Here is a 57,671-nt window from a genome sequence, read left to right as displayed (position 1 = left end):
AACGAAAGATGTGGTTGTAAACGCGTCCTTCGCGAATGGTACAAGTGAAGATGTCACTTCAAAAGTAGAGTGGTCTTCGGATAATGCAGATGTCGTATTTGCAAATGGCAAGACCGTATCCGCCTACAAGGCTGGAACAGCAAATGTAACGGCAAAATACGGCGGAAAAACAGCGACACTCGTTGTCGATGTAGATGTACCGCAAAACTTGACCGCAGATATCACGACAGTAGCAATCCCAGTGGGTGGCGCGAAGCAAGTGACGGTAAAGGCTTCGTATCCAGATGGAAGCTCTGCCGAAGATGTCACACAAAAAGTCGTATGGTCATCGAGTGCACCTAATGTAGCAAGCGTGCGTCAAGGCTTGATCACAGGTGTGTCCACAGGTGCAGCGACCGTAACAGCAACATACGGAACACGCACAGTGAACATTTCCGTATCGGTTGGCGTCATGCAGACATTGACGGTAGACAAGAAAAAGATCGTGCTTGGCAATGGCAAGTCCGAAACCGTCAAGCTGACAGCAGCGTACGCAGATGGAACGACTAAGGATGTAACAGATACAGCGACATGGAGCACAGCTTCTGCTGCTGTTGCAGAAGTAATGAACGGAAAGATCACGGCGACAGGAGCAGGGAAAACGACCGTCACAGGTACCTTTGATGGCAAGTCGGTTTCCATTGCAGTAGAAGTAGACCAAGCGACGAATCTCTCTGTTGATCCTCGCATGCTGATCTTGAACGTCAATGAATCAAAAGACATCAAGCTGAGCGCAACAAACTCCGCTGGCAATTCGGACAATGTGACCAACGATGCAGAATGGTCCTCGTCCTCGCTGAAAGTAGCTGATGTGGTAAACGGCCGTGTAACAGGTCTCTCAAACGGACGTGCGACGATTACCGCGAAATACGGCGGTAAATCGATCAGCATCCCGGTAGAAGTCGGAATCGTGAGCAAGCTCGAAGCAGACAAGCGCTTTGTATCTACGAAGTCAAACAGCAACGTACAAGTAACCTTGACAGCTACCTTCTCCGATGGCCGCACCATGGATGTGACCAATCTGGCTGACTGGAAGACGAGCAACTACAAGGTAGCTGACGTAACCAAAGGCCTCGTATCAGGACGTGCCTTCGGAAAAGCTACGGTTACAGCAAGGTACAACGACAAGAGCGTGTCCATCCCAGTCGATGTTGATACGTTGAAATACTTGAAGACAGATGTCGTTCAGCTCGTGATGAACAAAGGTGAAACGAAGCAAGTGAAAGCCATCGCGACGTATGCAGATGGCTCTGAGCAAGATGTATCCAAGCCGGCTCTCTGGACCACTTCTCGCCTGTTGGTAGCCGATGTGAAAGATGGCATCATCAAGGCTACAGGGTCGGGTAAAGCGACGATTTATGTGCAGTATGGTGGGAAGAAGACACCGATTGTGGTGACGGTAAGATAGTGGAGTGTTAGGGAAAAGAGGAAAGCCAACCGGGTGGGATCGGTTGGCTTTTTTCGTATTGGTGTAATCAAGCCTGCACATGGAAGTAACTTTTATAACCTGCAGGCGATTGTCTATACCTTTAATTCTGGTACTGCATACTATATACTATTTCGTCAAGGGCATATTTCCTAGAAGCTAGGATAGTCAAAGAATTCTACCCAGAAAGGAACTAGAAGTGTCACAGGCAAATATCCCGAGCATTACGTCGTCCATCACTGTGACACGTGAAGACGCTATTACCTTATTACTGTCTTCTATTGCAATGGAGGAATTGTGACTCAGTCACATTATTAACGCAAAAGGGGAGAAGCTTCAATTTGGTCTCGGCACGCTGCCTGGGATTTCGGGACCGCCCGCAACCATCAGCGATCTTTTGAACGTAAATGCAAGTGTACAGGATACCATTCGAACATTAAAGCAAAAGGAAATTCTCCTGACAAGCAAGCTGGATAATGTGTTGACTACGCAAAACATTCCAGGACCAACAGGTGCGACAGGACCATCTGGAGGACCGATTGGGCCAACAGGTTCTACGTGGACAACCGGAACGAGGGGAGCAGCGGGTGCAACTGGAGCAACGGGAGCAACTGGAATAGGTGTTACAGGACCGACAGGATCTACCTTATCAACATTTGGCCTATTTAACCGTATACAGACTACTCCGGTCGCGGTTGCCGCGGGTGCAACTGCCCCTTTAACAGTTGCTGGTGCATAAAATACGCCTGGGGCGTTCACTTTAAATGCCAATAACACTGGTACCGTAAATCAAACACGTACTATACCAAGTAGATGCGAGAGTTCAAACTGTTGAAGCAGGCTCATTCCAGATTGCGATTAATGGCGCACCTCCTCCATTTTTTAATGGCGGTTCTTCTAGTCCAAACGGTGTACTCATCATACCAGGCATACACAGCTTAACTGCTGGGAATACCGTATCGATTATTAATGGTGGAGCTGCAGCTACAGACTTGTTGGTATCAGCAAACGGCCTTTCTACTTCTCAAACAGTTCTTCGAATTGTAGGACTTCAATAAATGTAAAGTCTCCCCCTTACAGTAAACATTGGAAAACCCTTAGGGAAGACCGATGTAACTTTAGGGGGGATTTTTAATGACAAAGAAAGGGAAACATTAATGCCATGTGTTTTGAGAACATGAGGTCTTGATAAGTTAGATCGGTCGACTTTTTTCATTAGCGACTGGGATTTATCTGATTTTTTCGCTTGTAGTGTACGATGTACTGATTTCACTTAAGCGGTAATCGCTAGAAGTACCCCATGGGGCATTAGCTCAGCTAGGAGAGCGCTACAGCCAACTTCTCAATAATTGCTCAGTTACTGAGGGAAATAACGGATGTCAATTTTTGATAAAAGCTAACCAAGGTGATACTGCCTTGACTTTTTGATTTAAAAAATCGTAATGGACATAAAAAAACCACCCAGTAGGTGGCTTATGAGTTCGATAATTTTGGTGGAGCCAAGGGGGATCGAACCCCTGACCTCTTGACTGCCAGTCAAGCACTCTCCCAGCTGAGCTATGGCCCCATTAACAATATCATACTAACATATACCTGATTTCTTGTCAATATGAAAGTTCATCTTAAAGAGACTTTGACCCACTCAATTCCACCTCGTACAGTATGGGAACGTCTGGTATGATTAGAAGTGTAGGTTTAATGAAAAGCAGAATCGAAAGTGGAATAAGGTGATCAACATAAACATTTATAGTTCTGATATTTGGCACTCCTATTGCAGTTATTTCTTAGAAGATAATTTAGATTTAGAGTCAATTGCAAAAAAAATTATTCTTTTTAACGCAGCTGAAATCGTGGTAAGTTCAGGTAACACTTGTTACTGGCGAGATGAAAATAAAGATTATCAGGAAACTAATCTGTCTGTTGAAAAGAAAAATGCATTCCGTTCCAAAGTTCAAATTCCATCAGGAATGTCTCCTCTTAACATAGAGTTTATTTACCAGTCTCAATCTATGATTTTCCATGAGCAAAAACTCTACAGTAAATTTGAACAGAAGAATAACTATATTAGAATTTATTTTTGAGGCTGCTATTTCCGTGAAAAAGATAATCTGTTTTCTGTTTATCCTCAGATAAAGTTATATAAAAATGGAATTGCACAAATCACTTTTAGGAAAATGCTTCCTGATTGCCATCTAACGGATGAAGAATTTATTGACGAAGAAGTAAATATGGTTACAAAGTCTTTTGATGAAATTCTGGTTCCTCCGGGAATTATACTTGCTAATGAACTACAGATGCAGAAAAATAAAAGATATAATTTTTTGAATAGAACCTCGCAGCTTAGAATTATTTCTAATGTTATTAAAAATGTGAGAGACTCCATCCAGCTGATCAAAGAGACTGACTTTAATTTTAATGTTATTCCTATGGCAACTGAACAAAACAAAGACGGACTGAATCTGGATGTAATCAGAGATATGTTTTTAGTATACTTGGATTTTTTTGCCAATCTGAATTTATTTAAACCACTTAACAAAAGTAAGCAAGAGAAGTATTCCTTACATACTTATTTTAGAGGGATACCTTCTGTTTATCTCTTGAACTTTAGCAATCAGCCTGATACTAAAAAGAATATTAATGTGGATCATTGTCGTTCATTTAACAAAGTATTGGCCAGGTCAACAGGTGTGAAAAAAGATGAAATTGAAGAAAAAGATTATAGGTTGCATGACGATTATAGTGTCTTCGTTAATGAAACAATAATACTCTGGGCACTCAGTAAACAAGCAATCCTGTCAAATGAAGAATACGAAGATCCAATTAGAGGGCATTTAATTTACGACAAACAAGTTCAATCAGAAATTTTAATGTTATTGTTTGGCTTGAAGCATAGACTATTAACGCTTTCGACTTTTAGCCATTATACAGTGTTGGAAGTTATACAACAAAAAATGACTATCAATCAAATGGAAGGAGAGTTTACTGAGGCTAGTAGCTTTGGGGAGATCAATGAAATGATCAAAGGATATTCGCAGATGTTAGTAAAACTACAAGAGCGCACAGATATGAATCTAACTCTAAAAAAGGATCTAGGTAATGAATTAAACCAGAAGAGAGTCCATGTTTTTTCATGGGTAATTGCTATATTCTTTGGAATGTTTAGTATTACATCATTTTCAAAAGATTTTTTAGTGCCTCTCTGGAATGTGATTGGAAATAATGTTGAGTACAGCCAAGACTTAAAAACAGTCATCGCTTATTCATTGAGTACCTCTATTGTTCTAGTAATATTAATTGTAATTTATTATTTGTTTATCCATAGAGGTAACAAGTAAAAATTTGATACTTGTCAAAAGTACTCGAGACTAAGGAATTCCAAGAGAGTTGAACGGAGTTATATTTCATATAGAAATAGAGGTGTAAATCATTGGAGGATATTTTTAAGGAACCCATGATCGTTCGTCTTTTATTTCCTGTAATTGTCTCGGTAATTATTCTACCCTTAATGAGGAAATTATCTGATTCTTTGCAAGAAGAATCGGAGATAGAAAGGATAGAAAAATCATTAATTTTGAAGAGATATATTAATCATCCTAAAAAAATTGGAGTATTAATGATAATTGCATCAATAGTAATCGGTAGCTTAGGACAGTTATTAATTGGCAATTGGTTTTTACTATTGCTGTTAATTTTATTTATCTGGTTTGCGTATTCATTGGCTCAACGAAGTAGGCTCTTCCATGTGTGGTCAATGTTGCTGCTTTCAGTGTTTATTAGCTACATTTCATTTGCTCTAATTTCAGTAATATTTGTCAGTACCGATGAGTTTTTTTCAAAAATGATCGCTATTTTGGCTTATGCATTGTTTATTTACGTGTTTGGTTGGTCGCTACTTCAGACTGTGAAAAGCATTATTGCTGAGTATTCTGTGACCAAAAAACTGATATTTACTTTTGAAAATGGTGAAGTGCTCACAGTTTTAGTTAAATCACTCACTTTTGATAGGAACTATGTTGTAGAAATTATTAGGAGCGAATCTGAAAATATAATTTTACCAAAAGATTTAAGCTCAGAAATAGAAGATATAGAAGTTGTTATTAATAGATCTAAAATCCAAAAAATAATTAGTGTGGGAAGCGACTAGGTATAAACAATTCAATAGATTGCCGTTTCGAGTACAATTTAGTAAGCATTGGGAATGACTAGTTGAATTATACGAGTAAAGGATACACCCTCGATCAAAGGGCTGTATCCTTTTGCTTTTTAATACTAATGATATTGTGTATTGAGAAGTTATTATATCCATAGTTTAGAATAAATTGACAATAGGACTATAGTATGTAAGAATTTTGTCATATGACCTAAAGATGGGAGTAGAATCTATGGATAATTTTGACGAAAAGATCAAATCGTTGTCGGTTAGAATCTCAAAAGTCAAAGATAATGTCGCCACAGAAGAGGCTACTAAAACCTCTATAATCATGCCCTTTATTCAAGCACTAGGCTATGACATTTTCAATCCAGAAGAATTTGTACCTGAATTTACCGCAGATGTTGGTATCAAAAAAGGTGAAAAGGTAGATTATGCTATCATGAAAGATGGTGCGCCAGTGATCCTAATTGAAGCCAAGTCTGTAAACGAAAAATTAGAAAAGCATGACTCCCAACTATTCCGCTATTTCGGTGTGACAAAAGCGAAATTTGCTATCTTAACAAATGGAATTACTTACAGGTTCTACTCTGATTTAGACGAGCAAAATAAAATGGACAGTGTTCCTTTCTTTGAGCTAAACATCTTGGAATTCAAAGATCATCAAATATCGGAACTGTCAAAATTCCGTAGAGAAAACTTTGATATTGATAATATACTTAACGCTGCATCTGAGCTAAAGTACACAAAGGAAATAGTTCAATTTTTTCAAGCACAATGGGAAAATCCGTCTGACGAACTTATATCATTGATACTCTCAGAAATTTATCCTAGTAAAAAGACGAAGCAAGTAATTGATAAATTCAAGCCATTAATAAAAAGATCAATGAAACAATTTATAAATGATGCAATCAATGATAAGTTAAAAGCTGCACTGGCAAACACTAAAGAAGAGGAGTCGAAAACTCCGGCAATCTTTGAGGGTCAGCAGGAAGTAGCTGCATGCGAAGAAAAAGTGGAGCAGAAGCCAGTTACAACCGAAGAAGAAATAGAAGGATATGTTACTGTCAAATTTCTATTGAAAGATACGGTTGATTCTAGTCGAGTATACTACAGAGATAATCTGAGTTACTTTAATGTATTGCTTGATGACAATATTAGGAAGTGGATTTGCAGATTACATCTAAACGGATCAAATAAGTTCATTCAATTTAATGATGAGCAGAAAACTATGGTCCCTATAACAAGTGTAATGGATATTAGCGAACATAAGGAAAAGCTGATTGAGGTTACTAATAAGTTTGTAGCATAAGTTGCGGCATTAGTGATAGGATGCACCCCTTTATTAAGGGGTGTATCCTATCTTTGTTTTGTATATGTTAGCAGTTATGCTTTGTGAAAATACAGTAATTCAACTATCTCTTCAAACTCCATTAACTTATAGGGATGTTTATTTCCGTTCTATTGTTCCTACACATATCAGATATGGTTGGTTGCCTGATACTAATCAATTTTGATAGCTTGCTTTGAGTTATCCCTTTTTCTTTTAATACTTCATCAAGCTTAAGTCTAAACTTTACTCTTTTCATGATGGCTGAATGACCTTGAAGATCCGAACTAGTCATTGAACAAAATTAAAAAGTCTAGCTTCTGTAATCAGGAGCTAGACAAGGTTTGGTTTAAAGGAGCGTTAGTGTGACATCCTGCTTACCTTATAACGTCGCTTACTTCTCTTTGATGATGCAAGTTTGAACTCAAGAATGCTAATAGCGGTCAGGCTACTTATAAAGGCAGGAAGTGCAAGAAGGTGAAGTAATTCATTTCCCATTGTGAATATGTTAGGGTAAATAACTTTTATTTCAAACATCACTAGCATAAGTGCATTAACAATAAAAATAGCGGCCTTGGTATCCTTTAAATATTGAATATTGCTCCAGCTCAACTTTAATGGGAATAAATACATTAGTCCAACTAAAAGAAAAATACTAACGACAGTTGGTACGCTCCAATTAAAATTAGGGAAAAAATGAATCAGCAATTGAAATAACCCTCCACTAATCGCCAAGCCCATATAAATCGTAAATCCAGAATAGTAAATTATCAGACATATAAATTTTATGAATCTTGCTCTTGGAGTCTTGGGTGATACTCGTCTGAGTAAATCAATTGAGGCGAAAGTAGTTACGCCGAGCATTAATAATGCGAAAAGCGGGCCAGCAGCTATTTTACCCAATATAGCATGAATAATTGAATAGATCAAAAAAAATGCACAAATAATTAGCACACTTAAACTAAAGACTAACGCCCAATATTCATGTGATCTTTTACTTTCACTCCCCATAGAATCCCTTCCTTTCAATCTGATAGAATAATTTTACAAAAGGGAACAAAGGGATACAATGTGGTTTGTGCTCGAGCTTTATGCTTTTTTGTGTTCTTACAAAAGAGAAAACCAATCAAATAGAAGAAATAAACGGTAGTTATAAAAAATGCATCCGGTCACTTGAACTTTTCTTTTGTGATTAGATGTAGGATTTCTTTTATGAAAATACAATTCGAACATTGAATCATTCATGAATCAAACTACAAGGAATGATCACGCCAACAAGTGTTCGTTTGTTTGCTATTCTTATTAATCAAATTAGCTTTTGAACAATGATATTTATTATAAGTAACAAAAAAGTTAAAATAGGAATAAATACAGAAAATTGGTAAGGTGATTTTATGGACAAAGATTTTGCAGCTATTGATTCACTTATAAAAACTTCATTAACATATTCAGAATTATTCGGAACTAAGACCGAGAGTGAGGAAATCATTAAGGAGATAAGAAGCTATGACCTTGATGAAGCGCTAAGCATTTTGTCGCAATTTACAGTTTTAAATAAGGAGTCAATTCAATCATTAAAGCAAGTATTATATCCACATGTTATTGATAAAAGTTTTGTTGATCGCATTGAACCATTCGACACACAAAGTTTAATGTACGCAATGAAATGGTTTATAGCCTATGGTACACGAAATCCAGTGCATTCTCTTGATAATGGTTTCGATGTGACATTTAATATGCTACTAACTGTTTTGAAAATAGCGGATCATATGTTCTCTGACATTGACGACCTTGAAGAAATTGAGGATATGGTCATTAAAGGCTCATTATTCGTTCGAAATACTGACCTAGATCGCTCTTTACTGAGACAATATATAATGTTTGAGGAATTAGCCAGGGATAGTGAGTTGTTTGAACAAAATGACTTCATTGACATTCATAGGGTATTTGAAGATAAGTATGGGTATACAATCCAAGAATATGTCTCGACTGTGTTTTCTTTGAATTTACATTGTGTAAAAGGCAGGTCATTAAAAGAAGTGCTATCAGATAAAGACTGGGGCATTGATACAGATCAATTCTTTGAGAAAGTATCTATCAAAGACAAGGCAATGGAGATATACAAGGATCTTTGTATTGAACCTTTAGAGTTAAGAGAGTGGGCAATGGATTCTTTAAAAAATCCATTTGATTATGAGCTACTTTTAACCAAACCTATTTTCATCAATGATCGTCAGGGAAAAACTTATCCATGCTCTGCTGGTAACATGAATGCGAATATCTTTGACGGTTTGTTCTTTAAAATAAGAAATTGCTTCCCAAAACATGATACATCCTTTTTTGCATTTTTTGGGCGTCTATTTGAAAACTATATTGCTGACACTTTAAAAAAAGCAGTAAGTGAAGCCAGAATCAAAGAATACAAGTTCATTGAAGAGTTCAGCTATGGAAAAATGAATAAGAAATCATCTGATGCTCATATTAGAATTGGTCAATCATTGTTAATTGTTGAAGGTAAGAGTGGAAGGATTAGAAAAGAAACGAAAATTGAGGCAAATGAAAGAACAACTGTTGGAGATTTTCGCAAGTATGTTGTCGAGCCTATTGAGCAAGCGAACGAAGCTTATTCTGCAATATTGCAAAGTGAACCTGATAGGTTTCGTGGAGTTAAGAAAGTATATATCTTATCAGTGTCATCGCACACTTTTCCTAAAGTACCGAAGTATAATGATTTAATTTCTGATAAGCATTGGTTGAATTCTTTACACTATACAGTTAAAAAAGTTGATTATCTAGGATTGATTGATTTGGAGGTAATCGCCTTGGCTATAAAAGAGCTGGACACGACTATTTTTCGTTTCATTGACAATAAAAAGACAAAAGCCGATTATATACCATACTCCAATTATTATTTTAATAAGTATGGTAAGATTAAAAGATTAGAGAGCCACGATAAAAAACTCAAGGAAATATTTAGGAATATTAACGTAACACTTGGATTTAAAAATAGTGACCAGTAACTGCCGATAAAAGCATGTGGTGTTTCTTGAGTACAAATAACATCAAGCCTCCATCTACATAATCTAATAGGAGGCTTGATGTTAATGATATGGACGGCATCAACAAATTACCCCTTACGTGCGGGTACGGGTATATCTGTAGCTACAGTTTGAGGAGATTCATATGTTGAGAAATCAGATGCAGGGGGAGAGGGCTACACTGTCAGTATAGAGATCAGCGGTTTAATCCCACTATGCCCCACTATACAGGAGATGTCGTTTTTTCTTTTTGTATCTTTTAGTATAAGGAATCCCCCAGTTCGACGGAGGTTTCAGAAAGCTTATGGTATTGAGTATCCATCCTTGGAACTCGAATATACCCCGCTTCGCTGAAAAACGAAGCGAAGAGATACTCTCTCCCCGCCCCGTTCATCATTGTTCTTCCCCCAAAACTCACAAATTCATCAACCCCCGAAACGCTTTCATCCTCCCCCTACTAACAGGAATATCCGTCTGACTGTCATCATTCATCTTAATCAAATACGTATGATTAAACCACGGAATAATCTCTTTAATATACTTCACATTCAAAATATAATTCCGATGACTTCGAAAGAAAGAACGGGACCGATTCAAAATTTCCTCCAGCTCATTTAAAGACAAATCACACTTGTCGATACTCTCTTTTGTCGCCACATATAAATCTTTCTCCCGCACAAACGCAAAGTAAATCTGCCCTACAGGGATCGGGATGATCTTGTTGCTCTTCCGGATGCAGACATGCTCTTCCATCAGGGGAACTGTCGCGGTGCGGTCATTCATAGCCGCTCGTTTCCTCAGTGTCCTCACTTTTTGGATCACATCGTCCAATTTCGATTCCATGATCGGTTTGGTCAAATAGCCCACTGCCAGCGTGGAAAAAGCCTCCAGAGCATGTTCATGATAGGCAGTCGAAAAAACGATCAAGGGGGGATTGGACATCTGATTCAATGTTTTGGCAAATTCAAGACCATTCATTCCGGGCATCTGAATATCGAGCATGAGCAAATCAGGCTCGGAATTGATGATATGAGGCAATGCTTCCAAGGGATTGGTATAAATTGCGTCCACCTGGATATCGATATATTTTTTCAGCAAATATTCCAATTCGGAACAAATGGCTGGCTCGTCATCGATGATGATCGTTTTCAGAAGCATCTGGATGCACTTCCTTTTCAAATGCGGTTAACGGAGCGACAAAGGATACGACTGTTCCCAAACCGGGCTGGCTTTGAATCGTGAGGCCATATTTTTTGCCATAAATGGATTGCAGCCGTGAATGGACATTGACAAGGCCGATGCCTTTCGATTGGCTGTTCCAGATTTCGGCCAAACGCTCTTCACTGATTCCAACTCCATTGTCTTCAATGCTGATTTTCACTTCTTGGCCAAACGGTTCCACTCGAATCGTGAGCAGACAATCGCTAACTTTTGGGGAAAGTCCATGGTGAATGGCATTTTCCACGATTGGCTGCAAAGTCAGGACAGGCAATTTGCACTCCAATAGAGATTCGTCGATCTCCATGTTCACCTTTAAACGGTTGCTAAATCTGACCTTCTCGATTTCCAAATACGACTTGATTCCGTCCAGCTCTTCCTGCAAGCTGTGATGATTTCCCTTGCTTTTCAAATTGCGCCTGAAGATGTCACTTAAATGACCGATCAAGTTTCTCGCCTGATCAGGGTCTGTACGACAATAAGACATAATCGTCCCCAAGGTGTTGAACAGAAAATGCGGGTTGATTTGTGCTTGCAGGGCGCTTACTTCAGCCTGCTTCCGCATTTTCGCTTGATGCTCAATCTCCGCGAGCTCAATTTGGACCGACAGCAGCTTGGCCAGGCCGTCCACCAACTTCTCGTTAGTCTGGGACGTCTTGGAGGAAGAGGTTTTATAGTAGAATTGCAACGTCCCGATTTTCTGGTTTTGATGATACAACGACGCGGCGCTGATCGATTTTAGGCGAGGCGGACGCGGAAGAGCAAATTCTTTGTCGCACCATTCCCCTGTAGGGTGGGTCAAAACAGCTTCCGCTACCTGTGCGCACAGCGTCTCTTTTTGCACATGATTCTCCAGTTCATGGCCTTTTGCACTGAGCAGCTTTTCACAGTCGGTAATGGCGACTGCATCCACTCTGGCCATCTCACGGATCAGCTCAGCGGTTTTTTTCGCAGAATATTCATTAAGCCCCGTCCGTAGATGAGGCAACGTCTGACTTGCAATCGACAAGGCAAGGTTTGCCCCCAATGCGCCGGACTGGTCTTGCATCATTTTGAGATTTTGGAAAACGCGCGTGAAAAGCAACAGCCCTGCAATGGTCATAATCGTGGTCGGGATCGCGATTTTTACTTCCAGTTCGAGTGCCGCTGAAAAAGGCTTGGCCATGAGAAGCACCATAACTTTTTGAATGAGCTCGGCTGTAACGCCAATCAGTACGATATGCTGCCATTTCAGACGCAGCATATTCATTTTCGTGCTGACGATCCCGGCCAAATAGCCGTTCATTACGGTCGAGATGGCACAGGCGAATGCGGTAAATCCACCGATCGAATAACGATGAATACCTCCGATAAGGCCGGCCAAAAAACCGACGACTGGCCCTCCGATCAACCCGCCCGCGACGGCACCCACAATGCGCGTATTGGCGAGTGCGTCATTGACCCGTAGTCCATTCTCCGTTCCGATTACCGACAGGAACCCGAACAGGGTGGAGAGGATCACGATCCGCATCCAGTTGTTTTTCCCGTACATGATGTTCCGAAAGTAATCGAGTTGGCCGATGATAAGGGCGATGACTGCAATTACAGAGATGTTTTCAAGCAGTCCCAGAAGCATAGTGATTGTCATAACAGCCGCCTCCCTATGGAAAAGGGTAGCCCGAACTGGTCGAAAAATCAATGTAACTCAACTGGGTTTTTCGGCAGCTCGGATGCCGTTTTTGCACATCTGGAAGTATTCAATAGATTCTAGCAAAACAAACAACTTAAAATAAAAACAGTTCTTCGAGAATCCATCCGGGTGAATATGTAAACCCTTTCAAAGCATGGTTTCATTTGTAAGCGGTTAAACGATGCCAATTTCGAATGGATTCGGGTCAAACATAAGGAGGGGGCAGCAATGAAGCCAACGAGTGATCGTGAAAATACGCGGCGAATCACAAGCAACATCTTTAAAGGTTCACTGGGGAACCTGATTGAATGGTATGACTGGTATGTCTATGCAGCTTTTGCGGTGTACTTCTCGTCTCAGTTTTTTCCAAAAGGAGACGCTACCAGCCAGTTATTGAATACTGCCGCTGTTTTTGCTATTGGATTTTTAATGAGGCCGATTGGGAGCTTGCTCCTGGGCCGATACGCTGACCGTCACGGACGCCGTGCTGCGTTGACGCTGTCTGTTACCATCATGGCAGGTGGTTCTCTGGTGATTGCCGTAACACCAAACTATGAAACCATCGGCGTGTTTGCGCCTATTATTCTCGTTCTTGCCCGCCTGCTCCAAGGTCTTTCGCTTGGCGGGGAATACGGAACATCTGCCACGTACTTGTCCGAGATGGCTTCGAGTGGTCGCCGAGGGTTCTATTCTAGCTTCCAGTACGTCACGCTGATCAGTGGACAATTGCTGGCGCTGGGTGTGCAAATTATCTTGCAGCAAATACTCCCGGAAGAAGCGATGATGGCATGGGGCTGGCGAATTCCGTTCATCATCGGAGCGTTTGGCGCAGTAGCCGTGTTGTGGTTGCGCCGCAGTATGGACGAATCAGAGCAGTATACCAAAATGGAGTCGAAAAACAAGGAAAAGGCGGGTACGCTTCGAGAGCTGATGAAGCATCCGAAGGCGGTGCTGGCAGTCGTTGGTCTTACGCTCGGGGGAACCATTGCCTTTAACACCTACACGACCTATTTGCAAAAATTCATGGTGATTACGGTAGGACTGCCGAAAGATATCGTTAGCTGGATTAACTTTACCGCATTGCTCGTATTTGTCGTCTTGCAGCCGCTTGCTGGTATGCTGTCCGACCGAATTGGACGGCGCCCGCTGTTGATTGGTTTCGGTATTCTTGGAACATTGTGGACCGTACCGATGTTTATGCTCCTGGAACAAACCACTAGCCCATATGTCGCTTTCTTGCTGATGCTGTCTGGTCTTATCATTGTTACTGGTTATACGTCCATCAATGCGATCGTGAAAGCCGAGATGTTTCCAACCGCTATTCGCGCTCTGGGTGTAGGCTTTCCATACGGGGTGACTGTTGCGATCTTTGGGGGAACAGCGGAGTTCATCGCGCTATGGTTCAAAAGCATCGGGAACGAATCTCTCTTCTATTACTATGTAGCGGCTTGTATTGCCATAAGCCTCCTCGTTTACTGGCGTATGGACGAGTCTTCGAAAAACTCCAAGATCGAAGCAGAGTTGAACGCTGCAAAGGACTAGATGGAAGAATAGAGGAGCATGGAAGAATAGAGGAGCAACGAAAAACGGCAGAGATGCCGTTTTTTGCATTACCGAACTGTAAAAGATTGCATTTCAAAACTCCAGGACATTGCGGATATGTCTGGCATCAGCATCGGGCTTTTGTATCGGCAATTCACAGCGACATGACGACAGGCGAAGAGTTTGCGAATTTGCTGATATTGATGGCTCAATCGTTTCTAGCGGGGGGAGGAACAAGCGAAAAACAAACCGAGGTAGCTCGCCTTAGCGACAAGTTGTTTCACGCCAGAGCCCAGCTTGTCAAAAAAGGTCAGGCGCTCGGCGAATTCCGATCAGGGGACCCAGATGAAATGGTCGTATTTTTCTATTCAACACTACACGGGTTAGCTATGATGAAAATGATGCGAAAAAACCACTTCACGATGCCTTCATCCTCTATCCTCACTTCTTTTCTATACAAGGAAGGAGAATAACCGTACATGTTTACAGTGATCAGGGCGGATCAAGTAGAATTCGATGCAAGAGAGCAAATGTCTCAGATTTTTGCGGAGGGATTCACGCAGTGGCAATGATGATTCTCCGTCATATGATGGAAAATACCCCGTATGAACAATTTCTCATCGAAGAAGTAGCAGATACGAATATTCCCGCTATGAAGCTATACCAGAAATTAAGGTTCCAAGTATACAGCCGGAAGCCCGTCCCTTTAAAGAGAGCTCAAAAAATTGGAATCAATCATTTTATATCGTTGAAATACGAAAAATCGCTCAAGGGATAGATGATCCTCTGAGCGATTTTTCGTATTTCCGCGCCGATCTCGTACGAACGCAAAAAAGAAAGCCACTCTTACGCGGACAGAAGGTTTTCCCTTCTCTTTTAGAGCCTCCTAAACGGCCTGCAGGGGCTTTCCAGTCACGGGAATCACTGCGCTTGTTACGGGATGACCCGAAACAGATGGGAATGCTGGATCCCATGAGAAGTTCAAGGACAACGGGAAGTTAGGGGAGGAATATACAATGCAGGCACTTCAAAACGTTTTTAACTATCAAGATAAACAGATTCGAGTAGTGGTAAAGGATGGCGAGGGGTGGAAAAACATCTGACAGAACCGGATGGAAGCATAACATCGACGTATTAAAAGCACCCAACAACAGGAAGCCTGATCAATGGAGTAAAGTACCTGATCGGATATTGACGGTAACGAGATAGATTGAAAAGGGTGCAAATAGAACAACAGCCAACTCTGCAATTGATTGAACGATATAAAAATCCAAGCGTTTTGATTTATGCGGATCCACCGTATTTGTATCAACAAGGAGCAAACGTATGTACAGGAATGAGATGACGGATGCGGACCATATTGAATTGCTCGACGCATTAGACGAAAATCAGGGACCCGTGATACTAAGTGGTTACGATAATGATTTATACAACATTCGCCTAAAGCATTGGCGTAGGGAAGAAAAGAAAGTTTTGGCGGAAATGGGGCGAATCAGAACAGAAGTTATCTGGATCAATCCAGTAGCAGTGATCAAGTGGGGCTGCAGACCATCTTCTCGCTGCCCGGCATATAGCGGATGGATACTAAATGCTCATTATATAAAAAAGCCCATCCTATCTAAGGATGGACAAGGTTGAAGGAAAATTATTCAAACACCGGACGCAAGAAACTTCGCTCGTAACTGATGATGCACTTTGTTTGCTCTGCTAGTGAGAAGGCAAGTTGGCAATCTTCATCGACCAGTATTCTCTTTCGATAATCCTCATATTCTGCCAAACTAGGAAAACTAAATAAGGCATAAGCAATATTATTAGCACCTTCATGAGGAAGGAAATAGCCATGATGATGTCCGCCAAACTTGTTGACAAGAGGTATCCACATCTTTGCATATTCTTCAAAAACACTTACCTGATATGGATCAATAACATATTTCAAGTAACAAGTGACCATTTTTCCACTCCCTAATGGTTTTTCCTAAATCTTACTGTACATCAGTATTAGAAACAAGAAGGGATATGGTTTTACAAGCTGTGTATTTAAAAAGGACTTTTAATAAAAGTCTCGTGGATTTGAATCACATTCTATTTTTAAAGGCTTAAACCAATTTTTCAGGAATGTTCGTATATCTGAGACTGTGATAGCAACATCGCCTTTTTGAATATCGATGTATAGGCTATAGCCTCCATCAGATTTAGACTCAATTGGAATCAAGTCAATGAATTCGTTATAATCTTTTACTGCTTCGGTGGCTCTATCCATTTGTGGTTTTGTTACATCACTTACAATCATCAAAAACTGTCTCTTCAACAATACACCCCATTGTTTTTATTTTCATTATATCACAGTAATGAAAACCGGGTGGGAAACGACAAGTTGGCAACTTAGTGGGCTGCTGGTTGGCGACCTACCCGAAAGGAAATCAAAGACATTTTGTTAGCTGTAGAAAGTACGATGATGGCTAATGAAAGGGAGATCAAATTGCCGAAGTAATACGCAGTTCAAAACAAGGAGACTAAGTCGTTTCTGAAACATAACGGGAACTACAATCCGTGCGCCTATCCGTATGATGATGTGGAGAGTATCGAGGAAGCTACTCATTGGAGCGACTTCAGGCACGTTTCGTATGTATCTAGGTGTTACGCCGACAGCTTTTACAAGTGGCAGATTGTAGATGTGGACACAAGGGAAGTGTTGGAGCCGATGCGTGACAAGTGGTGGAGAAGATCAAAGAACAAACGCACTTCTTTGTCCTTAGTTACGCCGAGGACAATGAAAAGCACCTTGACAAGTAGACTTTGATGATGTGTCTGTCCAGAAGATCGGCACTGCGATGACGGTACAAGAAGCGATCTGTAACGCAGCACTGAAAGTGGTCACTTTAACAAAACGGTAATTGTAGAAAGTAGGAAATTCCCCAACCTGGTGAGAAAAATACCCCGGGATTAACCCGGGGGCCGTTGATGGTGGATTAGTTGATTTTCAACTGTTCCCAGGTAAACGAAACCGGATAAGAACCGTTTTCAAAGACTCCTACCTTTTGCCACATGTAGAACACCACTGTTTTATTTTGGTTATCGATCCCAATGTCGATTGTATACCTATAACCAGGAACTTCCCAGCGTTTGACTTCCTGATTGTTGGAATCAAATGCGACGACAACCAAAACAAGGTCATTCGATGAAGGGGTATACGACCAATACGTATACTCACCATACTTAACGATGACGTTTGCTTGGCTAATCGCAAGTCCAGCTGGTTGCAAAATTTGAGCAGGTCTGGCAATCAATTCATAGCTATTCCCGACTTATTCCCTACTAAATGTGAGGGTCTTCGTTCGAGCCTACACCGTGCAGGCGACTTTCATCGCACACGGCGTTCCATCAACGGATAAGAAAGAATGTTTTACAACGGGCAAATATAACGCTACGTCAATCAATCTAAATTGTCCGCTAACTAAAGTTATAACTTTCTGTGATTGTGTTATTAAAGAGCTGAGGTTAACAAAACACACGATTTGATAAATAGAGGGGCAGTTGCAGCGGGGGGGCGAGTCTTCAGTCTCGACGAAAAAATATCCCCCGGGTCCATCCCGAGGGCTGTTGATGGATAATTAATTGTTAGAAATATCCAATACCATTTCTTGCGTGTGTTTTGAATCAACAGAAATGAAAAATTTATACGTTCCTGCAGAAGGCATTGTGTAAGATCCTAAGTCAAAAATGATTAACTGTCCTTTATCAAGAGTAACATTAGGAATCGTAATTACGGAGCCATTAATTTTATCAGCACCAATTTCATTGCGACTAGAAGCAATGTAATACAAATCGGTTGCATCTGGAGTGAAAACATCATTCAAATCAAAAGTTAGAGTAGCGTTTCTTAATGGCTGGGTGGCGATAAATTTTGGCATAAGGTATTGGGAGGAGCCTGCAACGAAATGGTAGGGATATTGACCATTTAGATTGTCTTGCAAAATGAATATTGGATCAGTATAGCTATTCTCGACTTATTCCCTTCTCTTCGTGAGGGTTTTCGTTCGAGCCTACACCGTGCGGGCGACTTTCATCGCACACGGCGTTCCATCAACCGATAAGAAGGATTTTTACAACGGGCAAAATAAGCGTACTACAAATATGTCAATATTTACAGATTTTGATTTCAACATGATGGATCCAGGTGATGAGGGATTAACAAAATAATTGGTTTGTAAAGGAGAGGTTCGTGCATGACAGAAATCGTTTTAGAACTCGATGAAAACCAGCGCTTTTTGATTGAAGACCCTGACAGTGTCTCGGTGATTATGGTCGATCAGGTGACGATCCTTCCAGTAGCAAACCATATAATGTCGTACTGGACTTGCTAGAATTGTACTGGGATGATCCAGTTGCTCTCGTCGAGGTTATGTTGGGTATTGAACCAAGACGATTCCCGATCTTTTTATATTTGTAAAAAAGGAAGGATGGAGCTCTGCCCCATCCTTCCTTTTTTAACCTTGCCCCACAATCTTCTTCAAGCGTCCTACCAGCGGAATGACAATAACCGCTGCTACAACCACCTGCAAAACGTTACCCGGAATGGAGCCAAACGGCTGAATCCAGTTCCCGTAAAGAATAACCTCAACAAAGTAGTAGCCCACGATCTTAATCACCAATGCAGCGACAACTGCGAGTGCGTACACAAATACCCGATTGCCAGGTACCTTCTCGGCGATAAGGCCAGCAACATAGCCCATTGCACCTACGATTACGAACGTAAACGGCGCCCATGCTGTCCAACCGGAGATAAGGTCAAAGAGGCCCATACCAAAAGCTCCAGCAATCGCTCCTGTTTTTCTGCCATACACAAAAGCTGCGATTAAAAGAGGCACGTTACCGAGATGAATGAGGCCACCGTTCCCCATGATCGGGAGTCGTAAATTGATAAACATGGTGGCTGCGAGAGTAAAAGCGATAAAAAGGGCGTTGATAACCAAGGTTTTCGTCTTTGATGCTTTTCTTGCTGAAAAAGTAGAATCCATATGATAGCCTCTTTCTTATTATTTTTACTATTATCATACTCACAATCAGCTACATAATAAATACACTTTGCACGATTTATTTGCCTAGGTAAATCATTCCAACGAAAGAGACACGCTGAAGAAAGCCTAGGAAGCAAGTGCAGGACAGTAACAGATTTGGATAAACTAGCTGATCCGCTGCTAAAAGGCGGTCCCGCTTATAGCCGCGTCAACTTTTGGAAAGTGTGCAAAAGCATCTCAATCAGTAATGGAATAGGAAAAACTCAAGCTGAAATTGGCTTGAGTTTTGTTTGTCGTGCTGGGTTCGGCTTTTTTACCGTACGCTTAGGCAAGTCTCTCCCCAAGCTGCTTCACTTTCTCCAGCCACTTCTTGCGCTTTTCCTCCGCCGAGGCATTCACCCCACTAATCTCCGTAACCTTCACAGGCTTAATCCCGCAAAACTTCAAAATGTTGCGTTTCATCACGAGGTGTCCGGCTTGCCAGTAGATCAATCGGTTGTACCAAGATGGGGTATCCATGGTCACAATCAGATGCGCGGTTTTGCCCGTCAACAGCTTATCCCATAGTGGAGAGCCTTCCCGATATTTATAGGCAAATCCGGGTAATAAGACACGATCGAAAAATCCCTTCAAGATAGCGGGCATCGTGCCCCACCAGGTCGGATAGACAATGACCAGATGATCCGCCCAACGGATGAGATCCTGCGCTTCTTTTAGGTCATCCTCCAGCTCCGTTCTTTTCCGATATCCGTACTTCAAATTTGGGTCGAAAGCGATTTGGCTCAAATCAATGGTGCGAATCTGCGCGTCTTTGCCTTCGGCTCCTTTCATATAGGCATGCGCCAACGCAGAGCAATAGCTCTCGGGATCTGGATGTCCGATGATAACGAGTATGTTCATTTTCATATCCCCCTGTAGTGTTGATTCCATAAGCGACAGATCGTGGTAAACTGAATTGTATTCAGCATATCGTGTGGAAGGAAACAGAGGAATGATCGAGAGCGCATAAATGTTGTGGATTTACGCAAAGGAGGTTCCGTACTTGGAAAATGCGCATGGGTTTGCGATTTCGATGGTGTATCCGATTATGAAAACAATTACTCACAAGAAGCTTGATTTTGAACGCTTTTGTGAGCATATTTCTTTCGATAGCAGCTTGCTAAAAGATGTAGAGGCGCGCATTGATGAAGCGGAGCTCGAGCGTTTGATGAAGGAAGCGGCCATTTACACGCAAGATGACCATCTCGGACTGCATCAAGGGCAGTTAACTGATATTGCCGATCTGGGCATTCTTGGCTATGTCATGATGCATTCGGAAAAAATCGTCGATGCATTGAAGGCTTATCAGCGATATCATGTGATCCTTTGCAGCGGGTACGAGCTGGATTGGGAAGAGCGGGGGAACCATGTTTTCCTGCGGTTTCATAGACAAAGCCCTGGGAGCGTTTCTCGACATTGCATGGAGGACATGGTCAGCTCCTTGTACCATTTGATCGTCCGTATGAGCCATCGGTCTATTCCGTTACAGGCGATACAATTCACACATGACGCTACGACGGATATCGAACCTTATGTGAATGTGTTCGGGATGAAGCCTTACTTTGGTGAAGAAGAAAATGGGCTCTTGGTAGGCAAAGAAGTTTTGCAATACCCGATTCTGTATTCAGATGTCCGGCTGCGCAAAGCTTTTGAACCAATCGCGGAAGCAAGTAGAGAGAGGCTGATCAGGGGGCGGGAATTTTCGGACCGTGTGTTTCAATGGATGATGGGATGTATGCCTGCGGCTTTCCCGACCTTACAGCAGACTGCCGCTGCTTTTCATATGAGCACGAGATCCCTGCAAGTGAAACTAAAGGCAGAGGACACTTCCTATCATGAATTGTCCACGAATGTCCGCAAAGAAATGGCAATGGGGTATTTACAGCAAGGGGAGCATTCCATCGGAGAGATTGCCTACCTGCTGCATTTTTCAGATCCAAGCGCCTTTCAAAATGCTTTCAAGAAATGGACGGGTATGACACCGGGACAATATCGGATCAGTCGCCAAGCACTTGCCATGTAACGTCATGATGGAACACGCTGCGTAAGCGTGTTTTTTTGTTGTGGACCCTCTTTGTTTGACAAATTGGAAAATGATGGTGTACACTTTTTTTATTCCGACCGTACAGTATAAATAAAAGAGGTAAGATCATGCCCAAATTAGGAATGGAACCAAAGCGCCGAGCAGATGTCATCAATGCGACCCTTACTTGTATTAGCAATCACGGGATTGATGGCATGACGTTGGATAAGGTGGCGGAGTATGCGGACTGCTCAAAGGGTGTCGTCACGTATTACTTTAAGAATAAGGATAATTTGACGAGTGAAGCCTTTCAGGCATTCTTGGCCTATTATGGCTTGAAAATCGAAGCTGACATTGAGAACACCATGACCGCCCAGGAAATGATGGATGTTACGCTTGCGCATATCTTGCCGCCATACGTGAACGACAAGGAAAAACGGATCAATGTTTCGCAGCTGGATGGCATCGCTGAGATGTACATCCCGCATGAAGATCAAGCAAGACTCTTTGTCCAATTCTTCTCCAAAGCCGCATTGGACCCCAAGCTGCAAGAAGTAGTTGCGAATAGTTATAAGAGAGATTTGCAGGGTATCACCAAGATTTTTGAATACGGCAAGCAAACCGGGCTTATGTCTGTAGAGGATTCACAAAGCGCTGCCTACGGACTCATGGCGATGGTTGTGGGCTTGAGCTTCTTTCGAGTGGCGAGGGTTTCGCCAGCAAACGGTGAAGACAACCGATATATTTGTGAGGACTTTGTAAGGCAGATGACCAATAGAAGATGAGGAGGGTACACATGAATATTACAAAGATAGAAGCTGGCGGGAAAAATATTGCCATTGTGAGTGGTAGCGAGGTAATTATAGAGGATGTGCAGTCCGCATTGGACCTGATAGCAACAGTACACTATCAAGCAGACAGTGAGCGTATCATTCTCAACAAATCATTGCTCAACGAAAGCTTTTTCGATTTGAAAACACGCCTTGCTGGCGAAATCCTTCAGAAGTTCATCAATTATCGGGTAAAAGTGGCAATTGTAGGAGATTTTTCGGTGTACACAAGTAAAAGTCTAAAAGACTTCATCTATGAATCGAACAACGGAAACGACATCTTTTTCTTGCCGACCGAAGAGCAGGCGATCGAGAAGTTAAGCCAGGTGAAATAGAGATGGAGCGACCGTCCACCATGGTGAGCATCCCAGCAGGGCATATCGAATTACGAGACGATCGGATCAAGGCGACATGGACAACCGAGGTGAACGCTTTTTTACTCGCACCGGTTCCTGTTACGAATGCGTTATACTTCTCGCTTGTACAAAAAGCAGCTGGACCGAGTGACCACCCAGAGGCTCCCGTCGTGAATGTCTCGTGGAACGATGCAATTTCGTTTTGCAATCTGCTTTCTCAGCAAGCAGGTCTCACGGAATGCTACTCGATCAGTGAAGATGGTGAGTGTGTTGGTTGGAACGAGGAAGCGGATGGCTACCGACTGCCGACAGAGGCGGAATGGCAGTACGCTTGCAAAGCAGGGACGGGCGGTTATCGGTACGGCGAGCTGGATGAGATCGCATGGTACGAAGGGAATGCTGAAGGTACAGCACATGCGGTAGGACAAAAACTGCCGAATGCGTGGGGGCTCTACGACATGTTGGGGAATGTTTGGGAGTGGTGCTGGGACCTTTACGATGTAAACGTCTACGGCTCCTACCGAATTTTTCGCGGTGGCAGTTGGGCGGAAGAGGCCAGAGGATGTGGGGCGACGTGCCGCAGACGCAGTCACCCCACGTTTCGAATAGATGATCTCGGTTTTCGTCTTGCCAGGGGGGGTTGCAAAATCCAAATAAATCCGTTACATTGATTTTAGTTAGATAATCTAATTATATTCAAGGTGGATTATGAGCAGAAAAAACAAGTGTGAGCAAACATCCGATCAATTGCCGAAACTTGGTATTCAGCCATATTTGCATCTGATGGAAAAAACAGCTCCGCAAAATACGGATCGCAAATTGGCTCATTTGGGGCTACTGATGCTATGGCTGGGGGATAACGCCATAGACGTCATTGATTTGAATTTGGAGAAATTCGGCATAACGGAGTGTAAATGGGACGTATTGCTGTTGCTTACGTTACATAAAGACAGGGAACTTATCACCCCTTCTTCGCTTGCAGACAGGCTGGGTATTCGGCGTGCTTCTGTTACAGCTTTGCTGGACTGGCTGGAAAAAAGGCACTGGATCATCAGGGAGCAAAGCAAGCTGGACGGTCGCAAGATTCATGTCAAAATCACGCAAGAAGGCAGAGAATTAGTAACCAGCGTACTGCCGGTTTTTTGGTCTGCTTGCTCCTCCATTATGAGCGAATTAGAAGAGGAAGAACGGATGCTGTTGGAAAAAATCTTGATGAAGTTAAATAACAGCATGGAAGAGAAACTGGGGGTGGGAAGATAAGATCATATTTTTTTGTGAATATAATTAGATAATCTAACTATAATGTGTGTAAAAATTTGAAAAAGAGGTGTGCGATGTTACAGCGAAACTACTCACTCATGACGGCAATCCTCTGCTGGTCTGGAATCGTCGTCATGTCGAGCTTATACGTTACGATTCCCCTTATGACCATATTTGCCGATCTTTTCAGTATTACGTTGACACAGGCTGCAGCAGTAGGCAGCGCATTTTCGGTTGGGTTTGCCATAGGGTGCCTGATTTATGGACCGTTGTCCGAAAAGTATGGCCGCAAGAACGTTATTGTGATCGGGATGATTGCCCTGGCTCTCTTTTCTTTGTTGCTTGGTAGTGCAAATGATTTCGTATGGATCATTGTACTCAGGGGCTTGCAAGGTGCTGCCGCTGCTACGTTCTCGCCTGTTGCACTCGCCTATGCGGTGGAAATGTTCCCTGTGGCAAAGCGGGTAACGGCAATCGGATTTATCAGCACGGGATTTTTGGCGGCAGGAATCATTGGTCAAGTGCTCAGCACCGTAATGAGTCAACAATACAGTTGGCACGCCGTATTCTATATGCTTGCTGCTATCTATTTCGTGACGCTGCTCGTGGTGATGAGGTGGCTGCCAAAAGAAGAGAGTCCCCTTGCTACCGTTAATATGTGGGAGCCGATTAAGCGAATTCCCTCCCTGTTCAAACAAAAAAATATCGTCTTGGGCTACATAATCGCTCTTGTATTGCTTATGTCATTTGTTAATATGTATACGGTCTTGGGCAGTTATTTGGCGGGATCTGATTTTGGGCTTAGCAACAAGGAGATTCTGCTTGTTCGAACGATTGGTATAGTGGGCATGCTTATTTCTCCGCTGGCGGGCGGGCTGGCAAAACGGTTTGGCTTACGTACCGTGCTACGCTTCGGATTAGGTCTGGCAGTGATCAGTATGGCTTCCCTCGGTCTAATATCTAACTTGTCTCTTTTGATCGGTACGAGTGTGCTTTTCGTTGCCGGAATTGCGCTATCTGTTCCTTCCGTGATCACGCTTATTGGACAGCTAGGGGGCAAATCGCGGGGAATTGCGGTTTCGGTTTATACGTTTATCCTGTTTTCGGGAACAAGTCTTGGGCCGATATTGTCCATCCGTTTTATGAATGTTGGCAGCTATGAACTTACTTTTGTCTTGCTTGCAATCGTACTAGGAATTGGCTTGTTGGCTGCATGCCTGATTCGCAGTGATTCCGCGGTTGAAAGCAGTAGCACAAAACCTCCTTCGCCACTAGCTTAGTGGTTGAGGAGGTTTTGTTGTATAAACGATGGCTGCTATCGATTATTTTGTTGATTCAGCAAGCGTTCTCGCTGCTTATGCATGGCAATGAAAACGGCAAACACGAGAAGCAGACATCCTGTGAACAGAAACCCTTCCTCGATGGAGAAGGGCAGCCAACCTAACAGGCCTGAGCCGACGACCACACCGAGAGAGAAAAAGGCGTATAAGTAACCGTGTGCTTTCCCCCGCAATTCTTGCGGCGTCGATTGAATGAGCATCGTATTGACAGAAGGAAACAAGAGAGCAAAGCCTATCCCATATAGTCCTAACATGCAATACAGGGCCAATGTCGTGTTGGATTGACCAATAAGCAACTGACTCACGCCCATGAAGCCAATTCCGATGGACATCGTTTTGGAAGGGGCCACGCGATCAAAAATCTGGTTGGTCGGAAGGACAAAAAGCAAGACAGCAATCATCCCAAAAGTGCTCATTAATGTACCGCTTAATTTCGAATCGTATCCAAGCGATTGCACATGCAAGGGCAAAAGGTAAGCGATCACACCTTGTGAAAACATGAGCAAAAAGGCACCGCCGTAAGCTTTGATAATCCCAGCATTGAAGATCAAGGCTGAGGTCGGAATGTCCTTCTTAAGCTTCTCTTTCTTGCAGGCCTTAGTGGATCGCAGAAAAATGACGGACAGGATGGCTAGGAAAAAGCCCATAACAGCGACACATGTAAAGACAAAAGGCACGGAGGTTTTGCTTGCCATAATCCCGCTGAATGCAGGTCCGATAATCGCCGCGAGTCCCACAAAGGTACCGGTGAAAGCAACCTTTCGTCCTTGCTGCTCATGTGAAGTGTTATTCGCAGAGAAAGTGAAAGCAGCAGGAACGATCAAACCGGCGACAAATCCGTGAATGATTCGCACGATAACTAACAGAAACGGCTGATCGACAATGTGATACAGCAGCAAGGCACAGCTCGATAAAACCAATCCGATCAACAGTGGCTTGGATGGCCCAACCTTATCTGTCAGCATGCCTGAGATAATATTGCCAAAGGTATTGGCTAACGAATACAGACCGATGACAAAGCCTATCACAAATGAGCTGGCGCCTACGGAAGCAGCAAATGTACTCATGACCGGCAGTTGCGAGAACAAATCAAAGAACGAGAAAAAAACGATGCCGTATACGAGCACGGCATTGTTAAACGGCTTCAGAGGATACATATCCTGTGCCGTTTTCAGTCTGCGATCCAGAAAGAAGTTCCCAAACGGTACAAAAGCGGCGAGTAACGCAGCAAGAGGCCAGAGCAGGCTCCATCTCACGCGAATGGCCGCATAGAGTATCGCCAGAGCATACAAGCAAAAAATCCCGCCGTGAATACTTCCTGTGATGGTTACAGCTTTGTCTAAGCCCCACACGTATTTCAAGGGCATCGCGATGCCCATCAATACTAATAAGGAAAGGCCATCGAGTAGGCCTGTAAGACGTAAAAAGTAAATTGGATGTACCCGCACTTGTGACTCTCCTCATTTTTTATGAAGTGATGCCTCTATCCTAACATTTTTTTTGATGAAGAAAGTGAACAAATTCGGGTCATTCCTGTGTCGATATCATGAGGGCGGTGTATTTCTTTTGACGTGTTCTTAACTGTAATCTTCAATCAGGGAGACTTTTCCTTCTTTCATCATAAAAATCGATTTCCCTTTTAATTGGAGCGTATCTCCAGCCTTAAGTCCGTTTGGCAAATCAATCGCGAGTATTCCTTCATAATCAATTTGCACTTCTGCTCTGTCATCCATCACGAGGCAGGCGAGAATGGTCTGACGCCGACTCGAGAAAATTTTCGCAGACTTTTCAGCTAGCTCTCTAAACGCTTCTATTCCTTTTGTTTCTGTGTCCAGTTGTCCGTTGGAATAATTCCTGAAAACAATATCCGTATGCAAGTGTCTCACTATACCTTCGACATCAAATGAATTGTAGGCCTGCACATAATTTTCAACGATTCCTTTTACCTCTTCATTCGTCATGGTCATGCTCCTCCTCAGGGAATCAACGACTTGGTCTTCCGTTTATGAGTGACATTTTATTGGCGATTGTTTACAATTTACATAAGTTTTTGAAGGGATTTCAAGTCATTTATTTTCATTTGTTACGCGATTCTTGGTATTCGTGAAAGTTCTTGCTAACAAACTTGATTGGCGAGGTGTCCCGATGAAGAAGCAAAATACCGAATCACCCAAAATTGTTGGTCAAACGGCAGGGACAGGCTTCCAGGTAGGTGTACGCAGGACGATGCCCATTACCCCGGAACAGGCATGGGCGTTTTTAACCTCGTCCGAAGGGGTGAAGTTATGGCTTGGACATGTACCGAGCCTTAGCTTTAGCGAGGGGGAGGCCTTTACTTCCAGCGATGGAATATCGGGTCAATTTCGTGTTGTAAAGCCATTTCGGCAGTTTCGGTTGAAGTGGTCGATGAAGGAATGGGAAAAGCCGTCCACATTGCAAATCCGGCTGATATCCGACAAGCCTGACCGAACGACCATTAGTTTTCATCAAGAAAACTTGGATGACATGAACACAAGGGAGCAAATGAAGCTTCACTGGGAAGAAGTTCTGAATGAAATCAGGCAAAATGTCTCCATGATGGAAAGTGAATAAGCTTATAAACTGCACCTCTCGTTTCTATGTTTCACAATGGGGTGCAGTTTTTTTGTGATCCCTCATGATGAAAATACAAACATATTTTCCTGTTGCTGGTATAATCAAGAGAAATATATAAAACAGGGTGAGATGATGAAATGTTCTCTTTTCATAAAATCAGCAACAATGCTAGCAATCATGGGCTGTTTTTTTTCCAGCGTACCAACGATGAATGAAAAAACTGGTATCGTGACAACTGCATTTGCAGCGGAACCTGCTTCTTATCTTACAAAGGAACAGGCTATCTCACTCATGAAAAAGATACCTATCGATACAAAGGGTTACGTTGTGGAAGATATCTATCTTAACGATACAGTCGCTTTTGGTCAAAACGGAGCGGTTTGGACGAGCTATTGGGTCAAAGATAAAGACGGGAATGAAAGTCTATTCATAGATATAGACGCAACAACAGGCAAATTGGTCCGGTTTGCAAAATCTACAGTTGATAAGCCAAAAGAAACGGCTGTGAACATCATTTCAGAAAAAGAGGCTTTGAAAAAGGCAGAAGCATTCGTAAATACAGTTGCCTCTGAAGTGCAAGGGCATATTTCCAAGGCAAATGAATATCAGGTTGACGATTCCCTTCCTCCGCAGGTAATGGATCATGTTTTTCATTTTGTTCGCGTAGAAAATGACATTCCATTCTTGGAGAACTATCTTCAGGTAATCGTCGATTCTCAAGGTGAAATCGGTTCTTACAGTCGCCAATGGTACAATGGAGAGTTGCCATCTCCTGTTCCAGCCATATCAGCGGAGGAGGCAAATAGACGGTGGGACGAGGCGGTAAAGCCAGCCCTTCATTATGTGTATACAGGGGAGCAGATCGGAAAATATGGATTGCCCCATAGAAAAATGATTTTGGCATATGCTTACGATGAAAAAGCATCGGTCTTCATCGATGCGATGACGGATCAACCCATGACGATTTTGGGGGAGAGTAGTCAGCAGTCGCGAATCCCACTAGGAACATCAACCAAAACGTTGGGCAAGGAACGAAAAAGGCTGATGGATGATGAAAAGAGAGAGAAAGCCGACGAGATTGCACGTACGATGTTCCAAGCTATACCTGATCGTCAAACAAAGGTTGGGGGCAGTACTGCGATATCATGGAATGGATTTGGGGAGGTTAGCTCCAATAGTGCAAAGTCTTTTTATTATGCTCGTCCAGCCCAAGGAAAAGAAAAGGAAATGAAGTTCCAGTTAGGGATGGATGATTACGGAGAGGTTACGATTTTTTCGGTGGAGGAAGAACATTCTGAAATAGAGAGTCGAATCTATCCCAATCCCATTCCTTACGAAAAAGCACAAGTAGCTGCGACCGATTTTATGAAGAAACTCTATCCTGATCGACAAGGAGAGCTGTATGCGATCCATCTTCCGCCAACAGAAGAGAGCAAGAAATGGCTGTTTCAGCGAAATGGCGGCTACTACATTACTTTTGGTTGGTTAAAGCAAGGAATACCTGTCCAAGGCCTCGAAACGGGGGTAATCGTAGATCCTGTAAATGGAGAGGTAAAGGGGATGCACACTTTTCCAGCCTATCAACCACTCGAGATGATTCAGGTACAAAAACCTAGAATCGATGAACAAAAAGCAAAGCAGGTAGAAAAGGAAAACAAGGAGCTTCGACTCACCTATTTCATGCCATATCCAGAATGGCGACAGGGAACCTATCTGGTTAGTCGTGAGCCAAAGCTGGTTTACAGAATGGTAGGAGACGATGGTGTGGTTGATGCGGATTCTGGAGAATGGGTGAGCTATACGGCTTACAAGCAGTCAAAAATTCCAGAGGATATTGCTGCGCACCCTCACTATTTGGCGCTTTTGTACGCTGTGAAAGACGGTTATTTTCCTGTAACAAACAGCAATCTTGATCCTGATCAGCCTGTTACCCGTGGAGAGTTTCTACGCATTGTGCTCAAAGCCCAGGAGTCCTACGACTTCTTTCCAGACTATTATGGAGTAGCGGGGGAGGAGCAATTTTTTACGGATATCGATAAAGGTCATCCCCTCTATGAAATCGTGAAAGATTCGATAGAAAGAGGTTTGATACAAGCTACCACCAACAATAAGCAATTCGATCCAGATCGCAATGTCACAAATGCGGAAGCAAAAGAGATGATTTCCAGGCTGCTACAAAGGAGTGGAGAAAAGAACGGAGCTCTTTCAATTGCCGGGCAGCCTACTAAGATTTTGACAAAGGCTGATGTAGCTCGTTTATTAATGGAATTGAAATTCTATTCGAGAAGCACAGAGTAAAAGAGTAGGGATGCAGTTTGCTTCCCACTTTTTACGCCAATGCTCCGAACACAAGCGTTTTTTTGCTTTTTGTTCATTTCCACTCACTCTGGAAATTGAAGTAAAATAGACGAGTAATCCTATGAGTTGCTCAAACCAACAGAAAAAAGAGGTGTGACGATGGTAGAGGAGTTGTCGAATTACCTAAAAGAATGTGACATAAAAGTGGTTGCTGCGGAGGATTTCACGGTACCGGCTATAAAGGAAGATAAGCACAGCATTTTGGTCCTGCCTAGCTATAATATACTAGAGATGATAGAGGAAGCGGTGGACGAAGAGGGATCACTCTCTGATTATGTACATAACCAGCTAGAGGAGGTTCATGGCTTATCTGTGGAGGATGTCTTTCGGCGAATTGTGAAGTCTCGTCTTTTGTATACAGACATTGAAGCCGAGTTGAAAAGTTTGGAAGGAAAGAACTTTGAAGGCATCTATCAGGCATATTCCCTGATATGGGAAGGTGACGAGCTGCTCAATGAACAACTGAGTGAAACAGAGACGGAGTCCTTCCGCATAAGTGAAAAATGGGTGCAGGATCGGTTGGAAGATGATGCCCTGATTGTCCTGGAATTGCCGATAGCATCCGGTTATGAAGCACCACTGTGGGTCCCAATGGGCGGCTATAATGAATGCCCACTGCCCGTTTACCAGTCTGTTATCGTAAAGCACTGGCAGGAGGCGTATGGGATCAAGATTCTCGCTGTGACAGAGGATACGTGGATTTTTCAAGCTGGTTCAAGACCGAAGACCCATCAGGAAGCACTCAAGCTGGCACGAGAGCATTTCATCTTTTGTCAGTATGTTCTGGATGAGTTTCCTTCATTAGGGCATTACGCCAATTATTTAATGAAACAGGATGTTTGGCATTTTTGGTGGGATTAACCCGCCATATTCCTGAAATATCTCCCGTGTTCTGGCAATAAACATAACAAGATACCAAAGAACACTGGGGGAAGGAATGAGCAAATCATGCCTCAAGGAATACATGATGTGGAGCTGAACCTGCCCATTGGGGCGGTATGGCAGTTTGTAAGCATAGTGGAGAATTGGGTTCCATTGGTACCTGGCTACATCAGCCACGAGGTAATCAATGAACGTCGTGTCGCTTGGACGTTTACAGGCGATATCGGCATCATGAAGAAGACCATCAGCCTGCAGGTGGATATCACCGAATGGACGCCTCCGACCGAGGTCAAGTTTACCTTGACGGGGATCAGTGGGAATTTCACTGGGCATGGCTATTTCAAAGCGAAGGCATTGGGGGAGGCACGTACGAAAATGACGGGGTGTCTCGACATCACCGCCCATGGTGTGAAGGGCCCCATGATCAATTCTATTCTGAAGTCCAATCTTCCCAAGACAACGAAAGAGCTCGTGGAGGCTATTGGAAAACGTATAACGAAATAGCATCCTTGCCACCAAAATGTAAGCACGCCAGCTCGGCGTGTTTTTTTGTTTCATGCACGATTGGGAGATAATAAAGGAGGCGGGGCCAATACCGAGTAAATCAAAAAGTCGGCGGAGTTGACGCTTAGAGACATCGATCCTTATATTTTTTTATGATGATTCCAATTGTAACCACCAAGCTGCATATGCCCCCGCCACGGTTGAAGACCGTTACCCGTCCTCGTCTGATCGAGCCGCTTAATGAGCGAGAACTTGAAATTTTGCAGCTCATCGAAAAAGGATTATCGAATCGTGACATTGCCCGGTACTTGTTCCTCGCACTTAGCACGGTGAAAGGGCATAACCGGAATATCTTTGACAAGCTGCAGGTACAGCGGCGTACAGAAGCAGTCGCACGGGCTCGCCAGTTAGGCTTGCTGTAAATTCCAAAACAATACTTAAGTACCTGTATTCCAATACCGTACTCCCGCTATACTGATGGCAAAGCGGATAGGGGGATGTCAATGAGAGCCGTGGTTTGCACGAAATACGGATCGCCCGATGTTTTGGAGCTAAGAGAAGTAGAGAAGCCTATTCCTAAGGAGAATGAAATCCTGATAAAAGTTCATGCAACAACGGTTACATCTGGAGACTGTAGAATCCGCGCCTTCAAAAGTCCGTTCTTGCTCTGGATTCCCATGCGCCTCGTGCTCGGACTCACAAAACCGAGAAATCCGATTCTCGGCGTGGAGCTATCTGGGGAAGTCGAAGCGATCGGCAAACATGTCAAACGATTTAAAGAAGGCGACCAAGTCTATGCATTAAGCGGGATGCGATGCGGTGCGCATGCGGAGTACATCTGTCTGCGTGAAAACGCAATCGTGGGGGTAAAGCCGACAAATGTAACACATGAAGAAGCCGCCGCGATTCCTTTTGGGGGTACCACCGCCTTGCATTTTTTTCGAAAAGGAAAGCTGCAAAAGGGACAAAAAATGCTGATCTACGGAGCTTCTGGAGCGGTAGGGACCTCAGCGGTACAGCTTGCCAAGTATTTTGGCGCTGAGGTGACAGCGGTATGTAGCTCTGCCAATTTCGATTTGGTGAAATCGTTGGGGGCCGATACCGTCATCGATTACACGAAAGAGGATTTTACGAAAAAAGAAGAGCGGTATGACGTTATATTTGATGCCGTTGGGAAAGCAACGAAGTCCCATTGCGTAAAAGCACTGGCGCCTGACGGGATATTCCTGACAGTCGATGGGCTAGGGATTGCAAAAGTGCGAACGGAGGATTTGGATTTTCTTAAAGAGTTGATGGAAGCAGGGCAGATAAAAGCGGTTATTGATAGACGTTATTCGCTGGAACAAGTACCGGAGGCACATCGATATGTAGAGACAGGGCGGAAGAAGGGGAATGTAGTGATTAAGGTTGGAACATGATGAAATTGTGCCAAAATAAAGTCAAAGGGGGGCAGCTCTTTGCCGAAAAAATTGGCATGTGAGACTGCCCCATTTCACTCTTATTCATTCCGCCAAGCCAACGCCAGCGTCCCCATCCCGGCATGTGCCCCAATCGTGGAACTGATCGGTCCAACCAATACCTCGACATCGGAGTACTTGCTCTGAATTTTCTCTTTCAGTTCCAGCGCTTTGTCCAAAACGTTGCCATGCAAAATCTGCACGTGCTTCACGGTGTAATTCTGCTTGGCGTTCTCCAACTGCTCCATCATGCGCTTGACCGCTTTCCCTTCGGTACGAACCTTTTCATATACTTCAAACAGTCCATCCTTAATTTGAAAAATAGGCTTGATCTGAAGCAGATTGCCGATGAAATATTGCAAGCCGGTCATTCGGCCGCCCTTGTAAAACTGGTCGAGACTGCCGACCAGGATGTAGTTCTCGAACTTTTTGTATTCCTTGCGCAAGGAAGCCGCAATCTCTTGGTAGCCTTTACCCTCTTTGGCTTGCTCGATTCCGTTTAAGATAATCGAGGTAATCGGGTACGACATCAGCTTGGAATCTACCGACTCGACAGGAAAGTCTACCATCTTGGCTGCTGTGGCGCTTGTATTGTAGGTCCCACTCAGATCAGAGGAGAGGTGTACAGCAATCGCGCATTCATACTCTTCCTTTAATCGTTCGTAGAGGGTCACAAATTTTCCTAAGCATGGCTGCGACGTTTTGGGAGCATAATTGGCCTGTACAATTTTTTGATAAAGCTGTTCAGGCGCTAAATCAATGCCGTCTTCATAAGTGCCATCTTCAAAGATAATCTCCAGTGGAACGACGTAGATGTCATGCTCTTCCAAGATGTGATCAGGTATGAGTGCGGTACTGTCTGTAACCCAGGCAATTTTTTTCTTCAAGGAAACATGTCCTCCCCCAATGTAGTAGAAACCTTGCTATCTCTTTACTGGTGAAAGCTGTATAAGCAAACTCGCATATATGTATCATAATACGGAAACTGTCGTTTTTTGTCGTAAATAGAAGAAGTTTTCTTGAACAAATGAAAAATCCCATGTTTCTTCGAGAGGAAGAGACATGGGATTTGTATTGTCTACTCAACCAACGGCTTGATTTTGGGAAACACCTTCAATGCTGTCTTGTAAAACACATCCTCGTGATACTCCGTTGGGATTAGGTCCTGTACAAACTGGATATACGACTTCACTGGCGCCAACGGCCAGTCTGTTCCGAACAAAAACTTGTCGTAATGATCACAATAGGTGATTGCGTGTCGCAGATGGGAGAAGAAGAGAGGGGATTCCGAAAGTCGCTTGCAATTGGCTGCGTCACCGACCATTAAGCCGGAGAGATCTGCAAACATGTTTCGGTTTTTATAAACGACCTCTGCCCCATCGAGTACCCACGGATCACCAAAATGGGCCATCATGAAATTGACGTCTCGATGTTTCACCGCCACCTCGTCCAGTGTGAGAGGGTGGGAGTATTTTAAGAGCCCGCGCTCCGAGTACGTATCGCCGGTGTGAAAGACGACAGGCACCTGGTATTTGGCTGCGAGCGCATAGACGGGATCATAGACGCTATCATAGGCGTAGAAGGGATAGTAGCCTAGATAGATTTTCAACCCGACCACATTGGGTGTTTGCAGGTCAGCTTCCAAGCGTGCCACTGCGGCTTCATCCAGCTTGAACGGGTTGATTCCCAGGCAATAGACGAATTGTGGCGGCAACTCGTCTGTCAGGTCTAGTCCCATGGGAGTGACCGCTTCCACATCGGGAAAGCCGTCTGGCTGAGTCTCTGTCAAGCCCATGCCTATCCCAAGAATCACGCCATTCTCGGCATATTCTTGCAAGAGGCCGGCAACGGAGTAATCGACAAACGACTTTTCTGCCGCTGTCCGCTTGAATTCCTCGATATGGGATAAATGCATGTGCGCATCTATGATTTTCATTGTGAAGCCCTCCCTTATTTGGCAAAGCGTATCGCACGTAAGTCAGATAAGGCATTGGATGGAAGCGTGTTGTCGGCAAACAGGAAAAAGACAGGTGGAGTAAAGGTAGTGCTGTTGTTTGGCAGATTCAGCTCGCGTATGACAGAAGCTACCGCTACTTCTTTGTTTGCGTATACTTGGAGGTCCGCAGTATCGAGGTCAGTAACGATATGCATTTGATCCTTGCTGTTAGCGCGCCCGAGGACATAATCAGAAACTTCAAGGACATCCAATTCACCTTGTGCCAGCATGTAGTTGAGCTCCTCGCCATTCGTACCGACGGTTTTCAGCCATACCGCCTCGTCCTCGGTTCCTGGCTGCAAAAAGATGTCCGTAGACAATTCCTTGCCAGCAAAGTAGGTTCCAGTATTCTGCTCGATTTCTATGGTATGGCAGAGGACAGGTACCCCTGGCAGCAGCAAGTAATACTGATGGCAAGTCAACCCGCGATACTTCTCCTGCTTTTTCACATGGTAGCTCACCTTGATTCCCTGCCACGCATTTTGCCTGTTGTCAATTAGCTCGACAAAGGATGCAGTACGCTCTTCCTTAACCAGAGAAAACGCGCTTAACTCCTCAATATAATTGCCGATTCCACCTGTCCACGGATTCCACCAAGATTTCGGTTTCCGCTCAGGGAAGGAGCTATCCAGCCACTCCTGTCCATTGCTTGTGAGCGAGTAGAGTGTCGAAGCAAAATCTGGAGCGGCTTTGATCCGCAATCGTCCATTGTCGGCGATATAGACCTGCTGCCCCTCTTCCACTGTTTCTTCCTGGATGACCTTCCCTTGACCAATTGGGAAAATCGCACTTTGCAAATGCGATACATGCGTTGCAAAACGTCCCTCTACTTGCACGAGGTCATATGGTTTTTCCGGTGTCTTGAAGGAGAAGCCAGATTCAGTCTCTTCTTCATCTTCAGTAAAGCTCTGCGTTTGTCCGGAAGCAAACTCACTCAAAAGAGATGCCATCAGTTCTCCGTCCAAGTACTGCTGCTTGTATTCTTTCACCTGTACATCCAGGTCCTTACTTGTGACAAACGGATTTTGCCCATTGGCACTCAACTCCAGGTGAGAGGTCAAGATCAAGTCTGCTGGCAGTGGTTCCTTACGGGCAAAGGCACGAAACTCTTTCCAGTCAGCATAGCCCCCATGCGAAAAGTAGATCGGGCCAAACGATTTTTTTTCATGTGGAGCAAGCATGCCGAGATTGGTTTCAAGTGTCACGTACCAGCCTTGAATGTCAAAACGGTATTCAGGAGGCCAGCACATTCCCCATGGGGCCGACTCATCCTGTGTAAACAGCCAGTTTTCACTGACTAACTCAGCATCCCAATAATCCATATCGCTGCCGTAAGAGGATGGTGTTTCAACATAACGGCCTTGGTACGGCACAATGGGGCGATGAAAACTGTGATGAAAGCCTTGGTTTAGCCACAGCTCAGCAGCCAATTTGTCAGCAGAATGATTTTCTATCTCCACCCCGTGTTCCACAGTGCCATCTCCGAACAGGAGTGTTTTGCTAACCAACGCTATTTGCGCGTATGCACTGGAGTGATACGTCGCACGGATTCCGATCGCTCCTTTTTCTGCGATAAATTCAACTTTCTCGGCACGTTTCTTCGAGAACTCGCTGGAAAAAGGCTTGCCGAGCTTGGGATAGAGGAGATTGGTTGGCTCGCCACCTGTCCCGCCAACAACAGTCATTTCATTATCTTCTTTGTTCAAGTAGAGCATATGGCGGCCATGGTGCACTTGCCAAGCTTGTTCCGTTTCTCCAGACACCATCGCACCAAGCCCCGTGAAGGCAGCCCCGATTTTTTTGGCAAAAGAAACTGATCTGCCATCTGCGAGCTTTGCCTCCACCTGTACGTTGGCTTCGTAAAAGCCGTGTTCATACAGATCAGCGTTAAGCGGAAGCGACATGCGCTCTTTGCCAGACAGTTTCAAAGTGTGGCGTTGCTCTTGTAAGCCAAAAAATGAGCAAGCGGGCAGCTCGAATGCAAATTCGGCTTCTTCCGCAAAATTGTTTTCCACGTCCAAATAAAACAGCTTTGTCTGCCCCGGATAAGAGAGGCCTGGTACATGCAAGGAAAGGGTAGCAGGAAACTTGGGAAGGATTCCGACCTCAAACAGCGCTGCCTTGCCGTTGATCAGCAGGTGGGTGCAGACACGCGGGTGCGTGCGCCAGATGCTTTGCTCTTCTGTGATTGGATCGACAAAAAAGGTTGCGGACAGCGTGGTTTCCCCTGTCACAGCCAGCTCGTGCTGATAATCAAAGCGGATCGTGTCGCTCGGTTGCCCGTTTAACGAAATCTGTAACGGCTTGCCTGATTTGTTGACGATCCGATAGTGAATCTGATACTCCCGTCCAAAGACCAGCTCCAGCTTTTCCACTTCGGCAGACACGAGATAATCTTCCGTCTCAATGAGGCGCATGCCTCTGCCGCGCCGCTCAAACTCCACGCGCAAGCTCTTGTCTCCTTTTGCCCAGGAGTAGGTGAAGTAATCAAAGCCGTTTTCCTTGCGTCCGTCTGGCTCTACGACGATCTGTCGCGTGGAGTCCTGATACCAGTCAAGCTCCTCAAAATAATGGGAGATCGCCTCGGTACGGAGCACAGAAGGAATCATGTTCATTAGGTGAGTGGCGTCGTCCCGGTCTTCCCAGAAAAAGCCGAACTTCTTATACAACGGAACAGCCTTCGTGTTTCCTGCCCATGTATACAGATCAAGTCGCGACCAGCCGAGCTCAATCGTTTTCTCCAGTGCGCATGAAAGCAGCATCCGGCCGACCTTTTTTCCGTGATAGTCGGGACGTACATTGAGCAACGGGATGTAGAGGGCGCCGGTATCTTCCCGATATTCTGCCAGACTGCAATAACCAACGACCGTTTCACCTTCCATTGCGAGATAGACAGTGATAGCGTCAGAGGCTGCTTCTTCTTGTCTGATTTGTTCGGCTGTCGTAATCGAATTTCCGCCTCCCCAGCTATCTCGGCTTGCATTCCACATATCTGCGACCGCTGCGGCCAGCTCAGGGCGGTAGGTGACAATTGAGATTGATGCTTCCATGCTTGTTAACACCTCGATTACATTGTTAAATTCTGTATCTTATATGAGTTGTACGTTTGATTGAAAGAATTGTTGCTAGTTTTCGGAAAAAGAATCTGAATATGAGATAATAAGGGGGAGCAGGAAGGGGGTAGCTATGAAACGGAAACTGATTATTGGTGATATCCATGGATATTTTCATGTACTTCAGCAGCTACTGGAAAAAATAAATTATAAGCCTATACAGGACCAGGTTATTTTTATTGGAGATTATATCAATAGAGGACCTGAATCTCTAAAAGTTGTTTCAGAGATTAAAAGAATGGTGGAGGAAGAAGAGGCAATTGCGTTAATGGGGAATCATGAATATTCTTTGATTGAATTTTTGGACTCTCGGAACCCTTCCTTTGATTTATTTTTTCTACATAAAATGGGTGGTATGAACGCAATAGATAGTTTTCTTCAAGGTGTTGATGATTCAGTTTTTAACGACATAGAGCTTGTTAAAAGAACACTTAAAGTAGAGCGCAAAGAAGAAATTGATTTTATTAATCATTTGCCTTATTACTTTGAAGATGAAGGACATATTTTTGTACATGCAGGAGTTCGTCCAAGGAATTGGCGAGAAACAACACCTTCTGATTTTGTCTGGATTGGTGAGGATTTTATAGAAAGTCCAACAGGCATTGACAAAGTTGTCATATTTGGACATACCCCAACTTCAAGAATAAAATCGAATACAGCACCCAATCAAATTTGGTATTCAACAGAAGGTGATAAAATAGGGATAGATGGCGGGTGTGGCTATTCTGGCGGGCAACTAAATGCACTGGAAATCAATACAGAAGGATACAAGAACCACTTTGTAAAATGCTAAAATACGCAGCCCCTACCCTAATTAAAAGGTGGGGGCTGTTTGACACTTGCCAACTAACCGGCTATTTCCCTACTTTACAAGCCCCTTCAAGTAGTCCAGGAGCAGCGGATAGAAATGCGGCTTGAAGTGAACACCATTGTCCGCGTACTGGATTTTGTTGGCGGTGAAGAGGGGGGCCAAGTCCACGTAATCGACTTTGACTTCATCGGCCAGCAGTTCAAGCGCTTGGTTGAAGTCTGTAATGTTCGCATACTGCGGCGTGCCGTCAAGCTGGATTCGTCACCATATCAGCATCAAGCACCAATACGGCAAAATGATTGGAGCCGAGCGCGGTGTCGGGATGGGGAAGGCATTGCAGATGTTGAATATCCCACTCGAAGGTACGCATCATCGTGGAATGGATGATGCCAGAAACATCGCCAAAATATTCGTCGCGATATTTGATCAGTTGAAGTTCTCCTAATCGTCCACCATACCCAAGTCGCGTTAAATGTAATAGTAAGGTAACGATAAGGTGCGATTTAGAAGCCATTAAGCTTAGCCCGTTACAATCAGGCTTGAGGTGATAGTCATGGAACTAAGGCAGAACCGCGTTCGCATCATCGATGGCTTGCGGGGATTTAGTTTAGTAGGGATTTTGCTGGCGAATATGCTGATTTTCCAGTATGGGATTTGGGGAAGCCAAGAAATGGATTTGTACGCTCTTCCCGATTATGAAATGACTGCTTATCAGCTTGTGAAAATATTTGTAGAAGGCAGCTTTATGCCGATTTTTACCTTCATGTTTGGTTTTGGCATGATCAAGATGCAGCAAAGCTTGGCCGCAAAAGGCTTGAGACAAAAACGCTACCTTACCCGCAGGTTTTTGATGCTGATCGGATTTGGTTTCCTTCATTCGTATTTCCTGTGGGAAGGGGATATCTTGGGGTTTTATGGCTTGATGGGCTTCTTTTTGTTGCTGTTCATGAACCGTAAACCGAAGACTTTGCTCATTTGGGGGATTGTCTTGCTCTGCCTCATCAGCTTAATGGGGCTTGTGCCAGATGATCCGAATGATCCTGCGAGTATTACCGATCCTGCCCGTATGGAGGCATATGTGGTCAAAACCATGACTGTCTATGGCACGGGAACATACGAGGAGATCGTGCATCACAGAAACAGTGAAGATCCGCTTGGTTTGCCAGAATACATGATGTTTGTTTTACTGTTGATCGCGCCGCTTATGAGCGCACCCATGTTCCTTTTTGGGATGTTTGCTGCGAAGCGCAGGTGGTTCGAGAAGCCAGAGGAAGAACGAACCTCGTATCTCCGAAACATGCTGATTTTCTTGCCAGCGGGACTTTTGTTAAAAGCATTACATGTATATTTGCCGGGAACTTGGTGGAGTGGCGTCGGTGATATAACGGGGGAAACCATTCTTGCCATTGGTTACATTTTTGCCTTTGCTTGGTTCTTTTCCAGAAGTACGGAATCAACTTGGCTGCCAAGGTTTGAAGCCGTGGGAAAACTCTCTTTAACGAATTACCTTTTGCAAACGGTCATTTGTACGACGATCTTCTATGGATATGGACTCGGATGGTTCGGAAAGATCGGAGTATTGGCTGGTTGCGGATTGGCGATTGTGATTTATTTGGGACAGCTTTTTTTAAGCCGACTGTATCTAAAACGATTCCGTTATGGTCCAGTGGAACGACTATTGCGTATGTGGACGAATTTTTCGTTCTCCGGCAAGACCAAGCAACGCCCGGAAAAACCTATTTCTGGCCTCTAAAAATATGAATCCTCTTATCGGTCTCCATCATACAATGTAAATGATTGGAAAAAGATGATCAGATGGGTCATCGTAAAGAACGGAGGATGGGAATTGGGACGTTTTCACAGAGCCGTAACGAGTCTTGTTTTCTTTAGCCTCTTTTGCTTGATCTTCCAAGCATCCATATTCGTGCCTGTAAGCCAAGCAGCAAGTGCAGAGGAAACACCTGCCGCGGTAGAAACCACTGTAGATCTTCGTCACTTACAAGGAAAAGTCAATGAAGTTAACGCCGAGAATTTGATCCAGGAAAAATATACGCCTGACAGTTGGAGCAAGCTGGTGTATGCATTGGATGCTGCAAAAGCGGTACTGACGAAGCCAAATGTCACCCAAGCAGAAATCGATGGTGCCTTGTCCGTGTTAGTCATAGCAAGAGAAGGGCTGAAGAAGCAGGAAAGTGCAGTCGACAAGAGTAAACTGCAAGCGAAAGTAGAGGAAATTGCAGTGGAAAAGCTGCAAGAAAAAGACTACACGAGGGCCAGTTGGAAAGAACTGCAGAATAGACTGGCGCAGGCTTACTTTGTACTGGATGATCCGCATACGAGCCAGATTGTCGTAGATGTTGCCCTTGAGAAACTAATCAAAGCGAGACAAGATTTGAAGAAACAAGATGACGCGGTCTATAAAAGAGAATTGAGAGCCAAAGTGGAAGAGATCGAGGACAAAGACTTGGATGAAGACGACTACACCAGATCAAGCTGGCGTGATTTGGAAGATGCACTCGAACATGCATGGGATGTCATTGACGATCCACATGCTACGCAGTCGGAGGTAGACGATGCTCTGTACGATTTGAAGAAAGCATGGAGAGATCTGGAAGATGACAAGCATCGGGACAGAGACAGGGATCGGGACAAAGACCGTAAAAAAGGTTCCTATACCACGCCGACAAACAGCTTTTTCACTGGAGGCAGCTCTACAGATAAGAAAGAGGAGCGCCCTGCAACCAATAAGAAAAGCAAGAGCCAACGTGGCTATATCAATGGCTATCCTGACGGAACGTTTCAACCGGATCGCACGGTGACACGTGCGGAGATGGCTGCCATTTTACTGAACGCTGAAATGGTGAGCCAGTCTTCTGCGAATAAGGGAAGGTTCTTCGATGTAGCAGACAACTACTGGGCAGCAAATCCGATTCATCAAGCAAGTGCGGCGGGTATGATGAGCGGCTACCCGGACGGCACATTCCGTCCATCGGCCAACATTACCCGAGCGGAAATAGCCGCGGTCATCTATAAATACAAGGCCTTGCAAGGTGCGGGAGGAGGCACTGCCTTTTTTGATGTGAGGGGAGATCACTGGTCATCTCCAATCATTGCAGCGGTTGTTGCAAAAGGTTACATGACAGGTTACCCCGATGGTACCTTCCAGCCAGAGAAAGCGCTGACGCGTGCCGAAGCCGTAACGATTCTCAATCGCGTGTTGAATCGTGTGCCACAGAACCAAGCTGGCCCGCAAAGATGGCCGGATGTCGTACCTGGTCATTGGGCATATAAAGAAATTGAAGAAGCATCCATGAAGTAACGTTTTCGAAAAAGGACTCACCCTCCTGTAAAATAGAGGGTGAGTTTTTTTAATCCTGACACACATGATGTCAGGATTCGTGCATTATGATGATGACAGTCGCCGAATAGGTGATGAGCATGAGGAGTGTAAATGGATGAAGCTGGATCGATTACTGGCTATCACGATAGAGTTGATGACGAAAAAACGGGTGACAGCAACAGAGCTTGCAGCCAGATTTGAGGTCTCTGTTCGAACGATTTATCGTGATGTTGAGTTAATGAATCAAGCTGGAATTCCCGTCGTTTCATTTACAGGAGCAGATGGTGGATTCGAGCTGATGGAGGGTTTCTTCCTCACGAAGCAGCACTTCTCTGTGAAAGACTTTTCGGTCATATACAATCTCTTAAAAAGCACGGAAGGAGCTATCGGAGGAAAATATACGACGCTTGTTCAGAAGCTGGGCAGCCTGCAGCCTGCTCTACTGCATGGGGGAAATAACGAATCGATCATTTTTAACCTGACGACGGTAGAAGAGGAGAAGGTCGCCATTCACCCGCTTTCAGAGGCGATCCAGCAAAATCGAGTCACGAATTTTTGTTATAAGAGTGCATCAGGTACGGTATCAGAAAGACGAGTGGAGCCGCTCCGTCTATTTTGGGAGCGTGGAGCGTGGTATCTTCAGGCGTATTGCTTGTTGCGTCAGGCGAATCGAATCTTTCGCCTTTCCAGGATTACTGCGCTTGAGGTGACCGAATTCATGTTTCACCCAAGAAAAGACCAGACAAGCCAGGAGGAAGAAGGAACGCAAGACTATGAAGGGACACTTGCGCATCTCCGTTTTGATCCATCCGTAGGGCTTCGTGTGTTGGAGCAATTCCCGGGAGAATGTACGCATCACAGTACGCATATCGATTTGCACAAAGTTTTTTATAAACGAGACTACGCGATTTCAGTCGTATTAAGTTATGGATCAAAGGTAGAGATCATCTCCCCTGACGACTTAAAGGAAGACGTATTGAAAGAAATCAAAGAGATTCAACGACACTACCAATAATTTGAGGAGGATGTACAGCATGACGATTTTAGTAACGGGTGCAACAGGTACGGTAGGGAGACATGTGGTGGATCAGCTTTTGAAAAAGGGTGTAGAGGTACGTGCCATTTCGAGAAATCCGGAAAAAGCCGACCTGCCAGCGGGAGTAGAGGCTGTGGCAGGGGACCTTGCTATACCGGAGAGCCTGGAAGAGGCGTTGCAAGGCGTAACGGCTCTACACTTAATTGCTTCTAGCTACACCTTTCAAACCGATCCGAAGGTAGTCGAAATGGCGGAAAGAGCCGGAGTGAAGCGCGTGTCCGTATTGGTGAGTGACACGGAAGGTCCTGTAGAAGAAGCAGTGGCAAACAGTGCAATGGAATGGACTCTCCTGAAGCCCGTGGAATTCATGTCTAATGCGATTGTCGATTGGCAGGAATCGATTCGTTTGGAGGGAGTCGTGCGGGAACCTTTTGGCAATGCCTTAAGCGCGAAAGTACACGAAGCAGATATTGCGAGTGTTTCTGTGGTGGCATTGCTTGAATCGGGACACCATGGGCAAAGTTATGTTCTAACGGGACCAGAGGCGATTACACGCATCGAATCTGTTCAGATAATTTCGAAAATTTTAGAGAGAGAAATTCGATTTGAAGAGCTTTCGGAGGAGCAGGCGCGACAAAATTGGAGAGATCAGGGCTACGAAGAGGGAGATATTGAATTTTTCGTAGCCATGGGCAAGAATCCACCTAAAGTGGGCTACACGGTCTTGTCCACGGTGGAGCAAGTGACGGGAAAGCCTGCAAAAACGTTTGCCGAATGGGCAATCGAACATAAAAGCAATTTTGGATAAGGAGTGGCCGCCATGTCATATGCCATTGAAGTCAAGAAGCTCAGGAAATCGTTCGGGGATCATGAGGTGGTCAAAGGAATTGACCTGCGTGTCAAAAAAGGGGAGTTGTTCGCTTTGCTCGGCCCGAACGGCTCTGGAAAAACGACAACCATCCATATGCTTTCCACGCTCCTTGCGCCAGACGGAGGAACAGCATTGATATCCGGTTGCGATATCGTGAAAAACGCGCAGGCTGTGCGCAAAAAAATAAGCCTGACGGGACAGTTCGCTGCCCTGGATGAAGCATTAACCGGATTGCAAAACTTGATCCTGATTGGCAGATTGTTTGGCTACTCTACGAGGGAAGCCCGTACAAAAGCAAGAGAGCTGCTTGATACATTTGGGCTTGCAGATGCCATGGATCGGATGGTAGAAAACTATTCTGGGGGGATGCGGAGACGATTAGATATCGCCGCCAGCGTCCTCACTCAGCCGGAGCTAATTTTTCTGGATGAGCCAACCACGGGTCTCGACCCGCAAAGTAGGCAGCAAGTATGGGAAGTCGTCCGTACGCTTTTAAAATCAGGCACCACTGTGCTATTAACGACCCAATATCTCGAAGAAGCCGATCAATTAGCTGACCGGATCGCGGTAATTGATAAAGGAACGATGATTGCAGAAGGGACACCGGAGCAGTTAAAAGCCTTGGTGGGGGGAAAGACATTGACGGTTCGTATGACCGAACCTCTGAACAAGGAACGGATAAGCCGTCTTTTGGAAGAACATCTTCGGTTGCCGATTTATTCCGATCAAGATGACCCACATTTTCTTAGCATCTCAGTAAAAGAAGCGAGTCTGGCAAACCAAGCAATCGGGATGCTTCTGGCTAATGAGGTTTCCATTGAGCATTTTTCCCTGAGTGACCCGAGTCTGGAAGAAGTGTTTTTAGCCCTGACTTATAGTGAAAAGAAGGAGACCATCTCATGAACGCGAGTCATACACTCAGTATCTTTGCGGCAATCCGTATCTTTATGTGGCGCACATGGCAAAACACACAAAATAACCTTTTCACATTTTGTATGGACGCTATCCTTTCCCCTGTGATGATGTTGCTTATTTTTACATATTTGTTCGGTGGAGCCATCGCTGGTTCTACGGCAGCGTATCTCCAGTTTTTTCTGCCAGGAGTTCTTGTGTTGACGATCATTCCAATGACGGTTTATAGCGGGACGACCATTTGCCAGGATATTGCGAAGGGCGTGTATAACCGTTTTCGTACCATGCCTTTTTGGCAGCCAGCGTCTGTCATAGGCCCATTATTAACAGACGGCCTACGTTATACGATTGCCATACTCGTCGCCATTGGGACAGGAATGCTGCTGGGGTTTCGCCCGGAAGGCGGTATAGTCGGTGCGACACTCGCTGTTTTGTATATCATTTTCTTTGCCTTTAGTGTGAGCTGGATTTTTTCCATGATCGGTATCTTGGCAAAGCGACCGGAAACAGTATCGGGTTCGAGCATGTTCTTTGTGTACCCGTTGCTTTTTGCTAGCACGATTTTCGTAGATTCTTCCACCATGCCTAAATGGATGGGAACAATCGTCAATCTAAACCCGATCAGTATCGCAGTAGGGACGGTACGAGGCTTGATGGGGGGAACAGCAAATCTGTCTGATGTGTTGATCGGAATCGGATTATGCCTACTGCTGGTTGTCATATTTGCTCCGTTAACAATACGTCTGTATTTGACCAAACCAAATCGATAACTTGCGGATTCACAGCGAAAGCGTCGACGATCAATGTCGATGCTTTTTATGTATAGTGAAAATGGTCGTATTTTCTATTCTTTTCTATCATTCGGTTATCTCTTCCAGAAAGTTGTGGTATAATCTACCACTAAGACAGAATGGCATAAAATCATTCAGCTTAGAATCGAGAGGGGAAAGTTTCATGAAATTAAACAAACGCTGGAGCAAACTGAGTCGATGGGCGGGTACAGGTGCACTCAGCTTGGCGCTTTTGCTAGGGTATGTGCTTCCAGTTCACGGGCAAACTTCCGTAGCTCCCGTAATCAGCCCTTGGTCGGTGACCACGTTGAACGAAGGGGAGAAATACGGAATTTTTCCACTGGCTTGGTATGAAGATGCTTCATTTCAGCAATCGATTTCTGCTGACAAGTTTCTTACCTTGATGGAAGGAACGGCGAAAAAGCTGGATCTTCTGGGATTGAAGAAAAAGAACGCTTCCTTGTCCACTCCGACGGATAAGGTGATTACGAGAGAAGTGGTCATTACTTCTTTGTACAAACTCCTGGCAAACTACGAACTGCCAGCAGCATTCGAAATGACCGGGGATAACCCGATTGACTACATGAAGAAAAAAGGCCTGGTCAAAGGGACGAGCACAGGTCTCGAGCTGAATCAGCCAAGCACGGTTGAACAAGCGACGGTGATGGCGAGCCGACTGGTCGAGTTCGCATACGATACGGTTGGCGGTGGTGCCGAAGGTCTTATGTGGAAAGTGACCAACGGCAAAAACACCATGTACTTGCTCGGCTCGATCCACATGGGGATCGCAGATATGTACCCGATGCAAAAAGACATCCGGGAAGCGTATGAAGCGTCGGATGAACTGTGGGTCGAAGCAGATATTATCAACGGTGACAATGACTATTTAACACAAAAGATGGTATACGCGGATGGCACCACATTGAAGGATCATGTATCCGCCGAGACGTACCAAAAGGTGCAAAACTTGCTTGCCAAGCTGCAACTGCCAGCCAATTCTTTTGATACCTACAAGCCATTTGCTATTTCGTTATCTGTGCCAACGCTTGGCTACGTAGACAGCGATACAGATGTTCAATTCGCGATGCTAACCGGCATCGACAGGTACTTCCTGACGAAGGCGATGCTGGATGAGAAGCCGATCAAAGAGCTGGAAGGCATAAAGCTGCAAGCGGACTTGCTGTCAGATGTACCAGCAGAGCAGCAGGAGAAAGAATTGAACATTATTTTAGATAGCGCTATGACCGAAAAAGGGCTGGAGGAAGGCACAAAGCTCTTAAAAGACATGCAGACGGAATGGGTAGAAGGAGATCTGAATGGCTTTACCCAGATCATGACGACGCATGGCGATTTCGGTGAAGGCGATGTGAACCAGCGTCTGCTCGGTGAGCGAGATAAAAACATGGCTATAAAACTGGCAGAAGTGTTGGAGAAAAAAGGGGAAACGACTTCTTTTGTCGTGGTCGGTGCTGCCCACTTCTCGATGAAAGGCATGGTTATCGATCATTTGAAAGCCAAGGGCTATCACGTGCAACAATTGCAATAAGAGCTGGGATAGGAGGTGTCGGCGGGCAGGCTGGCACTTCTTTTTTGTTTGCCGAAAAATTGATTACCCTGACAAGTATTGCTAACATTATCCAGAGAATAGTAAAATTATACTATCTTGTCTTACATAGGAGGTAGTTTGCGTGGGTTTGTTTGATATGTTTAAAACGGATAAAGGGGAAGAAATGACCCCTCATTTTGGGTTTGCATGTTCCTTGCTCTACATGATGAAATCGGATGGAGAAATGGACCACGAGGAAATCGGTCAATTGCTCGCTGTATTGGGTGGCGAAGAAAGCAACGGCGTGATTGGCGTAGGTGCCAATAACAGACAGTTGCTCGAAAACGCAATGAAATATACACGCAAAAACCCCATTGAGAAATTCTTGAGCGAAGTAACGCCAATGCTCACAGACGCTCAAAAAATGTGCATCCTGGTCAACCTGATCGATTCTTCCCTGGCTGATGGCCAACCTGAGCGTGAAGAGCAAGAGCTGTTTGGCAAATTCTTGACTGCGTTTGGTATTTCGGAGGATCGTTTCCGTCCTTTCTTTGAAGTAATTGTGTTGAAAAATGACCGTGGTGTGTTCTTGAATCAAAACCATCCAAAGAACCAACCGGGTTACAGAGTTACCCTTCCGGTTTAATCCATGATACGAATTCAAAACCTTCTCATTTGAGAAGGTTTTTTTCGTTTTTAGAAAAAGACATCCCCCCAAAATAGCAATTCAGAAGAAATGCTATCGTTTTATTTGTGTTACGATCTAGTTAGGAAAAAATGAAAGGTGGGATCCAAATGCGGAATCAAATTTCTAAAACACGTCTGTGGATTGCACGGATTATGAGCGGACTTGTCATTCTTTTTATGCTTTTTGACGGTGTATTCAAACTCATCCAGCCTGCTCCTGTCATAGAGGGAACCCTCGTACTCGGCTATGCGGAGCATCACATTGGCGTGATTGGAATTCTCGCCCTTGTATCAACGGTGTTGTATGCTATACCCCGGACAGCAGTTTTGGGTGCGCTTCTGTTGACTGGATTTTTCGGTGGGGTCATTGCTACCCAGATCCGTGTCGATGCGCCGCTCTTTTCCCATACGCTGTTTGCTGTCTACCTCGCGATTTTGATGTGGGGCGGATTGTGTTTGCGGGATGAGAGGGTGCGAAAGCTGCTTTTCGCTGCCAAAGAAGAAAAATAATAAACACAGGTCTTCTTCGTGAGCTTCGCGTCGGCATCCTGCTTCAGTATCACGTATGACCAGATTCTTTCCAAGCAGCCATGTGATCAATTCGTCGAGATGAGGCTTACCCGAGACATTGAGACGATTTTTGCAGGACCAGGGATACGAACAATCATATAAACTGCCAATCGTTGACAGATGAAAAAGCATGTGGTAGGATGATCACAACTTATCAGGGACGGAGGGTTACGTGTGGCAAATTAATTTTTCGATACTTTATTCGCACAACACAATCGATGAAATAGTGAGAAAAGGCTATGTTGTGTGCATACGAATCGGAAAATGGATTGCCGCTATGGTAACCCAATTGAATCATGAGCAAATAGGAGTGAGGAAGGCAAGCAAGCGTGATGCCCCCTCTATTTGCATGATCTGTGAAGAGAATGGAACCAATCCTGTACGATCAGATGCTGGAATCTGATGTACATGGGTTTCGTTTCTTCTTCCTTTTTCGATGACGTAAGCACAGGCAGCCTAGCCTGTGTTTTTTTATTTCAGTTCGTTGAGGAGGAAAACATACAATGGCAGAACAGATCTTAAAAAGAAACGGTGTAGAAATATGTGCGGAAAGCTTTGGGAAGCCCACAGATCCGGCGGTTTTGCTGATTATGGGAGCACAAATGTCCATGCTTTGGTGGGAGGAAGAATTTTGTCAGCGACTAGCCGACGCGGGACGCTTTGTTATTCGTTTTGATAATCGGGATGTCGGACGCTCCACGACCTACGAGGTTGGCCATCCAGGTTATACGTTTGAAGATATGGCGGATGATGCTGTTCACGTCCTTGATGCATTCGGCGTACAGCAGGCGCACTTCGTTGGTATGTCGATGGGCGGAATGTTGACACAAATGATTGCATTGCGACATCCCGAAAAAGTTCGTACCATCACATTGCACGCAACGTCCAATTTTGCTCCTGGCCTACCACCAATCGATGAGAAGCTGACGGAGTTGTTCAGCAAGATGGGCGAGATTAACTGGGAGGATGAGCAGGAGGCGTTAGAGGCGGCGGTTGCGAGTTGGAAAGTTCTCAGTGGTTCCAAACATCCTTTTGACGAGCAGCGCGTTCGTGAATTGGCCCAAATCGATATGGCCAGAAGCAACCATTATGCGAGTAGAAACAACCACGCCTTCGTGACAGCCAGTGAACCGTACTTGTTGCGGACAGCGGAAATCGCTGTACCAGCACTTGTGATTCACGGTACAGAAGACATGCTCATCCCTTTCGCGCATGCATTACATCTTGCGAACACCATTCCGGGAGCAGTCTTGCTTACGTTGGAAGGGACAGGGCATGAGCTTCCGCGTGGGGATTGGGATGTCGTCATCGAAGCAATTTTGAAGCATACACAAGAAAAGGAAGCGTAATGACACTTGCTCCTCTTCGCAGAGCGCAAGGCTAAAAAACGAAGAGGATAACGAGAAAAAACGGAGCGGAAAACAGGAATTACTCCTGCTTTCTCTCCGTTTTTTGTAGCGGCATGGCATATTTCCTTGTGTGGAAGAAAATAGCACGATATTTATGGAATCGTTTTCGCTTATGCTCTCGGGCTAACGAGGATTTTTACCTGGTTTTTCTCTTTCAACAGTGCTTCAAAACCATTCTCCATGATGTCGTCGAGCTTGATGCGCTGGGTGACCAGCTTGTCTGCCGGGAAGAAGCCCTTTTCCATCAGGCTGATGACGGCAGGGAATACGTCACGGTAGCCAATGATACCTGTCATGTTGCGTTCTTTCATGACGATGTGATTTGGCTTGATTGGCGCTTCTCTTTCGAAGATGCTGACGATCATGATTTGTCCAGCGATTTTGGTAGATTTGATGGCTTGCGTGAGGACAGGAGGCACGCCTGTGACTTCAAAGGCGATATCTGCGCCACCGTTTGTCCGGTTGTGAATTTCTTGGACTACATCGTATTCTTTTGGATCGATAACGATGGCGCCCAGCTCAGCTGCCTTGTTTTTACGTTCGGGGGACAGCTCCACTGCATAAATCTCAGCCGCTCCTGCTGCTTTTAATGCTTCGATGACAAGCAAGCCAATGGGACCAGCACCGAATACGACAGCTTTGTCACCAGCTTTCAACTGACTTGAACGGACTGCATAAAGGGCCACGGCAGATGGCTCGACAAGAGCTCCTTGCTCATAGGAGAGGCTGTCTGGGATTTTGTGGACCATGTGCTCATCGCAAGCCACGTATTCCGAAAAGCCGCCACCGCCGCCTGCGAGACCGAGGAAGCCCATTTTTTCACAAAGATTGTATTTGCCTTGTCTGCACGCAGCGCATGTTCCGCAAGCGAAAACCGGCTCGACAACGACGCGATCGCCAACCTTGATAGTGGTTACGCCTTCTCCGATTTCCACCACTTGTCCGGAAAATTCATGCCCCATTACGATCGGGGCTTTTTCGCCTGTTAGTGGATGTTCAGTACCTTGTGGGATGAAGATCGGGCCAGCCACGTATTCATGCAAGTCGCTTCCGCAAATGCCGCACCACTCGACTCTGATTTTCACTTTACCTTTGGTCGCAACCGGTTCCGAAATGGTTTCCAAACGGAGGTCTTTTAATCCGTGCCAACGTAACGCTTTCATATCTGCCATCTCCTCATTCGATTTGGATTCTATATATGAAATTCAGCAAGTAAAATAGGAAACGTTTCCGAAAATTAATATGTCATAAGTTTAGGATCTTGTCAATTTGATTTCCTAGGCAAGAGTTGGGGTGATGTGCAATTGTCAGAGGAGAGGATGTTAACTCTAGCTATGTTGAATGGATGTATAGGTGTTGTGCAACAGGTGCGAAGTCGTCCGCCATGTTTTGCTCGAGCCTCGTTACCATTGGTTTTGTGTATGCTATAATAGCGGTAAGAAAACACCATTTAGCTCGGAAAGATTGAAAACGATTCCGATATGGAAAGGAAAGCAACGCGTTGGATACAAAAAATAAAGTGACAATAGAAGATGTGGCGAAGAAGGCTGGCGTAGGAATCGCAACGGTATCGAGGGCCATCAATGACAGCGGGGGAATCAGTCCGAAGACGAAAGCGTTGATTCTGGACGTCATCGATGAGCTGGGCTTTATTCCAAACACTTCCGCGCAAAGTCTAAAGGTGCGCCAAACCTATCAAATCGCATTGGCTGTCCCTGATATTCGCAATGCGATCATTCCGGATATCGCCTGGTCGGTTGAGCAAGCAGCCAAGCAGCATGGCTATCGCGTCGTACAAATTAATACAGCGGGAAATGCCCGAATGGAGCTTGAGACTGTGCGTGAGGTCAAAAAGCTGCATGTAGACGGGCTGATTATCATGCCGCTCGCCTATCCGAAGACGTTGGTCCAGATGATTAACAAAGCGAGTGTTCCCGTTTCGATTATTAACTATGGAAAAAAGCTCGAAGACAATGTGAAAGCAGATATTGTCAGTATGGCCCGTCAAGAAGGGCGACTGGTCATGGAGCATCTGATCAAAATTGGTCGTACGCGAATCGCTTACGCAGGTGCGCCGAAGGACAAGATCGAGGAACGGTATTTTGCCTATGAGGCGTCGCTTCAGCACGTCGATCCCTCGCTGGTGTATTTCGGTGAGGACTTCTCGTTTGAGACGGGCCTTCGTGCTGCTGATTACTTTTTTAGCTTGAAAAACATGCCGGACGCTATCTATGCGGTCAATGACATGGTGGCAATCGGGATTGTGAATCGGTTCAAGGAGCTCGGCGTCCGTGTGCCAGAGGATGTCGCTGTCGTGGGCATTGACAACAATGTGTGGACGACGATTACGACACCGCAGATCAGCTCTGTTTCGATCATGGGGGAAGAGGTAGCACGGCTGGCGACAGAGCTTTTGCTGAAACGGATTCGTGAGCAGGGGGCAGGGGCGTTTGAGCGCGTACAGTTCGAGCCGCGGCTGATTGTAAGGGAGTCCAGTGTGGCGGTTATTCGTAAATCGCCATTGGATACGTAGGGCATTTTCAGATGAAAAGCCGAGTGAGCGACAGGTGATCGGTGATGATACCTGGCTTTTACTCGGCTTTAGCTTTAAGGCAATATGGCAAACGAGCGAACAGGAAACCCGGAGGCTTTTTCCGGCTTGGGTGTAATGTTTACTATGACAGCGCCTTTTGCCGGGAGCTTATCGAGATTTTTGAGCAGCTCCACTTGATAGGTGTCTTGATCGAGCACAAAATATTCGCCCAAGAGCGCTCCGTTTTTCCGGTAGTCGATTGTCGCATCCGTATCGAAGGTTTCGTGACCGACTGCTTTGATTTGTCTTTCCTCGAACAAAAATTTCAAAGCCTCCAATGACCAGCCGGGAGCGTGATTATTGCCATCTGCATCCTTGTTGTTGAAGGCATCGACGTCTGGCCAGCGCTTGCTCCAATCTGTGCGCAAGGCAACGAAGGAGCCGCCCTCGATTTGACCGTGCTCGGTTTCGAAATGCAAGATGTCTTCCACGGATAGCGAATAGTCGTTGTTGGCTTCGGCTTCTTTTGATTTGTCGATGACGACGAGCGGCAGTACGAGTTCTTTCAGCTCGATCTCGTCCAAGTAACGCTTGTTGCGCACAAAGTGAATCGGTGCATCCAAGTGCGTACCGTACTGTCCAGGAAAAGAGAACCGCTGGGCGAAGAAGCCGTCGTCATGTGTGAACAGCGTTTGGAATTCGGCGGCGTCAAAGGCGTGGAAGTGCGGGGATTCCGGACCGAATGTGTGCGTGAGATCTACCCATTCTTTTTGTTTTAACAGGGTAATTGCTTGAATCAAATCGTTTGCCATGTGCCCACCTCGTTATTGTTTTTGGAATTTTCGCGCTTGTAAAACCGAGTTTATCCAATACTTTATCGGTTCCAATTCCGAGTGTCAATATCGGAAATGATATGAATGAATGGTTTAACACAAAATAGCAATCGGGAAGAAGCTTTCAAGCATGATTCTGCTATGCTTTAAAGGAGAAGAATGAGTATCATCCAAACAAAAAGCGAAGGAGAAATTCCCATGACAAAAGAGCTTTGGATCAATTTGCCCGTCAAGGACCTCGAAAAGTCCAAATCATTTTTTGCCGCACTCGGATTCTCTTTTCATCCTCGCCATGAGAATAGCAAAGAGATGGCGGGCTTGGTAATCGGCGAAGAAAACATGCTCATTATGCTGTTTCCAGAGGTTACCTTCCAAACCTTTACGCAAAATGAACTGGCAGATACAAAGCGCGGAACGGAAGTGTTGTTTTCGATCGATGCCGAGAGCAGGGAAAAGGTGGATGAATTGGTGGGTAAGGTGATAGACGCTGGGGGCACTGTTTTCAGTGAGCCGCGGGAGCATGGTCCGGGGATGTATGGGGCAGGCTTCGCAGATTTGGATGGTCATCGGTGGAATGTGTTGTATATGGATAGGAGACAGATATCGAGAGAATAGAGGAGCGTGCCCCTGAGAAATCAGGGGTTTTTGCATGAACAAGCAAAAAATTCATGTTCTATTAAGGTTGTATAGAAATACGATTAAGATTGATTGCTTACTCTTCTAGAGAAGGAAATAAGGGTAAAGGAGAGGAGCAATCTTATGAAAATGTTTTCGAAGTTACAGACATTAATGGCGACTGTACTTGTAACTACTATGAGCGTCAGCCTTGTAAGCGGAGTTGTTTCTCCAACCAAAGTGTTCGCATCTTCTGTATCTGGGCCGGATGATCCGAGAGAGGTAGAGCAATTTGCAGATGAATTTTTTAACCAGTCAGAAATTAAGAACAACTTGGCAGGAGCTTCGTTTGTAGTTGTAAAAGGAGACAAGGTCCTTTTGAAAAAAGGGTATGGATATGCGGATGTAGAGAAGAAGATTCCGGTCGATCCTGATCGGACTGTATTCCGTGTAGCGTCAGTATCCAAGGTTATTACAGCTACAGCCGTTATGCAATTGGCGGAGCAAGGAAAAATAGATTTGAACAAAGATGTATCCGCATATATGGGGGGTGCCCGGATTCCGAATAAGACAGGCACTCCTCTTACAATGAAACATCTGTTAACGAACGCCACTGGATTTGACTTTGGAGACACTTCTGACGGTTCAACAACCGACTTGAAACGGGAGGTTTCTTTAAAGAAATTCGTTATGGACAATCTCCCAAATGTCATTCGCAAGCCAGGAGAGTTTTACAGATATGACAACCTCGGCTTCACCATTCAAGGTTATGTTGTAGAACAAGTAGCAGGAAAACCATTTGGTGAATACGTGCAGGAACGCATCTTTAAGCCACTTGGCATGGAAAATAGTGATTTTCGACTTACACCCTCAATAGTCAAAGAGTTGGCTGTACCTTATAATATTATCGGACAGCCGATCCCGACTTATGCAACGGTACCAACTGAGCTTCCTGATGGTGGAATGCTCTCAACTGGTTCTGATATGGCTAAATTCATGATTGCTCATCTCAATAAAGGAAAGCTTGGGAATGCGACGATTATGGAAGAAGAAACGGCGGCAGAAATGCAGAGACCTCATCTTTCCGTGCATCCAAAGCTGAATAACATGGCGCTTGGTTTCGAATATGCCAACCAGCAAAATTACAATGGACATTATGTTATTGAAAAAGCAGGGGATTTACAAGGATACCATACCGGGATGTGGTTGATCCCGGAAGAAAAAGTGGGAGTATTTGTTACAGTCAATAAGGACTTCGAAATTCGTATGCCTTTGATTGAAGCGTTTATGGATCATTACTACCCGAAAAATGAGCACAAAAAGGGACCGTTTGCGTTAGCGAAACAAGAACTCACGAAGTTTGAAGGGACATACAGCGATTTGCGAAACCGGATGTGGACGACTCGTATACGTGCTGAAGGCGGCAAACTCATTGTAAAAGACCCGCTGGGAGAACATTTCCTATATGAGGTGGAGCCACTCTTATTCCAGGATGAACAAGGTAGTAAAGCTGCTTTTAAGCTGAACGATCACGGAGATGTGCAGGCTTTCTATTACGATTTAAAATCAGATAGTTGGGCAGAAAAATTGCCTGAGCCGCAACGTTATCAGGATGTGGAGAATGACCATCCATATGCGTCCTATATTTATCACCTGCGCCAGATCGGTGTCTTTGCTGATATGGAAGGAGACAATCGCTTTTCGCCCGAACAACAGATAACAAAAGGAGAGTTTGTTGGCTGGTTCATCAAGTGGAGTGGCATTGCCCCATCAAAGCATAAACCGATTTACACGGATCTTTCAGGTAACAAGTATGCGCGGGAAATTCAAGCAGCTTACGAGTTAGGTTTACTAAAAGCATCTGCTGATGGCAAATTTTATCCGAACGAGCCATTGACGCGTCAAGAAGCAGCAACCATCGTATGGCGCATGGCATTTGGCTATCTTCATGGAGAGCCGAAAAAAGCCAAGTTGAGTGGTAGGACAGATGCTTGGGCTTTAGAGGGAGTCCATTTCGTAGTGGCAAAAGGATTATACGGACCAGAAGTGGTGAAAGGCAGAGATGGCAGTTTCGATTATAAATCAGAGCAGCTGATGGTAAGGAAAGAAGCGGCTGCGTTACTATCTCGGTTCGCAGACCAATTATTTTAGGGTACAACAAGCCGTGACTTCTTGTTTGTGCTTCGTTGCGACATGAGGCGATGGAGGGAAATACAATCAAAACGATACTGATCATCGACGATGAAGCACAAATTCGTGAACTACTCAGTATTTATTTGAAAAATTACGGGTTTGCTACTTATGAAGCAGGTAATGGGGTTGATGCGCTGGCTGTATTCTCAAACGTGCAAATCGATCTGGTTATTGCTGATATTATGATGCCGATGATGGATGGATACGAGTTATTAAAAAAGATGCGACATATTTCCGAAGTTCCGTTTTTATTCCTGTCCGCGAAATCGGACGATATGGATAAAATTATTGGACTGCAGCTTGGCGCTGACGACTATGTGGGGAAGCCTTTTAACCCCATAGAAGTCGTCAGCAGAGTTCAAGCGTTATTCAGAAGAATGGATGTATTTTCTAAAGGTGAAAAGCAGAACGATGAAATCATACAAATTGGCGATGTCATGCTCGATTTGGTGAGCTGTAAGCTGTACAAAAATGGACAGCAGAAAGAAGTGACATCGTACGAGTTCAAGATTTTGTCTTTACTGATGAAGCATGCGGGGAGAGTTTTTACAAAAGCATCCATCTACGAGCATGTTTGGGGGCAGGAATACATAGGGGATGAAAACCTCATCATGGTCTATATCAGCAAACTCAGGGAGAAGATTGAGGATAACCCAAGAAAGCCAGTTTATCTTATTACGATCAGGGGGTTAGGCTACCGTTTTGAAAAAAAATGAGAGCATCCCCGACAAGCGGCCGTTAAAACAACTGTTTTTTCGGCACTATGTTGTGATAAGCGGTTTGTTCTTATGCACGATTATGATTGCTCTTTTGGGGACAGACCTGTTGATGGACAACTATTTTGATAAAACGCCCGATTTGACCCGAGTGGACGGCAGTAAAATATACCAGTACCCTTTTGAAAAGATTGATGGACGGTTGTTAGACGAGTACGGCGGCTGGTTCGAGATCGTGGATGAATCGGGGACAGTCATCTATGTAAAAGGCAACAAGGAAGACAATATCATGACATATAGCGATGGAATGCTGTACGCTAAAGTGGACATACTGCGAAATGATGATTCAATTTTCTACCATGCCTATCGAGCGCAAGGGCCAGAGGGTGAAAACTATGTTCTGTTGTGGAAAATTCCTGAGCGGTCGGAAATTATATCATTGGCGCTTGGAATCTTAATAGCGTTGTTTGTCGTTCTGTTGTTCATCTCCCTTTATTTCTATACCCGGTACTCCGTCTTGCAGATGAAGAAGCCTCTCCGGCAAATTGTAGAGGGTATTAAAGAAATGGAAGGCTTCAATTATCAGAAGAGGCTTACATTTTCGGCAGAAATGGAATTTGCAGAA

Annotated in this window: 55 protein-coding genes, 1 tRNA gene and 2 pseudogenes (2 of these 58 running past the window's edge); 40 read left to right on the top strand and 18 right to left on the bottom strand. The window is 44.6% G+C overall.

Annotated features, from left to right (window positions below):
• Positions 1-1,447, top strand: the 3' portion of a protein-coding gene (locus KB186_RS09120; protein ID WP_232773458.1) for an Ig-like domain-containing protein. It extends 1,145 nt beyond the left edge of the window; 1,447 of the gene's 2,592 nt are visible here — the last part of the coding sequence; the start codon falls outside the window, past its left edge; its stop codon occupies positions 1,445-1,447.
• Positions 1,448-1,775: 328 nt separating this feature from the next.
• Positions 1,776-2,204, top strand: coding sequence for an alpha-helical endospore appendage domain-containing protein (locus tag KB186_RS09115; RefSeq protein WP_483298190.1), 429 nt, complete (start codon positions 1,776-1,778; stop codon positions 2,202-2,204).
• A 752-nt stretch (positions 2,205-2,956) separates the two neighbouring features.
• On the opposite strand, the gene KB186_RS09110 is transcribed toward KB186_RS09115, so the two are convergent.
• Positions 2,957-3,032: transfer RNA gene (locus KB186_RS09110), tRNA-Ala, on the bottom strand.
• A 160-nt stretch (positions 3,033-3,192) separates the two neighbouring features.
• Here KB186_RS09110 and KB186_RS09105 point away from each other — a divergent pair.
• The 4 genes from KB186_RS09105 (at position 3,193) to KB186_RS09090 (ending at position 6,927) form a co-directional block, all read left to right on the top strand.
• The gene (locus tag KB186_RS09105; RefSeq protein WP_232773457.1) at positions 3,193-3,546 is read left to right on the top strand and encodes a hypothetical protein; all 354 of its coding nucleotides are present in this window, start codon (positions 3,193-3,195) and stop codon (positions 3,544-3,546) included.
• 93 nt (positions 3,547-3,639) lie between these two features.
• Positions 3,640-4,800, top strand: a complete 1,161-nt coding sequence (locus KB186_RS09100) for a hypothetical protein (protein ID WP_232773456.1) — start codon at positions 3,640-3,642, stop codon at positions 4,798-4,800.
• A gap of 92 nt (positions 4,801-4,892) precedes the next feature.
• Entirely contained in the window at positions 4,893-5,609 is a 717-nt protein-coding gene (locus tag KB186_RS09095) for a hypothetical protein (protein WP_232773455.1), read from the top strand.
• Positions 5,610-5,847: 238 nt separating this feature from the next.
• Entirely contained in the window at positions 5,848-6,927 is a 1,080-nt protein-coding gene (locus KB186_RS09090) for a type I restriction endonuclease (protein ID WP_232773454.1), read from the top strand.
• 121 nt (positions 6,928-7,048) lie between these two features.
• On the opposite strand, the gene KB186_RS09085 is transcribed toward KB186_RS09090, so the two are convergent.
• Entirely contained in the window at positions 7,049-7,204 is a 156-nt protein-coding gene (locus KB186_RS09085; protein WP_232773453.1) for a helix-turn-helix domain-containing protein, read from the bottom strand.
• 101 nt (positions 7,205-7,305) lie between these two features.
• Positions 7,306-7,956 carry a hypothetical protein gene (locus KB186_RS09080; protein WP_232773452.1) on the bottom strand — a complete coding sequence of 217 codons (651 nt, stop codon included), beginning with the start codon at positions 7,954-7,956 and terminating at the stop codon, positions 7,306-7,308.
• Positions 7,957-8,339: 383 nt separating this feature from the next.
• Between KB186_RS09080 and KB186_RS09075 the strand changes: the two genes are divergently transcribed.
• Positions 8,340-9,965, top strand: coding sequence for a hypothetical protein (locus KB186_RS09075; protein WP_232773451.1), 1,626 nt, complete (start codon positions 8,340-8,342; stop codon positions 9,963-9,965).
• A gap of 432 nt (positions 9,966-10,397) precedes the next feature.
• Here KB186_RS09075 and KB186_RS09070 read toward each other — a convergent pair whose 3' ends face one another.
• Together KB186_RS09070 and KB186_RS09065 are read right to left on the bottom strand one after the other, a co-directional pair.
• A complete protein-coding gene (locus tag KB186_RS09070; protein ID WP_232773450.1) occupies positions 10,398-11,141 on the bottom strand; it encodes a LytR/AlgR family response regulator transcription factor in 744 nt (247 codons plus the stop codon).
• On the bottom strand, positions 11,113-12,828 hold the full coding sequence (locus KB186_RS09065) for a LytS/YhcK type 5TM receptor domain-containing protein (protein ID WP_232773449.1): 1,716 nt from the start codon (positions 12,826-12,828) through the stop codon (positions 11,113-11,115). The genes KB186_RS09070 and KB186_RS09065 overlap by 29 nt, the downstream gene beginning before the upstream one ends.
• A 270-nt stretch (positions 12,829-13,098) precedes the next feature.
• Here KB186_RS09065 and KB186_RS09060 point away from each other — a divergent pair, with 270 nt between their 5' ends.
• The 3 genes from KB186_RS09060 to KB186_RS09050 all read left to right on the top strand — a co-directional run bounded on the left by KB186_RS09060 (position 13,099) and on the right by KB186_RS09050 (position 16,050).
• On the top strand, positions 13,099-14,412 hold the full coding sequence (locus tag KB186_RS09060; protein WP_173608846.1) for an MFS transporter: 1,314 nt from the start codon (positions 13,099-13,101) through the stop codon (positions 14,410-14,412).
• 164 nt (positions 14,413-14,576) lie between these two features.
• Positions 14,577-14,885, top strand: a complete 309-nt coding sequence (locus KB186_RS09055; protein ID WP_173608845.1) for a hypothetical protein — start codon at positions 14,577-14,579, stop codon at positions 14,883-14,885.
• An 853-nt stretch (positions 14,886-15,738) separates the two neighbouring features.
• On the top strand, positions 15,739-16,050 hold the full coding sequence (locus KB186_RS09050; RefSeq protein ID WP_232773448.1) for a hypothetical protein: 312 nt from the start codon (positions 15,739-15,741) through the stop codon (positions 16,048-16,050).
• 7 nt (positions 16,051-16,057) lie between these two features.
• Here KB186_RS09050 and KB186_RS09045 read toward each other — a convergent pair whose 3' ends face one another.
• The 4 genes from KB186_RS09045 to KB186_RS09030 form a co-directional block, all read right to left on the bottom strand.
• Entirely contained in the window at positions 16,058-16,363 is a 306-nt protein-coding gene (locus KB186_RS09045) for an NIPSNAP family protein (RefSeq protein ID WP_173608843.1), read from the bottom strand.
• Positions 16,364-16,462: 99 nt separating this feature from the next.
• Complete coding sequence (locus KB186_RS09040) at positions 16,463-16,702, bottom strand: hypothetical protein (RefSeq protein WP_173608842.1); 240 nt, start codon at positions 16,700-16,702, stop codon at positions 16,463-16,465.
• Positions 16,703-17,381: 679 nt separating this feature from the next.
• The gene (locus KB186_RS09035) at positions 17,382-17,699 is read right to left on the bottom strand and encodes a hypothetical protein (protein ID WP_007717182.1); all 318 of its coding nucleotides are present in this window, start codon (positions 17,697-17,699) and stop codon (positions 17,382-17,384) included.
• A 324-nt stretch (positions 17,700-18,023) separates the two neighbouring features.
• Positions 18,024-18,386, bottom strand: coding sequence for a hypothetical protein (locus tag KB186_RS09030; RefSeq protein WP_217366948.1), 363 nt, complete (start codon positions 18,384-18,386; stop codon positions 18,024-18,026).
• 252 nt (positions 18,387-18,638) lie between these two features.
• Between KB186_RS09030 and KB186_RS09025 the strand changes: the two genes are divergently transcribed.
• Positions 18,639-18,776, top strand: coding sequence for a hypothetical protein (locus tag KB186_RS09025; RefSeq protein ID WP_173608840.1), 138 nt, complete (start codon positions 18,639-18,641; stop codon positions 18,774-18,776).
• A 123-nt stretch (positions 18,777-18,899) separates the two neighbouring features.
• Here the strand turns inward: KB186_RS09025 and KB186_RS09020 are convergent, their stop codons facing one another.
• The gene (locus tag KB186_RS09020; RefSeq protein ID WP_173630126.1) at positions 18,900-19,430 is read right to left on the bottom strand and encodes an ECF transporter S component; all 531 of its coding nucleotides are present in this window, start codon (positions 19,428-19,430) and stop codon (positions 18,900-18,902) included.
• A gap of 324 nt (positions 19,431-19,754) precedes the next feature.
• A complete protein-coding gene (locus tag KB186_RS09015; protein WP_232773447.1) occupies positions 19,755-20,330 on the bottom strand; it encodes an NAD(P)H-dependent oxidoreductase in 576 nt (191 codons plus the stop codon).
• A 142-nt stretch (positions 20,331-20,472) separates the two neighbouring features.
• On the opposite strand from KB186_RS09015, the gene KB186_RS09010 reads away from it, so the two are divergent.
• The 6 genes from KB186_RS09010 (at position 20,473) to KB186_RS08985 (ending at position 25,218) form a co-directional block, all read left to right on the top strand.
• On the top strand, positions 20,473-21,492 hold the full coding sequence (locus tag KB186_RS09010; RefSeq protein WP_232773446.1) for an AraC family transcriptional regulator: 1,020 nt from the start codon (positions 20,473-20,475) through the stop codon (positions 21,490-21,492).
• Positions 21,493-21,620: 128 nt separating this feature from the next.
• On the top strand, positions 21,621-22,277 hold the full coding sequence (locus KB186_RS09005; RefSeq protein ID WP_232773445.1) for a TetR/AcrR family transcriptional regulator: 657 nt from the start codon (positions 21,621-21,623) through the stop codon (positions 22,275-22,277).
• Positions 22,278-22,288: 11 nt separating this feature from the next.
• Positions 22,289-22,657 (top strand): DUF4180 domain-containing protein, encoded by a 369-nt coding sequence (locus KB186_RS09000; protein ID WP_232773444.1) that lies wholly within the window; start codon positions 22,289-22,291, stop codon positions 22,655-22,657.
• A gap of 2 nt (positions 22,658-22,659) precedes the next feature.
• Positions 22,660-23,349: a formylglycine-generating enzyme family protein gene (locus KB186_RS08995; protein ID WP_232773443.1), complete on the top strand. Its 690-nt coding sequence runs from the start codon at positions 22,660-22,662 to the stop codon at positions 23,347-23,349.
• A gap of 37 nt (positions 23,350-23,386) precedes the next feature.
• Positions 23,387-23,938 carry a MarR family winged helix-turn-helix transcriptional regulator gene (locus KB186_RS08990; protein ID WP_173608833.1) on the top strand — a complete coding sequence of 184 codons (552 nt, stop codon included), beginning with the start codon at positions 23,387-23,389 and terminating at the stop codon, positions 23,936-23,938.
• A gap of 74 nt (positions 23,939-24,012) precedes the next feature.
• Entirely contained in the window at positions 24,013-25,218 is a 1,206-nt protein-coding gene (locus KB186_RS08985; protein WP_173608832.1) for an MFS transporter, read from the top strand.
• Between the two features lie 35 nt (positions 25,219-25,253).
• Here the strand turns inward: KB186_RS08985 and KB186_RS08980 are convergent, their stop codons facing one another.
• Both KB186_RS08980 and KB186_RS08975 read right to left on the bottom strand, forming a co-directional pair.
• On the bottom strand, positions 25,254-26,726 hold the full coding sequence (locus tag KB186_RS08980) for an MFS transporter (protein ID WP_173608831.1): 1,473 nt from the start codon (positions 26,724-26,726) through the stop codon (positions 25,254-25,256).
• Positions 26,727-26,855: 129 nt separating this feature from the next.
• Positions 26,856-27,239, bottom strand: coding sequence for a nuclear transport factor 2 family protein (locus KB186_RS08975; protein WP_232773442.1), 384 nt, complete (start codon positions 27,237-27,239; stop codon positions 26,856-26,858).
• Between the two features lie 184 nt (positions 27,240-27,423).
• Between KB186_RS08975 and KB186_RS08970 the strand changes: the two genes are divergently transcribed.
• The 6 genes and pseudogenes from KB186_RS08970 (at position 27,424) to KB186_RS08945 (ending at position 33,035) form a co-directional block, all read left to right on the top strand.
• On the top strand, positions 27,424-27,870 hold the full coding sequence (locus KB186_RS08970; RefSeq protein WP_232773441.1) for an SRPBCC family protein: 447 nt from the start codon (positions 27,424-27,426) through the stop codon (positions 27,868-27,870).
• Between the two features lie 210 nt (positions 27,871-28,080).
• A complete protein-coding gene (locus tag KB186_RS08965) occupies positions 28,081-30,171 on the top strand; it encodes an S-layer homology domain-containing protein (RefSeq protein ID WP_173608828.1) in 2,091 nt (696 codons plus the stop codon).
• A gap of 159 nt (positions 30,172-30,330) precedes the next feature.
• Entirely contained in the window at positions 30,331-31,092 is a 762-nt protein-coding gene (locus KB186_RS08960) for a DUF4253 domain-containing protein (RefSeq protein WP_173608827.1), read from the top strand.
• Between the two features lie 87 nt (positions 31,093-31,179).
• Positions 31,180-31,617 (top strand): SRPBCC family protein, encoded by a 438-nt coding sequence (locus KB186_RS08955; RefSeq protein ID WP_173608826.1) that lies wholly within the window; start codon positions 31,180-31,182, stop codon positions 31,615-31,617.
• 224 nt (positions 31,618-31,841) lie between these two features.
• A pseudogene (locus KB186_RS08950) lies at positions 31,842-32,039 on the top strand (response regulator transcription factor); the annotation flags it as partial.
• Between the two features lie 81 nt (positions 32,040-32,120).
• Positions 32,121-33,035, top strand: a complete 915-nt coding sequence (locus KB186_RS08945) for an NAD(P)-dependent alcohol dehydrogenase (protein WP_173608825.1) — start codon at positions 32,121-32,123, stop codon at positions 33,033-33,035.
• 80 nt (positions 33,036-33,115) lie between these two features.
• Here the strand turns inward: KB186_RS08945 and KB186_RS08940 are convergent, their stop codons facing one another.
• The 3 genes from KB186_RS08940 to KB186_RS08930 all read right to left on the bottom strand — a co-directional run bounded on the left by KB186_RS08940 (position 33,116) and on the right by KB186_RS08930 (position 38,120).
• Positions 33,116-33,961, bottom strand: coding sequence for a DegV family protein (locus KB186_RS08940; protein WP_173608824.1), 846 nt, complete (start codon positions 33,959-33,961; stop codon positions 33,116-33,118).
• A gap of 191 nt (positions 33,962-34,152) precedes the next feature.
• The gene (locus tag KB186_RS08935; RefSeq protein ID WP_173608823.1) at positions 34,153-35,010 is read right to left on the bottom strand and encodes an amidohydrolase family protein; all 858 of its coding nucleotides are present in this window, start codon (positions 35,008-35,010) and stop codon (positions 34,153-34,155) included.
• A gap of 14 nt (positions 35,011-35,024) precedes the next feature.
• The gene (locus KB186_RS08930) at positions 35,025-38,120 is read right to left on the bottom strand and encodes a GNAT family N-acetyltransferase (protein ID WP_232773440.1); all 3,096 of its coding nucleotides are present in this window, start codon (positions 38,118-38,120) and stop codon (positions 35,025-35,027) included.
• A gap of 136 nt (positions 38,121-38,256) precedes the next feature.
• On the opposite strand from KB186_RS08930, the gene KB186_RS08925 reads away from it, so the two are divergent.
• The 12 genes and pseudogenes from KB186_RS08925 (at position 38,257) to mleBRB (ending at position 50,096) form a co-directional block, all read left to right on the top strand.
• Positions 38,257-38,976, top strand: a complete 720-nt coding sequence (locus KB186_RS08925; protein ID WP_173608821.1) for a metallophosphoesterase family protein — start codon at positions 38,257-38,259, stop codon at positions 38,974-38,976.
• A 259-nt stretch (positions 38,977-39,235) separates the two neighbouring features.
• Positions 39,236-39,439 (top strand): annotated as a pseudogene (locus KB186_RS08920) (3'-5' exonuclease); the annotation flags it as partial.
• A 108-nt stretch (positions 39,440-39,547) separates the two neighbouring features.
• Positions 39,548-40,747, top strand: coding sequence for a DUF418 domain-containing protein (locus KB186_RS08915; RefSeq protein WP_221867587.1), 1,200 nt, complete (start codon positions 39,548-39,550; stop codon positions 40,745-40,747).
• A 54-nt stretch (positions 40,748-40,801) separates the two neighbouring features.
• On the top strand, positions 40,802-42,313 hold the full coding sequence (locus KB186_RS08910; protein WP_173608819.1) for an S-layer homology domain-containing protein: 1,512 nt from the start codon (positions 40,802-40,804) through the stop codon (positions 42,311-42,313).
• 136 nt (positions 42,314-42,449) lie between these two features.
• Complete coding sequence (locus KB186_RS08905) at positions 42,450-43,349, top strand: helix-turn-helix transcriptional regulator (protein ID WP_232773439.1); 900 nt, start codon at positions 42,450-42,452, stop codon at positions 43,347-43,349.
• A 19-nt stretch (positions 43,350-43,368) separates the two neighbouring features.
• Entirely contained in the window at positions 43,369-44,178 is an 810-nt protein-coding gene (locus KB186_RS08900; protein WP_232773438.1) for an NAD(P)H-binding protein, read from the top strand.
• 12 nt (positions 44,179-44,190) lie between these two features.
• Positions 44,191-45,144: an ATP-binding cassette domain-containing protein gene (locus KB186_RS08895; RefSeq protein ID WP_232773437.1), complete on the top strand. Its 954-nt coding sequence runs from the start codon at positions 44,191-44,193 to the stop codon at positions 45,142-45,144.
• Positions 45,141-45,923: an ABC transporter permease gene (locus tag KB186_RS08890; protein WP_232773436.1), complete on the top strand. Its 783-nt coding sequence runs from the start codon at positions 45,141-45,143 to the stop codon at positions 45,921-45,923. The genes KB186_RS08895 and KB186_RS08890 overlap by 4 nt, the downstream gene beginning before the upstream one ends.
• Positions 45,924-46,107: 184 nt before the next feature.
• The gene (locus KB186_RS08885; RefSeq protein ID WP_232773435.1) at positions 46,108-47,490 is read left to right on the top strand and encodes a TraB/GumN family protein; all 1,383 of its coding nucleotides are present in this window, start codon (positions 46,108-46,110) and stop codon (positions 47,488-47,490) included.
• A 142-nt stretch (positions 47,491-47,632) separates the two neighbouring features.
• Positions 47,633-48,136, top strand: a complete 504-nt coding sequence (locus tag KB186_RS08880) for a tellurite resistance TerB family protein (protein WP_173608813.1) — start codon at positions 47,633-47,635, stop codon at positions 48,134-48,136.
• A gap of 149 nt (positions 48,137-48,285) precedes the next feature.
• Positions 48,286-48,687 carry a DoxX family protein gene (locus KB186_RS08875; protein ID WP_173608812.1) on the top strand — a complete coding sequence of 134 codons (402 nt, stop codon included), beginning with the start codon at positions 48,286-48,288 and terminating at the stop codon, positions 48,685-48,687.
• 563 nt (positions 48,688-49,250) lie between these two features.
• Positions 49,251-50,096, top strand: a complete 846-nt coding sequence (mleBRB, locus tag KB186_RS08870) for a BRB family alpha/beta fold macrolide esterase (RefSeq protein WP_173608811.1) — start codon at positions 49,251-49,253, stop codon at positions 50,094-50,096.
• 170 nt (positions 50,097-50,266) lie between these two features.
• Here the strand turns inward: mleBRB and KB186_RS08865 are convergent, their stop codons facing one another.
• Positions 50,267-51,319, bottom strand: coding sequence for a 2,3-butanediol dehydrogenase (locus KB186_RS08865; RefSeq protein WP_232773434.1), 1,053 nt, complete (start codon positions 51,317-51,319; stop codon positions 50,267-50,269).
• A gap of 338 nt (positions 51,320-51,657) precedes the next feature.
• Here KB186_RS08865 and KB186_RS08860 point away from each other — a divergent pair, with 338 nt between their 5' ends.
• A complete protein-coding gene (locus KB186_RS08860) occupies positions 51,658-52,689 on the top strand; it encodes a LacI family DNA-binding transcriptional regulator (protein ID WP_173608809.1) in 1,032 nt (343 codons plus the stop codon).
• Positions 52,690-52,763: 74 nt separating this feature from the next.
• Here the strand turns inward: KB186_RS08860 and KB186_RS08855 are convergent, their stop codons facing one another.
• Positions 52,764-53,501, bottom strand: coding sequence for a cyclase family protein (locus KB186_RS08855; protein WP_173608808.1), 738 nt, complete (start codon positions 53,499-53,501; stop codon positions 52,764-52,766).
• A gap of 219 nt (positions 53,502-53,720) precedes the next feature.
• On the opposite strand from KB186_RS08855, the gene KB186_RS08850 reads away from it, so the two are divergent.
• From KB186_RS08850 to KB186_RS08835, 4 genes are all read left to right on the top strand, one after another.
• Entirely contained in the window at positions 53,721-54,137 is a 417-nt protein-coding gene (locus tag KB186_RS08850) for a VOC family protein (protein ID WP_232773433.1), read from the top strand.
• A 144-nt stretch (positions 54,138-54,281) separates the two neighbouring features.
• On the top strand, positions 54,282-56,288 hold the full coding sequence (locus KB186_RS08845) for a serine hydrolase domain-containing protein (protein WP_173608806.1): 2,007 nt from the start codon (positions 54,282-54,284) through the stop codon (positions 56,286-56,288).
• A gap of 50 nt (positions 56,289-56,338) precedes the next feature.
• Positions 56,339-57,046: a response regulator transcription factor gene (locus KB186_RS08840; protein ID WP_173608805.1), complete on the top strand. Its 708-nt coding sequence runs from the start codon at positions 56,339-56,341 to the stop codon at positions 57,044-57,046.
• Positions 57,033-57,671, top strand: partial view of a HAMP domain-containing sensor histidine kinase gene (locus KB186_RS08835; RefSeq protein WP_173608804.1) — the start only. Its footprint extends 741 nt past the window's final position; only the first 639 of its 1,380 coding nucleotides appear in the window; its start codon is at positions 57,033-57,035; its stop codon lies beyond the right edge, outside the window. The genes KB186_RS08840 and KB186_RS08835 overlap by 14 nt, the downstream gene beginning before the upstream one ends.

The organism is Brevibacillus sp. AF8, assembly GCF_021270385.1.
Classification (GTDB): Bacteria; Bacillota; Bacilli; order Brevibacillales; family Brevibacillaceae; genus Brevibacillus.
The sequence above is the reverse complement of the archived record's forward strand: the minus strand, read 5'-3'. Positions and strand labels throughout refer to the sequence as shown.

Bases quoted from the DNA above. Each gene is read 5' to 3' on its own strand.
- KB186_RS09020 (WP_173630126.1), bottom strand. From the start codon at position 19,430: ATGGATTCTACTTTTTCAGCAAGAAAAGCATCAAAGACGAAAACCTTG.
- KB186_RS08875 (WP_173608812.1), top strand. From the start codon at position 48,286: ATGCGGAATCAAATTTCTAAAACACGTCTGTGGATTGCACGGATTATG.
- KB186_RS08960 (WP_173608827.1), top strand. From the start codon at position 30,331: ATGGTAGAGGAGTTGTCGAATTACCTAAAAGAATGTGACATAAAAGTG.
- KB186_RS08840 (WP_173608805.1), top strand. From the start codon at position 56,339: ATGGAGGGAAATACAATCAAAACGATACTGATCATCGACGATGAAGCA.
- KB186_RS08975 (WP_232773442.1), bottom strand. From the start codon at position 27,239: ATGACGAATGAAGAGGTAAAAGGAATCGTTGAAAATTATGTGCAGGCC.
- KB186_RS08845 (WP_173608806.1), top strand. From the start codon at position 54,282: ATGAAAATGTTTTCGAAGTTACAGACATTAATGGCGACTGTACTTGTA.
- KB186_RS09100 (WP_232773456.1), top strand. From the start codon at position 3,640: ATGCTTCCTGATTGCCATCTAACGGATGAAGAATTTATTGACGAAGAA.
- KB186_RS09085 (WP_232773453.1), bottom strand. From the start codon at position 7,204: ATGAAAAGAGTAAAGTTTAGACTTAAGCTTGATGAAGTATTAAAAGAA.
- KB186_RS08995 (WP_232773443.1), top strand. From the start codon at position 22,660: ATGGAGCGACCGTCCACCATGGTGAGCATCCCAGCAGGGCATATCGAA.
- KB186_RS08850 (WP_232773433.1), top strand. From the start codon at position 53,721: ATGACAAAAGAGCTTTGGATCAATTTGCCCGTCAAGGACCTCGAAAAG.
- KB186_RS08985 (WP_173608832.1), top strand. From the start codon at position 24,013: ATGTTACAGCGAAACTACTCACTCATGACGGCAATCCTCTGCTGGTCT.
- KB186_RS09000 (WP_232773444.1), top strand. From the start codon at position 22,289: ATGAATATTACAAAGATAGAAGCTGGCGGGAAAAATATTGCCATTGTG.
- KB186_RS08965 (WP_173608828.1), top strand. From the start codon at position 28,081: ATGAATGAAAAAACTGGTATCGTGACAACTGCATTTGCAGCGGAACCT.
- KB186_RS09025 (WP_173608840.1), top strand. From the start codon at position 18,639: ATGACAGAAATCGTTTTAGAACTCGATGAAAACCAGCGCTTTTTGATT.
- KB186_RS08905 (WP_232773439.1), top strand. From the start codon at position 42,450: ATGAAGCTGGATCGATTACTGGCTATCACGATAGAGTTGATGACGAAA.
- KB186_RS09075 (WP_232773451.1), top strand. From the start codon at position 8,340: ATGGACAAAGATTTTGCAGCTATTGATTCACTTATAAAAACTTCATTA.
- KB186_RS09015 (WP_232773447.1), bottom strand. From the start codon at position 20,330: ATGAACATACTCGTTATCATCGGACATCCAGATCCCGAGAGCTATTGC.
- KB186_RS08970 (WP_232773441.1), top strand. From the start codon at position 27,424: ATGAAGAAGCAAAATACCGAATCACCCAAAATTGTTGGTCAAACGGCA.
- KB186_RS08890 (WP_232773436.1), top strand. From the start codon at position 45,141: ATGAACGCGAGTCATACACTCAGTATCTTTGCGGCAATCCGTATCTTT.
- KB186_RS09005 (WP_232773445.1), top strand. From the start codon at position 21,621: ATGCCCAAATTAGGAATGGAACCAAAGCGCCGAGCAGATGTCATCAAT.
- KB186_RS08855 (WP_173608808.1), bottom strand. From the start codon at position 53,501: ATGGCAAACGATTTGATTCAAGCAATTACCCTGTTAAAACAAAAAGAA.
- KB186_RS08910 (WP_173608819.1), top strand. From the start codon at position 40,802: ATGATCAGATGGGTCATCGTAAAGAACGGAGGATGGGAATTGGGACGT.
- KB186_RS08925 (WP_173608821.1), top strand. From the start codon at position 38,257: ATGAAACGGAAACTGATTATTGGTGATATCCATGGATATTTTCATGTA.
- KB186_RS09045 (WP_173608843.1), bottom strand. From the start codon at position 16,363: ATGGTCACTTGTTACTTGAAATATGTTATTGATCCATATCAGGTAAGT.
- KB186_RS08915 (WP_221867587.1), top strand. From the start codon at position 39,548: ATGGAACTAAGGCAGAACCGCGTTCGCATCATCGATGGCTTGCGGGGA.
- KB186_RS09040 (WP_173608842.1), bottom strand. From the start codon at position 16,702: ATGATTGTAAGTGATGTAACAAAACCACAAATGGATAGAGCCACCGAA.
- KB186_RS08930 (WP_232773440.1), bottom strand. From the start codon at position 38,120: ATGGAAGCATCAATCTCAATTGTCACCTACCGCCCTGAGCTGGCCGCA.
- KB186_RS08955 (WP_173608826.1), top strand. From the start codon at position 31,180: ATGCCTCAAGGAATACATGATGTGGAGCTGAACCTGCCCATTGGGGCG.
- KB186_RS08895 (WP_232773437.1), top strand. From the start codon at position 44,191: ATGTCATATGCCATTGAAGTCAAGAAGCTCAGGAAATCGTTCGGGGAT.
- KB186_RS09065 (WP_232773449.1), bottom strand. From the start codon at position 12,828: ATGACAATCACTATGCTTCTGGGACTGCTTGAAAACATCTCTGTAATT.
- KB186_RS09080 (WP_232773452.1), bottom strand. From the start codon at position 7,956: ATGGGGAGTGAAAGTAAAAGATCACATGAATATTGGGCGTTAGTCTTT.
- KB186_RS08945 (WP_173608825.1), top strand. From the start codon at position 32,121: ATGAGAGCCGTGGTTTGCACGAAATACGGATCGCCCGATGTTTTGGAG.
- KB186_RS09090 (WP_232773454.1), top strand. From the start codon at position 5,848: ATGGATAATTTTGACGAAAAGATCAAATCGTTGTCGGTTAGAATCTCA.
- KB186_RS08885 (WP_232773435.1), top strand. From the start codon at position 46,108: ATGAAATTAAACAAACGCTGGAGCAAACTGAGTCGATGGGCGGGTACA.
- KB186_RS08990 (WP_173608833.1), top strand. From the start codon at position 23,387: ATGAGCAGAAAAAACAAGTGTGAGCAAACATCCGATCAATTGCCGAAA.
- KB186_RS08865 (WP_232773434.1), bottom strand. From the start codon at position 51,319: ATGAAAGCGTTACGTTGGCACGGATTAAAAGACCTCCGTTTGGAAACC.
- KB186_RS08900 (WP_232773438.1), top strand. From the start codon at position 43,369: ATGACGATTTTAGTAACGGGTGCAACAGGTACGGTAGGGAGACATGTG.
- KB186_RS09050 (WP_232773448.1), top strand. From the start codon at position 15,739: ATGTACAGGAATGAGATGACGGATGCGGACCATATTGAATTGCTCGAC.
- mleBRB (WP_173608811.1), top strand. From the start codon at position 49,251: ATGGCAGAACAGATCTTAAAAAGAAACGGTGTAGAAATATGTGCGGAA.
- KB186_RS09070 (WP_232773450.1), bottom strand. From the start codon at position 11,141: ATGCTTCTGAAAACGATCATCATCGATGACGAGCCAGCCATTTGTTCC.
- KB186_RS08935 (WP_173608823.1), bottom strand. From the start codon at position 35,010: ATGAAAATCATAGATGCGCACATGCATTTATCCCATATCGAGGAATTC.
- KB186_RS09060 (WP_173608846.1), top strand. From the start codon at position 13,099: ATGAAGCCAACGAGTGATCGTGAAAATACGCGGCGAATCACAAGCAAC.
- KB186_RS09055 (WP_173608845.1), top strand. From the start codon at position 14,577: ATGACGACAGGCGAAGAGTTTGCGAATTTGCTGATATTGATGGCTCAA.